Raw genomic sequence first — 47,803 nt, 5'->3', positions numbered from 1 at the left:
GTGGTTGCTGCCATCGGGCGCGACCGCGAGAATAGGTGCTTTGGAGGCCAGTGGAGCGCTTTATGCCAACGATAAGCCGTACCGCACTGGTGCCGTACAGTGCTGCAGAGATCTACGATCTGGTCAACGATATCGCCCGCTATCCGGAGTTTGTGCCTTGGTGCAAAGCGTGCGAGATCTTGGCAACGAGCGAGACGACGACGCGGGCGCGCATCACCTTCGCCAAAGGGGGGGTGGAGAAGTCGCTGGTGACGGCGAATGAACATGAGCGTGGTGCCTATATTGATATTGAGCTGGTCGAGGGACCGTTCAAGCACCTGAGGGGGCACTGGCGTTTCTACGATCTTGGTGACGGGGCGGCCAAGGTCACGCTGGATATGGACTTCGAGTTCGCGAGCCGTTTGGTGGAGTTTGCCTTTGGTAAGCTCTTTACGCAGGTGGCTAACCGGCTCGTCGATGCCTTTGTTGAGCGGGCCCGGGAGGTCTACGGTGAGCGCGATGTTCTCTGATTCCGCTGTTGAGACGGTGATTTGTGTTGAAGTGGCCTACGCTCTGCCGGCGCAACAGAGTGTGATTGCGGTCGAGTTGCCGGCCGGTGCAACGGTGGCTGATGCGATTGCCGCCTCGGGGATCTTAGAGCGCCACTCGGAGATCGATCTTACGCAGCAGGCCGTTGGTGTCTTTGGGCAGATCGAGCGCCCCGAGACGCCGCTTCACAACGGCGATCGGGTCGAAATCTACCGCCCCCTACAAGTCGATCCGAAGGCGGCACGGCGCCGGCGGGCCGCCGACGCGAAGGGGTAGGGCGGCAGAAGGGTGGCAGGATAGGGGCGTAGTGGGCGTGCCCGTGGCTATTCCTGCGACCACTTATCCTCGATGGCGGCGACCCGCCCTTGCTCAAAGAAGAGCGTGAAGCGCTGGCGCGGCACCTCATCGGCTCGATCTGGAGTGCCGCTATGCTCATAGAGGTAGTCCCAGCGCTCCGGGGCAAAGGGGTGCTCTAGGAGCGGTTCGCCAAGGATGCTTCGCACTTGCGCCGTGCTCATGCCGGGGCTGATACGGTCGATGTCGGCGCGTTCGAGCCGGTTGCCCTGCTCAATCTCCAGCGATTGTGCAAACGGGAAGCCGCCTGCACAGCCACTGAGGGGGAGCGCCGTGGAGATGGCAAAAGCTTGAAACAATAATAAACTGCATCTGGCTGTATTGTTCATCGTGAGCATGTTAGCCTAGTGGGGGTTGGTTACGGTAGACGAATGAAGGGGGCGCCGTGGACGCAACAGGATTACGCAAAGCCGGGCTCAAGGTCACCTTACCCCGGATGAAGATCTTGGAAGTGCTTGAGCGCAGTGGGCAACGCCACGTCTCGGCCGAAGAGGTGTACCGCTCTTTGCTCGATGCCGGGGACGACATCGGGCTGGCGACGGTCTACCGCGTGCTGACGCAGTTTGAAACGGCGGGGATTGTGGTGCGCCATAACTTTCAAGGGAGTCACTCGGTCTTTGAGCTGAACGACATGAGCCACCACGATCATATCGTCTGTACGCAGTGTGGTCGAGTGGAGGAGTTCGTCGATGAGACTATTGAGCGGCGTCAGCGCGAGAACGCTTCGGGCTGTGATTTCCGCATGACGGGACACTCTTTGGTGCTCTATGGGCTCTGCGCTGCGTGTCTGGAGGCCGAGGAGGAGAGCGTGCGCGAAGCGAGCCGCTGCGAGCGTGCCCCGAGTTGACCTCGGCTTGTGGCCCGCCCCTAGGCCGGCCTTACAGGCGCTCGGCTCTACGGGCGCTTGTTGGTCCCTCGCGGTCTCTTGCGTGGGGCCGCGGCGCTGTATCCGCCGAGCAGCTTGCGGGCGGCGGCGCGCTCGTCGGCACCGATCTGTAGGCCGCCGAGCATGCGAGCGATCTCCTCGATGCGCGCCGTTTGATCGAGCGCGCTGACGCGCGCTCGAGTGGTCTCGGCCGACTGCTCTTTGGCGACGTGGAAGTGGGTGCTCGCCTGTGCGGCAACTTGCGGCAGGTGGGTTACGCAGAGCACTTGATAGCGCTCGCCGAGGGTGTGCAGCAAGCGGCCAACGACCTCGGCGACAGCGCCGCCGATGCCGCTGTCAGCCTCGTCAAAGACGAGCGTAGGTGCGCTATCGGCACGGGCGACGGTAGCAACCTGTAGGGCGAGGCCGAGGCGCGAGAGCTCGCCTCCGGAGGCGATCCGGCTCAGTGGGGCGAGCGGCTGTCCGGGGTTGGTGCGCACCTGCAACTCGACCCGATCAAGGCCGTGGGGGGTCGGCGTCGCCTCGGCTTGATGGGTAACGGCGATCCGTACTTCTGTTCCGGCCATGCCGAGTTCGCCGAGGAGCGCTTCGACGGCGCTGACGAGTGCGACGGCGGCCTTGCTGCGCTGCTGCGAGAGCTGGTGAGCGGCGCCGCGATAGTCACTCTCAAGGCGTTCGCGTTCACTGCGCAGTGCAGCGATGCGGGTCTCGGCGTTCTCTAGGCGCGCGAGCTCGGCCTGTAGCCGCTCTAGGGTCGCGGGCAGCTCGGCGGTCTCTACACGGTGTTTGCGGGCAAGGTCGCGCAGTAGGCCGATCCGCTGCTCGATGGCGGCGAGCTGCTGCGGGTCGCTTTCGAGGGAATCGGTGAAACCGCGCAACACCTGGCAGCCCTCTTCGAGGTGGGCGAGGGCGCCGTCGAAGAGCTCGCGTGCCTGGTGCAGTGCCGCAGCGAGCTGCTCGTATTCGCTGAGTTCGCGCTGCGCCCGCCCGAGGGCGGCCTGTGCTGAGTAATCGGCATCGTAGAGCGCCTCCAGGTGGGTGTGGGCGATGCCGATCAGTTCATCGGCGTGTGCTAGACGCTGATGCTCACGCTCCAGTTCGAGGAGACCCTCGGGAGTTGGGGCTGCTTCGGCGAGTTCGGCGATCTGGTGCTGGAGCAGGGCGAGACGATCTTCGTAGGTGTGCTCATCGGTGACTAACTCGGCGAGTTCGCTGTCGATTGTCCGTAGTTGCTCGTAGAGATCGGCGACGGTGCAGCGTTGTGGCTCGGTCTCGGCGTAGGCATCGAGAAGCACGCGCTGTGCAGCCGGGCGAAGCAACGACTGGTGGGCGTGCTGGCCGTGGATGTCGATCAAGTGCTCGCCGAGAGTGCGCAGCATCTGTAGTGGGACTGGTGTGCTATTAATAAACCCGCGCGATCGACTGTTGCTGTGGATGACTCGGCGGACGATGATCTCCTCATGAAGCGCCTCGGGGGGGGGTGCGGAGGGTTCTGTTGCTGCGGGCGACTCGGTAGATGGCAGTGGCGTATCAGCGTGGTGTTCGCTTAGATCGTGGTCACGCAGCCAGACGGCCGCAGGAGCATTGGGTGGCACCAAGAAGAGCGCGGTGATCTCGGCCTTATTGGCACCGGGACGGATCGTCTCGGCACTGGCTCGATCGCCGAGGCAGAGCCCTAGTGCATCGAGCAGGATCGACTTGCCGGCTCCGGTTTCGCCGGTCAACACATTCATCGCCGCTCCGAGTTCCAGGTCGAGGGCCTCGACGATGGCGAAATTGCGGATGTGGATCTCTCGCAGCACAGCGCCTCTCCGTTCCGTCGGGCTGGCTCTGACTGGTTCCTGTGCGCCCAGGCCCGCGCGGCAGTTTTACGTTTTCGGAGCAGCCGGCCCTGCCCCAGACCTGCACGCCCAGGAAATCGACCAGAAACTCGGCCGCCAGAAACTCGGCTAGACGCGTTCCGGATGATTCGGCGGGGTGCCCCAGCCGAGCTTCGCCCTGAGTATATTGAAGTAGCTATAACCCGGTGGGTGGACCATGCGCAAGGGGCTCGGGTGTGCCCGGACGAGGATACGGCTCTCAGCACTGAGCGCCAGTTCGTGCTGACTGTCGCAGCTGACCCGCACCTGCTCGATAAACTCGGGGTGGACGCGGATCTCGACCTCACTGGCACTGTCGATGACCAGGGGACGGTTGCTGAGTGAGTGTGGGCTGATCGGCACCAGCACCATGGCGTGCAGGTTGGGGTGGACAATCGGCCCTCCTCCCGCCAGGGCGTAAGCGGTCGAGCCGGTCGGGGTCGCTACGATCAGACCGTCGGAGCGATGCTCGCTCAGCGGCTGATCGTTGATCCAAGTCGATAGCTCGATCATCCGGGCGGTATTCCAGCGATGGATGACGACCTCGTTGACGGCGACAGCGCGACCGCTGATATGCCCATCGCGGTGACGCACCTCGACGGTTAAGATCAGGCGCTCATCGATCACGCAGCGACCGGCCAAGACGTCGCTGATTTCATGCAGGTGCTGTGGGTGCACGTCGACGAGAAACCCTAGGCGGCCCCGATTGATACCCATCAAGGCAGCGTTGGGGTGGCCCGCAAGCGCCCGGGCCACATGGATCAAGGTGCCATCGCCGCCGATGGCGATCACCAGATCGCTGTGCTCCAGGAGCTCGGCGCGGGGCGCGCGCAGGTGGTCGGCGCAGCCTCCGGCTGCCACTGTTGTGGCGTCGATGCGGGTGCGGCAGCTGTGCGCCTGTAAGATCGGCAGCAACCGTTCCAGGATCTCGAAGACGGCACGGTCGCCGGGTTTGCCGATGATGCCGATGGACCGAAAAGGGGGGGGATGCTCGCTCATGGCGCCAAACACTACCACATTGGGCGCAAGGAACGGGCGCACCGCTTGCGGCGGTGCCGGGCGCGATCACCACACTCAGTTGACGTCGCTGCGCGGGGTTGCTAGATTCCCGGCACCTCTCACTACGCAGGCCCGAACTCTGGGGCCGACTCTGGTCGAATGCCGAACGCTGATGCCGAACGCTTATGAGCTCGCCGCACGAGCCCGAGCTGAGTGAACGCGCGCGGACTCTGCTGCGCGCCTTGGTGCGTCGTTACATCAGTGACGGCAAGCCGGTCGGTTCGCGGATTCTGGCGCGTGAGGCGCGAGTGCCGGTCAGTGCAGCGACCGTGCGCAACGTCATGGCCGATCTCGAAGAGCAGGGCTATCTGGCCTCGCCACACACCTCAGCCGGGCGGGTGCCGACTGAACGCGGGCTGCGTTTCTACGTCGATTGCCTGCTGCAGGTTCAGCCCATGGAGAGCGAGACGGTGGAGCGGTTGCGGCGGCGTTTGAGTCGTGATCGTGAAGTCGGCAGTGAGGGGCTTGCCGACTCGGCCTCGAATCTGCTCTCCCGCTTAACTCACTTGGCTGGGGTGGTGACGTTGCCACGGCGCGAGTGGGCAGTGTTGCGCCATATCGAGTTTTTGCCCCTCTCCGGGCAGCGTGTGCTCGCCATCCTCGTGATCAACGAGCGCGAGGTGCAGAATCGGGTCATCCAGACTGATCGCGAACTCAGCGAAGCGGAGCTGCAGCAGATTGCTAACTATCTGAACAGCGAGTTTGCTGGTCTTGAGGTTGCCACGGTGCGTGACCGTCTAGTGGCGGCGATGCACGCCGATCGGCGCCGGATTGATGCCCTGATGCGCTCGGCGGCGGAGGTTGGCGGTAAGGCCTTCGCCCCGGAGCGCGACGCTGAGGGCTACGTGATGGCCGGCCAGACCAATCTGATGGAGCTTGCCGAACTCTCCGATGTTGAGCGGCTGCGCCGGCTCTTCGAGGCCTTCACCCGGAAGCGGGATATCCTGCACGTGCTTGATCGCTGTGCTTCGGCCGAGGGAGTACAGATCTTTATCGGCCAAGAGGCCGGGTATGAGGTCTTCGACGGCCTCTCCTTGGTGACTGCCCGGTACGCTGTCGAAGGCGAGCCAGCTGGAGTGCTTGGTGTCATTGGTCCGACGCGCATGCCGTATGATCGGATCATTCCTGTTGTCGATGTGACCGCCCGCTTGCTTGGGGCGGCCTTGAATTCGTCGCGCTAAATCCCCAAGCAGGGACGAGCAGCGGCTTTTGCCGCTAGCGGAACGGCGTTCGGCTGGCCCTCTGGCCGGTCCGGGGGGGGGCGGCGCGTTGTTAATGCGGTTCAGTGGTTTTCAGTGGTTTTTGGTAGCGTGATGTGAACAACAGCTCAAGCCAGCGGAGCAGACGATGAGCGACAAGCAACGAGACCATGCAGCCGAGGGGCGTACGCACGCAGAGCATGAGACGGCGCACCCGGCGAGTCGAGAAGAGCACGCGGCGGCGTCGGCGAGCGAGAAAGCGGGGAGAGCTGCCGAGGGCGAGTGGCTAGGCCCGGAGTCTGACGGAGCCTCTGCGGGGGCGACTGGAGCGCGTGCGGAGACGGCGGCGTCCACCGCTGCGGCCGATGAGCGCCACGAGCCGGCGTCCGCTGCACCTGGTGATGAGCAGGACGCTGCAAGGGTGTTCGATGGTGAGCGAGAAGCGTCAGCGCATGCCGGTACCGATACCGCGGTGAGTGACCTGGAGAACGATCCGGTGGTGCTGTGGGCGCGCATTGAACAGCTCGAAAGTGAGCTCACTGAGGCGCGTCATCAGGCCGATACTCACCGTGACCAAGTCCTGCGCCTGCGCGCCGAGGTCGAGAATACCCAACGGCGGGCACAGAAAGACGTCGCTCAAGCACGGCGTCAAGGCTTAGAGCGGGTTGCCGCCGATCTGTTACAGGTCAAAGATAGTCTGGAGATGGGGGTGCAGGCGGCCGAGGAGCAGGAGGCCGATCGCGAGAAACTGCTCGAAGGGACGCAGTTGACCCTGAAGCTGCTGACCCAGGTCTTCGAGCGCTTCCAGATCGAGCCGATCGACCCGCAAGGGGAGCGCTTTAATCCCGAATACCACGAGGCGATGGCTACCCAGCCGAGCAGCGAGCAGGATCCCAACACAGTGCTTCACGTCGTGCAGAAGGGGTACCGGCTTGAGGAGCGGTTGCTGCGTCCGGCTTTGGTCGTGGTGGCGAAGAGGGCCGATGATTCATCTGGCGGCCATAGCGGGGGCACGGTCGATGAGACGGCCTAATGTTGCCCCCTGAAATCACCCCTTGAAATCGCCCGCAAGACCCCGCACTAAGGGCTGCAGAGAGGCATTGCAGACCCGTCACGAACAGAGATCAGCAGTAGGAGCCAGTTATGGGTAAGATTATCGGCATCGATTTGGGCACGACCAACTCGTGCGTTGCGGTCATGGAGGGCAATAAGACCCGCGTGATCGAGAACGCCGAGGGGGATCGCACCACGCCCTCGGTCGTAGCCTTCACCGACGACGGCGAGATCCTGACCGGGGCGCCGGCCAAGCGCCAGTCGGTGACCAATCCGCAGAATACCGTTCACGCTGTGAAGCGCCTGATCGGCAGGCGTTTCCAAGAGGACGTTGTACAGCGTGACATCAAGGAGATGCCCTATAAGATCGTCAAGGCCGACAACGGTGATGCGTGGGTCGAGGTGCAGGGCAAAAAGATGGCCCCGCCGGAGGTTTCGGCCCGCACGCTGCAGCGCATGAAGAGCACCGCGGAGGACTACCTCGGCGAGGAGGTTACCGAGGCGGTCATCACGGTGCCGGCCTACTTCAACGATTCGCAGCGCCAGGCCACTAAGGACGCCGGGCGTATCGCTGGGCTTGAGGTTAAGCGCATCATCAATGAGCCGACGGCGGCCGCGCTCGCCTACGGTCTCGATAAGGAGGGTGGCGATAAGAAGGTTGCGGTCTACGATCTCGGCGGGGGAACGTTCGATATCTCGATCATCGAGATTGCCGAGGTCGATGGTGAGAAGCAGTTCGAGGTCTTATCGACGAGCGGTGATACCTTCCTCGGTGGCGAGGACTTCGATAAGCGCGTCATCGACTACCTGGTTGCCGAGTTCAAGAAGGATCAGGGCATCGAGCTCAATAACGATCCGCTCGCCATGCAGCGGCTGCGCGAGGCGGCCGAGAAGGCTAAGGTCGAGCTCTCCTCAAGTCAGCAGACCGAGATCAACCTGCCCTACATCACGGCCGATCAAGCCGGCCCGAAGCACTTGGCGCTGAAATTGACGCGGGCGAAGCTCGAATCGTTGGTCGAGGATCTGGTCGAGCGCACCTTGGCCCCGTGCAAGACCGCCCTGCAGGATGCGGGGCTCTCCGCTGCCGAGGTCGAAGAGGTGATCTTGGTCGGTGGGCAGACACGGATGCCGAAGGTGCAACAGAAGGTCAAGGAGTTCTTCGGCAAAGAGCCGCGCCGTGACGTCAACCCGGACGAGGCCGTTGCGGTCGGTGCCGCGGTCCAGGCCGGGGTGCTTGGGGGCGATGTCAAAGACGTTCTGCTGCTCGATGTCACACCGCTTTCGCTCGGCATTGAGACGCTCGGCGGTGTCATGACCAAGCTCATCGAGAAGAACACGACGATTCCGACCCGCGCCCAGCAGACCTTCTCGACTGCCGAGGACAACCAGACCGCGGTTACGGTGCATGTGCTCCAGGGCGAGCGCGAGATGTCCAAGGACAACAAGTCGCTCGGTCGCTTCGATCTGACCGACATCCCGCCCGCCCCGCGCGGTGTGCCGCAGATTGAGGTGACGTTCGATATCGACGCCAATGGTATCCTGCACGTCTCGGCGAAGGATAAGGCGACCGGTAAGGAGACCGGTATCGAGATTAAGGCTTCATCGGGCCTTAGTGATGATGAGATCGAGCGCATGGTCAAGGAGGCTGAGCAGTACGCCGAAGAGGATCAACGCCAGCGCGAGTTGGTCGAGGCGCGGAACCAGGCCGATAGCATGATCCATGCGACGCGCAAGGCGCTGGCAGAACTCGGGGAGCAGGCTGAGGCCGCCGAGAAAGAAGAGGTCGAGGCGGCGATCCGCGAGCTTGAGCAGGCTAAAGAGGGTGACGACAAGACGGCCATTGAGCAGAAGACGCAAGCCTTGGCCGAACAATCGGGCAAGCTCGCCGAGAAGGCGTACCAGCAGTCGGCGGCCGCTGGGGCGGCTAGCGCTGCCGGAGCCGATGGTGCCGATGGTGCCGACGCCGCCGCCGAGGGTGCAGAGGCGCCGCGCAGTGGCGGCTCGAAGAGCGGCTCGCGCGGTGGTGACGACGATGTTGTCGACGCCGAGTTTGAGGAGGTCAAAGACGATGAGGCGGGCAAACGGTAGACCGCCACGCCCGGCCCGCGGTCCCGCGCTGCGGTGAATCGACACGGGTCGTCTGAGCGGAGGCGCAGGGCGGAGTATCCTCCTGCGCCTTTCTCGTTGTTGGGTGGGCAAACGCGGAGCAGCCTATGGCGAAGCGCGATTACTATGAGGCACTGGGGGTGGCTAAGAACGCCTCGGATGCCGAGATCAAAAAGGCCTATCGGCGCATGGCGCAGAAGTATCACCCTGATCGCAATCCGGGGGATGAGAAGGCTGCCGAGCGCTTTAAAGAGGCCAAAGAGGCCTATGAAATCCTCTCCGATGCACAGAAGCGGGCGGCCTACGATCAGTTCGGCCACGCCGGCGTTGATCCGTCGGCAGGCGGCCGTGGGTACGGCCCCGGGGGGCCGTCGCCACAAGACTTTCAAGATATCTTCTCCGATGTCTTCGGCGATATCTTTGGTGCAGGCGTCCGCGGGGGGCGCGCACGCGCCTATCGCGGCGCTGATCTGCGCTACACCCTAGAGCTGACGCTCGAAGAGGCCGTACGCGGGACCGAGGAGCAGATCCAGATCCCGACGCATGTTGAGTGCGGCGCCTGTAAGGGGAGCGGTTCGCGCGGCGGGGGGGCGCCACAGACGTGTCCGACCTGTAAGGGGCAGGGTGCGGTGCGCGTGCAGCAGGGCTTTTTCGCCCTGGAGCAGACGTGTCCGCGCTGTCACGGCAGCGGTTCGTTGATCACCGACCCCTGTCCGAAGTGTCGCGGCCGTGGTCGGGTCGAGGATCGTAAGACCCTCAACGTGCGCATTCCCGCCGGTGTCGATAATGGTGATCGGATTCGTCTCTCCGGCGAGGGGGAGCCGGGCGAGAAGGGTGGACCGCCTGGTGATCTCTATGTCCAAATCGCGGTTAAAGAGCACGAGTTTTTCGAGCGCGACGGCGCCGATCTCTTCTGTCAGGTGCCGATCGATATCGTCAGCGCGGCACTCGGCGGCGAGGTCGAAGTGCCGACGCTGGAGGGGCGCGTGAGTCTACGCATTCCCTCCGGGACGCAGTCTGGACAAATATTCCGGTTGCGCGGCAAAGGGGTCAAACCGGTGCGCGGCAACCGGCAGGGCGATATGCTCTGTCGCATCCAGGTCGAGACTCCGGTGCAGTTGACCAAGCGGCAGAAAGAGTTGCTTGAGGAGTTTCGTGGCACCATGCGCAACACCGGCGGTAAGCATCAGCCGCAGACCTCATCGTGGCTCGATAAGGCGAAGCAGTTTTTCGAGGAGTGGCGCTCATGAGTCGGCTCCAGGTTGCGGTGGTCGGTGCTAGCGGTCGTATGGGGCGCATGTTGATCGAGGTGATCGCCGGGGATGAGCGCGCTGAGCTGGTTGCCGCGGTCGATCGGGCGCCGCACGCTCGTGGCCGTGATGCCGGTGAACTTGCCGGGTGCGGTGCACTGCAAGTCGAGATCGAGAGCGAGGTCGCGGCGGCGATCGCGCGCGCCGACGTGGTGATTGATTTTTCATTGCCACAGGCCACCAGCGCGGTGGCCGAGGCGTGTCGTGTTCACGCGACACCGCTGGTCCTCGGGACGACCGGTTTGGGCGAGGCGGAGCAGGCGGCACTCGCCGAACTCGCCGAGCGGGTGCCGCTGGTGCAGGCAGCGAACTACTCGACCGGCGTGACCCTGCTAACCGTCTTGGTCGAGCAGGCCGCGCGGGCGATTGGTTCGCACAGCGACATCGAGATCATCGAGGCGCACCATCGTCATAAGGTCGATGCACCCTCGGGCACCGCCTTGCGCTTGGGGGAGGCCGTCGCTGCGGTCTTGGAGCGTGATCTGAAGCAGTGTGCTGTCTATGGCCGTGAGGGCCATACGGGTGTGCGTGCGCATGAGACGATCGGCTTTGCAACACTGCGAGCGGGTGATATCGTCGGCGAACACACCGTGCTCTTTGCCGGTGACGGCGAGCGCCTTGAGCTGACCCATAAGGCCTCGAGCCGCACCACCTTTGCTGCCGGGGCGGTGCGCGCTGCCCACTGGGTCGTCGGGCAGCCGGCAGGGCGCTACGACATGCGCGATGTACTCGGGCTGAGCACTGCGCCCTCTCTTTGATTGATAACGGTGAGGCGCCCCGCCGCTTGCTCGGCGATCGCCTCCCAGCCTCCCTCCAGGATCGAACTCAATAGGCTGGCTGCAATCAAACGATGGGGTCGGCGTCAGGCTGCCAGTGCACGCGGGCGGAGCTTGTCGGCGTGTTGCTGCAGAAAGTAGTCGATCGTCTCGGTGCGAATCTGGATCGAGCCAGCCGGGCGATTCTCATCGAGATCCTTAAAACAGAAGTAGGGCGTACCGGAGCGCTCGATGATCTCCTCGATGACGGCGTAGATCGGTGCATCGTGACCACACTTGAAGCTCGAGAGCTCGACGGCGACTAGGTTGGGATGGCGGGCGATGAACTTCGCTGCCCACAGCTTCCGCGAGGAGTGCTCCGAGAAGTCGTGCTTCCAGACATCGTCGATGGCCAGGGCGGAACTCACCTCGCCGCGGCGCACCTCGCCGCCGAAGAGGCGATCGAGCAGGTCGCGATCGTCCGGCAGGGCATCTTGCCAAAAGATCGGATAGCCCTTGCGTTGCAGCTCATCCAGGATGCCGTGGTTGATCCCGGGGTCGTTGTGGTAGGGGCGGCCGAGGACGCCGATACCGATGCGGCCCTCGCGCTCTAACATATCGAGCGCAGTGCGTTGGCGCTGGCGCAGCTCCTCTTCGACCGCGGCGATGGCCCGCAGCCCTTGCCGGGTCGCCCGGTACGCCTCCTCTACGCTCAAGCCGAGCGTCTCCCCCCAGTCGGCGAACATCTGTCGGGCAGCGAGGCGGGGGTCGTGGAGGTTGAGCAAGGTCTTCTTAAAATCGATCCCGTGTTCGGCAAAGAGGTCGCCCTCGCGCACAAAGGCAGCGTGGGTCGACTCGGCGGTGGCGACCACCGTCGGGCAGGCCATCGAGCTCATCACCCCTTCGAGGGTGCTCGGCAGGCTGTGAATCATCGGGAAGAAGATGTGCGTCAGTGCGCGCCGCTTGTGTTTGCCGTAGAGCAGATTGTGAACGTGCGGGATGCCGAGCTTGCTGGGGAAGCACGGGTCGATACTGCCGCGCGTGGCCCCACGGCGGTAGAGCTCCTGATCGGTGTAGTCGGAGAAGACGATATTGCGCGCCGGGACACCGAGCGCGGTAAAGAAGCCGAGGAAGAAGGGGGCGCAGGCGTAGAGGTTGAGCACCCGCGGGATGCCGATGCGCACCTCGCCTCGATCGGCCTGAGCGCGGCGGCGGCGCGCCGCGTAGCGTGGCCGGAGAAGGGCGATTAAGCCGCGCGGCTGCGGATCGGCGACCGATTCGACCACCGGGGCTTGGAAGAGCCGCTGCGCGGCGATCTCGGGGAAGTTTGGGTTGCGTTCGACGACCTCATCGAGGTTCGCCTTGATGCGGCGCATGGCGGCGACGTCTTCGACCTCGCCCTTCTCGCAGGTAGCGACGATCAAGCGCTGATACCCCTCGGGAATGGGGATCTTCGGCGTCTTGGGTGCCGTGCCGGGTTGCCCCTCCTGGTCATTTCCGGTACCCGGGGCCGAGAGCGGGGGCAGTGGTGGTGGCTCTGCAGCGGGTTGTTCCGCTCCGGCGGCGACGTCGATAAAGGTGCGCAGGCAGAGGTTTTTACAGAAGTAGCAGCGAGTCTGCTCGTTGCGGATGGTGCGGTGGCGAATGTGCCGGGTGCGCTCCAAGCCGATGAAACGAGTGCGACGCCCCTGCTCGAAGAGCACGCGCGCCTCAAGTGCGGCGCCGATGGCGCCGGATTCGCCGCAGTGGCGGTGGACCTGGATGTCGCACGTTCTGCCGAGACGCTCGAAGCGCTGTTTGAGATCGTCGACTTGTGCCTTCACCGCGGCCAGGTTGCGCTGCGTCCCTCCCTGCAAGACGAAGCGCTCGCCGAGCTCGGCCGGGTTGGCGATTTGGGCGACGTAGAGCCAGATGTTTTTGGGCAGGACGGCGGCCAGACCGGCCAAGATCTCATTGGCTCGCCACCCCTTGCGCTGGAAGTCGACGATATCCGACTGTAGAAAGACCGCGCAGCCGTGATTGAAATCCGGCATGGCATCGGCGCTAAAGGCGATATCGGCGTACTCCTCGACCGCGTAGCCAAAGGCGCGGGCGGTCGCCTGGAGGAAGTAGCCGTTGCCGGCCGAACACTGGGTGTTGAGGCGAAAGTCACGCACCCGGCCCTCTCTCAAAAACATCAGCTTGATGTCTTGCCCGCCGACATCGACGATGACGTCGGTGCCGGGGTAGAAGTGCTGACAGGCGTGGGCGTGGGCGACGGTCTCGACGAGCGCGGTATCGGCTTGCACGACGTCGCGGATGATATCCTTGGCATAGCCGGTGGTCCCGACGCCGATGATCTCAAGGCGCGCCCCTTGGGCGCTGATCTGCCCCTCAAGTTCGGCAATGATGGCGATGGCATCTTCGATCGGGTTGCCCTGTGAGAGTTGATACGCCTTGGCGACCACCTCGGCATCGGCGCCGAGCAATACCCCCTTGGTCGAAGTGGAACCGGCGTCGATGCCGATGAAGGCGCGCACCCGTTCACCGGGGCGAAACGCTGCCGGTTGCCACGGCGGTGGGCGGTAGCGCTCAAGGAAGGTCGTCAGGTCGTCGTGACTGCGAACTAGGGGCGCGATTTGGTGGGCACTGCGACCGCTGCGTTGTCCCTCAGCGATATACCAGTCGAGCTGCTTGCGCCCAGGGTAGCGAGCCACCCCAGGCTGATCTTCGAGTTCCTGCCGGCCCAGCTCCGCCGCCCCTAAGGCGGCAAAGTATTGCGCCCGCTCGGGGACTAAGACGGCCTCCTCGGGCGTTTGTGGCGCTGGCGTGGTCGGAGCAGTGGCCGATGTGGCCGTGGTGCCGATCTCGATCCCGCGCTCACGCCATATCTGCGTAATGTGGTGACGCCAGCACTCCTGCAAGCCGCGGATGTAGGTGTTGGGACCGCCGAGCAGCAGGACCGTGGGGCGCAGGGTATGCCCCCGGGTTAACACCGAGAGATTTTGCTGCACGATCGACTCAAACAGTGAAGCCATCAGCTCTTCGGCGCTGACGCCCTGTTTTTGCAGGGAGTTGATGTCGGTCTCGGCAAAGACGCCGCACTTGCCGGCGACCGGATGGATGGTTCGCCCGGTGTAGCCCATCGCGCCAAGTTCAGCGGCGGGGATGCTGAGCTTATCGGCGATCTTGTCAATGACCGCACCGGTGCCCCCGGCGCACTTGTCGTTCATCGACGGGAGCTTCTTTTTGGTCCCCCCGCCAAGATCCTTAAAGACGATGATCTTGGCATCCTGGCCACCGAGCTCAACGACGCTGCCGACGTCAGGGAAGAGCCTTTCGACGGCCAGTGAGACGGCGTGAACCTCTTGGACGAAGCGGGCGCCTAGGCACTCGGCTAAGCCGCCGCCGCCCGAGCCGGTGACAAAGAGGTGGAGCTGGCCGTGGGCAGCGTGCTCAGGGAAGGCCTCTTCGATGGCGACGAGAAAGTTACGCGCGGTCTCGGCTTGGCGAGTCTCGTGGCGGCGGTACTCCTGCCAGAGGACATCGCAGCTCGCCGGTTCCAGGACGATCGCTTTAACCGTCGTCGAACCGACATCCAGGCCGATGATCAGCGGTGAGGGGGGGGGCGTTGTGCCGTCGGCTGTCATAACGCTTACTGAGCCTCCGCTTGATCGTCGCCGACCGGCTTGCTCTCCCGAGCGCTGGGGGCGTTCGCCTGGTGACCGCTAGGCGCTTGATCAGGGCTCCAGGCCGGGTCACGGTGAATCCGCTCACCGACGTGGTAAACGAAGGCCGCGGCACGCCCGATGACCCCGGCGCGCCGCGGTACCTCGTAAAAGGGGCTGCGCAGTTCCGGATGTGCGGCCGCGTAGGCGCGGATCTGTGTCAGCGAACAGCCGCTCTCTTGCAGAGCGCGTTTAAACTCACCGCGGCAGGCGCTCTTTGCCTCACTTAATGCCATCTGCGCGCGGGAATAGGCGTTAATCTCCCCCTCACCGGCAGTCTCGATCGGCAGAAAATTGATCTGTGGGAAGTCGGCTAGGACGGCTGCCTGTGCCCCGTCGGACTGGGTCGACGGCATACAGCCGAAGGGTTTGAGTGAGAGCGTCATGTGCGCCAGCGCGTGCTGATAAGCGTAGAGGTTCTTGGCTACCTCCAGGTGGCCTTCACCGCCCGTGATACGGGCGTGGTAGTAGGGGTGGCCGAGGCGCTCCAGGGTCTCCTGGTCGGTCAACTCCGGTAGCGGGCCGCCGATGGCACGGCCGAGACGCTGGAACTCGCGGTGCAGCAGCCAGCCACACAGTCCCAGCAGACGATCGCGGAGCAGGTAGCGAGTGCGTGCGCGCAGCCACAGCCAGGGCCGCAGTCGTTCGCCGAGGCGGGCTTCGTCCTCGCTGATAATGCGCAGGTCGTTCAGCCGCCAGTGCAGGGTGTGGCGCATGTAGTCGATCCAGGTGGCGACGGGTTCGACGTGGACCTCGGCCCCCTCTGCCTCAAGGAACTGGAACATGCGGAAATTACCGTCTCCCTCGGTCGTTTGCGCCCAAAACTCGCCGGTAACACGCACGATCGGCTTCGCGCGGCTCCAGTCGACTTCGATCTGCTCAGCGATCGCCTCTCGGCACCGACGCAGGGCTGCGACGTAGTCGGGATCGCGCAGTTGAGCCAAGATGCGTGCAACGTCCTCGGCTTGCGGCAACGGTGTCAGGCGGTGCAGCGCGCGCGCCAGCACGCCGATGCGGATTGGATCGTGGCGCTTCTCGGCCAGGTGCTCGGCGCAAATCTGCAGGCACCGCTCATGGACTGCGTCTAGTGCCGCGGCATCGACAGCGTAGGGACGCAGGCGGTAGAAGAGGCCGTTGAGGAGATCGCCGATCAAGATCGCGTTGATCAACGTCAGATAGAGCTTAATATCGAACTGCAGGCCGTCGCCGACGGCGCCAGCACGGTGACCTTCGCCGCCTGCCTTCTTATCGAAGGCGATGACCCGAAAGTCGGTGAAACCGGCCCGCTCTAAGGCGCGCCGATACTCCGCCTCGTACATGCCGAAACGGCAGGGGCCGCAGGAGCCCGGGGTTACAAAGAGGTAGTCGGCGCCGAGTTGCTCGCGACGGACTCCCTGCTCAATGCAGAGTCGCTCTAGGTAGTTGATCAGCGAGCCGGCGACGTAGTACACCGGGTTGCACTGGCCGGGGTTACAGTATTCGCGTCCGGTGTGAAAGTCGGCCTTATTCGGCACCGGAATGCGCTGAGCCCGATAGCCGAGCCCGTGCAGGCCGGCCTCGATCAGCCGATCGTGCGCCGCCGTGAGTCCGCCAAAAAGGATGGTGACCCGGCTGCGTTCGGCACGGGCAAAGGGGCGCTCCGGCGGGCGCCTATAGTGGCGGCGCTCGCCGCTGCTGGCGGCCCGGGAGTGAGCCCGAGTTTCGGCTGGGCCGCGGGCTTGCGCCTGGGCTTGACGCCGTTGCGCGGCGCTATGAAGCTCGGTTTCCATCGGAGCGTCGCCGTCTACCTGTAACCTTCTTGAAAAGAAAGAATCTAACCGCAAAGGCACCGCTGGATCAAACGTTCGGGCGCTGCGCAGTGAATAAGCGACAAAGCGTCTCTTGATAAATCAGGGTTAGTTCTTCGAGATCGGCAACGGCGACACACTCGTTCACCTTGTGGATCGTCGCGTTGAGCGGCCCGAGTTCAACAACCTGAGTGCCCGTCGGTGCGACGAAACGCCCATCCGAAGTGCCGCCGCTGCTTGAGCGCCGGGGGCGGCAACCGGTGTGCGTCGTGATGGCCGCCTCAAGAGCGGTGAGTAGGGGGCCCTCACCGGCTTGGAAGGGGGCGCCGGAGTGGTGCCAGGCGATGGTAAAGCGTAAATCGTGGCTGGCGATAAGGGCTTCGATATCTTCCCGCAGCTGTTGCTCGTCGAGCAGTGGCGAGTAACGCAGGTTGAACGTCAGCTCCAGCGCGCCCGGAATCACATTATCGGCGCTGGTGCCAGCGTGGATATTGGAGATCTGTAAGCTGGTGGGGGGGAAGTACTCGTTGCCATCATCCCAGCGCCGGCTGATGAGGTCGTTGAGCAAGGGGGCTGCCCGGTGTATGGGGTTGTCGGCGCGATCGGGGTAGGCGACATGGCCTTGTTCGCCGTATATGCACAGGCGCCCGGTCAGTGAGCCGCGGCGCCCGATTTTGATCTCATCGCCGAGGTGTTCGCAGCTGCTCGGCTCACCGACCAAGCAGTAGTCGATCGATTCACCGCGTTCGCGTAAGACGTCGACGACCCAGCGCGTACCGTCGCGGGCCTCCCCCTCTTCGTCACTGGTTAACAGCACGGCTAAGGAGCCGTCGGGCTCGGGATAGAGTGAGAGGAAACGCTCCAAGGCGACGGTGAAGGCGGCCACGCTGCCTTTCATATCAGCCGCTCCCCGACCGTAAAGCAGGCCGTCGACGATAGTCGGCTGAAAAGGCGGGTAGTGCCAGGCCGATTCCGAGCCGGTCGGCACGACATCGGTGTGGCCGAGAAAGCAAAAGAGCGGCTGCGTGCGGCCGCGCCGCGCCCACAGGTTGGTGACCTTGCCGTGCGAAAGCCACTCGATGGTAAAACCGAGCTTGGCCAGCCGCTCGGCGATCAGGGTCTGGCAGCCGGCATCAGCGGGGGTCAAGGAGGGGCGACGAATGAGTGCCTGAGCCAGTTCAAGGGTCGCGCTCATGAAAGGGGGTGCTCTCGCTGTCGGCGGTTGTCCGCCTGCAGGCGACGACGCCGCTGCATTTGAAGTGGGAGTGCGCTCAAATGATGACTATATGGTATATTGCGCACATAATATAACAAAACGGCGTATTGTGCAAAGCAACGGTGTCCCTGCGATTGAAATCGCGGGTTTCCTTGCGGAGAGCCTAATGAAGATTTGTATCGTGATCGACCCGTTAGAGAGTCTGAAACCGGAGATGGATACCTCCCTCCTGCTGGCCTCGGCGGCTAACCAGCGCGGCGATGAGGTCGCAATCACCTTCCCGGCGCGGCTCCTGGTGCGTGATGGACAGGCGTACGCCTATACGCACCGCTTCCCCTATCGCCGGGATGCCGCCGACGCCGGTGACCTGCGCAGCAGTCTGGGCAGTGAGCAGTTCGAGGCGCTGGCCGAGTACGACGTCGTCCTGGTGCGCCCCGATCCGCCAGTCAATATGAGTTATCTGGCGATGACCTACATCCTAGATTGCGCCAACACCTGTGTCGTGAATGCACCGAGTGCGCTTCGCCACATCAACGAAAAGACTGTCACCATGCGCTGGCCGGAAGCCACCCCTGAGACGTGCTTCGGCTACGATGTCGAGACCCTCTTTGCCGAGATGGAGCGTGACCGCGAGCGCTGGTGGGTGATCAAGCCCGGCAATGAGTTCAACGGCAACGCGGTGGCCAAGGGGCGTGCCGCCGACCGGGATCAGGCGTTGCAGGCGCTGCGTGAGTGCACCAAAGGAGGCACGCAGTTGGCTATCCTGCAGGCCTTTCTGCCCGCCGTCGAACGCGGCGATAAGAAAGTCTACCTGGTCGGGGAGACCCTTATCGGGGCGATGAATCGCTTGCCCATCCCTGGCGACTTCCGGGCGAATATCCACCTTGGGGCTGCCTTCGAGGCGACCGAGCTTTCCACACAGGAGCGGAAGATCTGTGAGCAAATCGGTGCCTACTGCGCCGAGCAGGGTGCGCCGTTGGTCTGCATCGATCTGATCGGGGGGTATGTGACCGAGGTCAATATCACCAGCCCGTCGGGGATCCCCGAGATCAACAGGGTCGACCAGGCGGCCTACGAGCATCTGATCCTTGAAAAGCTCGAAGAGTACGTCGTCGCTCGTAAATAGCCGGGACCCGACAGAGCAAGGCCAGGCCGCCCGGGTGTGTGCCACCGCGCGCCACGTCGCCGCGGGAGCACCCTAGGAGTGCGTCCGGACGCGGCGGCGCGGGCGTAGAGCAGCGGCCGGCTAAGGCCGCAGCAGTTCGTTGATACCGACCTTGGCGCGGGTGCGCTCATCGGCGTACTTGATGATCACCGCACAGTAGAGGCTGTGGCTGCCATCGTTCGCGGGGAGGTTGCCGGGGACCACCACGGCTCCGGCGGGCACGCGTCCGTAGGAGATCTCGCCGGTGGTGCGATCGTAGATCTTGGTGCTCTGGCCGATGTAGACCCCCATCGAAATCACCGCGCCGCGTCCGACGATGACCCCCTCGACGACTTCCGAGCGGGCGCCGATAAAGCACTCATCCTCGATGATGGTGGGGCTGGCTTGCAGCGGTTCGAGCACTCCGCCGATGCCGACCCCCCCCGAGAGGTGGACGTTCTTGCCGATCTGTGCGCACGAGCCGACAGTCGCCCAGGTATCGACCATGGTGCCGGCATCGACGTAGGCGCCGATGTTGACGTAGGAGGGCATCAGGACGACGCCGGGACCGATATAGCTGCCGCGCCGTGCCATGGCCGGTGGCACGATGCGAGCCCCCGACTCGCGCAGCGCTGCTTCGTCCCAGTCGCTGAACTTGAGTGGTACCTTGTCGAAAAAGCGCGAGACCCCCCCCTGCATTAATTGGTTGTCGTTGAGGCGAAAGGAGAGTAGCACTGCCTTTTTCAGCCACTCATTGACCTGCCAGCCGTTGGCGGTGGGTTCGGCGACACGTTCGCGACCAGTGTCGAGTTCGTTCAGCGCCGCGGTGACCGCTTCACGCAGCTCTGCTGGGGCGTTGTTCGGGTCGAGTTCTTGGCGCCGCTCAAAGGCCTGCTCGATCACCGCTTTCATATCGTCGCTCATGCTTGTTCTCCTGATCTTTTCCTGACCTTTTGAGGGTCTTTATGATGACGGTCTTTTGCTGGTCTGTCGGTGCGATCGTCGCCTATGCCTGCTCTAAGTCGATCCAAGTAAGTCGCTCCAAGTCGCCGGTGCTTGCCCGTTTGCGGCTATGGCGGTGCCGTGGAGGGGGCGCAGTACGGCGTGCTGCGTAGCTGAACTTTACGTGGCGCTGGGGCCGTGCAGCCGTTCGACGAAGCGGCGGATGCGTTCGGCCGCCTCTAGGCACGCCTCTAACTCGGCGACCAGGGCGATGCGCACTCGGGCGGCGCCGGGATTGTCGCCCTCTAAGGGGCGTGAGAGGAAGCTGCCGGGCAGTACCGTGACGTTCTCTTCCTCCCACAGCCGGCGGGTAAACTCTTGATCGTCGAGTGGTGTGCGCGGCCACAGGTAGAAGGTCGCTGGCGGTGCATCGGCTTCTTCAAGCACCTCGCTGAGCCGCATGCTCGTCTGCTCGCAGCGCGCGCTATAGCGCTCACGGGCCGCCTCGACGTGCGCCTCATCGTCCCAGGCGACGCAGCTGGCTTCCTGGGCATACAGTGGCAGGGCACACCCTTGGTAGGTTCGATAGCGCAAAAAGGCGTGGATGAGCCCAGGATCACCAGCGACGAAGCCAGAGCGCAAGCCGGGGACGCTAGAGCGTTTCGAGAGGCTATTGAAGACGAGGCAGCGCTCAAATTCGCTGTGTCCGTGATCGAGACAGGCGTTCAGGAAGCTCCTCGGCGCCCTTTCGGGAGTGCCGCGATAGATCTCGCTGTAGCACTCATCGGCGGCAATGATGAAGCCGTAGTGCTCGCTGAGCTCAAGGATGCGCTGCTGATACGCTGGGCTGGCGATGGCCCCGGTCGGGTTCGCTGGTGAGCAGACATAAAAGAGTTGAACGCGGTTCCAGGTGCGCGGTTCGAGGAGATCGAGATCGGGCAGGCCGGTGGCCGGATCGAGCGGCAAGTAGAGCGGCCGGGCGCCGCTGAGCAGCGCCGCCCCCTCGTAGATTTGGTAGAAGGGATTGGGCATGGCGACGAATGGCCGACCGCGACCGATCACGGTCTGGGCAATCGCAAAGAGCGCCTCGCGTGTGCCGGCGACCGGCAATACGTGACGTTCCGGGTCGACAGCGGTTGCCGGCAGCGCGAAGCGGCGCTGCAGCCACGCACTGATGCTTATCCGCAGCGCCTCAATGCCGCGGGTTGGGGGGTAGCGGCTGACGAGGGCAAGGTGTTGCTGCAAGGCCTCGCTGATCAACGTCGGTGCCGGCTCTTGTGGCTCGCCGATGCCGAGATTGATGTGCGTTTTATTGCTCGCCGGGCGACCGCCTGCCTTAAGGCGTTCCATGCGCTCGAACGGATACGGCTGCAGAAGAGATAACCCGCGGTTCATGTCACTCCGTGCTCCTCGTCGACGAGTTCGGTGAGCGTATCGCGAACGCACCGAAACTGTTCTGGGCGCCGCAGTGGTGCGCCGTCGGTATCAGTGATGAAGAAGATATCCTCGGCCCGCTCCCCCATGGTAGCAATTTTCGCGTTCTTTACGCGGATCTCACAGCGCGAGAAGGCAGCGCCGATACGTGCAAGCAGGCCGGGCCGATCGGCGGTTGTCAATTCGACAATGGTTCGGCCGTTGAGGGGGTCATCGTTAAAGACGATCTCGGTTGCCGTTTGAAAGTGGCGCAGTTGCCGGGGTACTTGGCGGGTGACCGGCAGCGGCGGAAGGCCCTCGCTGCAGGCGGCAGCACGGACCTTGGCGCGGATTTCGTCGCGGCGGCGCGTGTTGGCAAGTTCGCTGATATGTAGCGTACTCGTAGCGTTTTTGCTCTGGCGCTCAAGGACCAGGTAGCTATCGAGGGTGTAGCCGCACACGGTGGTGATGATGCGTGCCTCGTAGATATCGAGCCCGAGCCGATCGAGCGCTGAGACGCAGTGGGCGAAGAGATCGGGGCGGTCTTCGGCGTAGAGAAAGACCTGCATCCCGCCGCTGGCGGTGTTGCGGTCGACCAGCACCAACGGCATATCGTCGATGTGGGCGCCCAGCATGCCCTCCGTGTGCCAGGCGATCTCCTCGGCGTTGTGGCGCAGAAAGTAGTCGTCAGGGAGGTGTTGCCAGAGCGTGCGGATCTGTTTCGGCAGCAGGCCGCGCTGGCGCAAGATGCGGCGCGCATCGCGTTGGGTATCGCGGATCAGTTCATCCTTGCCGATCGGGTTGCTGGTGCCGCGGCGGATCGCTCGGCGGGTTAGGACGTAGAGCTCATCGAGCAGAGCAGAGCGCCACGTGTTCCATAGCGCCGGGTTGGTTGCGCGGATATCGGCAATCGTCAGTAGGTAGAGCGCATCGAGGTAGGCCTGATTGCCGACGGTGCGGGCCAGTTCGGTAATGACGGCCGGATCGGAGATATCTTTGCGTTGCGCAGTGGTCGAGAGCGTCAAGTGATGGAGGACGAGCCAGGCGACAAGACGCGCATCGTAAGCCCCGAGACCGTGCTGGATGCAAAACTCGTAGGCGGCCCGTGCCCCGAGCTGTGAGTGATCCCCGCCGCGGCCCTTAGCGATGTCGTGGAAGAGTCCGGCGAGGTAGAGCAGTTCGGGCTTGGGCGCCTGTGCCATCACCGCGTGAGCCAGTGGCAGTTCGTCACGATGCTCGGGCAGGGTTAGACGGCGCAGGTTGCCGATGACGAAGAGCGTGTGTGAGTCGACCGTGTAGGCGTGGAAGAGATCGTACTGCATCCTGCCGGTAATGCGGGCGAAGTCGGGTATGTAACGCCCTAGCACACCGTAGCGATGCATCCGCCGCAAGGCGTGGGTGACTCCCTGGGGCTGACGGAGAATCTCGATAAAGAGCGAGCGGCAGCGCAGATCGCGTCGAAAGCGTTCATCGATCGACGTGCGGTGTTGACGGATGAGCCGGATGGTCGAGGCCCGCACCCCTTTGAGCTCGCTGTGCTGTTCGAGAATCAGGAAGGCTTCGAGCAGGGCGAAGGGGTAGCGGGCGAAGACCCGCGGATCGGTGACCTCAAGATAGCCGCGCCGGGACTGAAAACGACGGTTGATTGGCTGCGGTTCGGCGTCATCGTCGCCGTGCAGGATCTCTTCGGCAAAGTGTTGCAGCAGCAACTCGTTAAGCCGTGAGATTCGCATCACGGTGCGAAAGTAGCGCTGCATGAACTGTTCGACGGCGAGGTTGCGGTCATCGTCCTGATCGTCGAAGAGGCGAGCAAGCGTTAGCTGATGATCGAATAGCAGTCGGTCCTCGCGGCGCTTCGCAATCATGTGCAGGCCGAAACGGACGTCCCACAGATACGATTGCGCTGCATAGAGGGTCTGATATTCGGCCTCGGTTAGAAAGCCAGCGCCGACGAGACCGTGGAGGTCTTCGCTGCCGAAGTGGCGTTTCGCCACCCAGCCGATCATCTGGATATCACGCAACCCGCCCGGGCTCGATTTGATATTCGGTTCGAGGTTATAGGCGGTGTCGTGAAAGCGGGCATGGCGCTGCTGCTGCTCGGCGAGCTTCGCCTCGAAGTAGAGGCGACTCGGCCATTGGCGCTGTGCGTCGAGTTCGGCGCGCGCCTGCGGTAGCAAGGAGGGGTCGCCGGCCAAGGTGCGCGACTCTAGCAAGGTGGTCGCGATACAGACGTCGCTCGCCGAGGCTTGCAGCGACTCCTCTAGGGTGCGGACGCCGTGGCCGATCTCCAGGCCCAGGTCCCAAAGTTGGGCGATGAAACACTCGATGCGTTCGTAAGGAACCGTGTTGCGAGGGGGGTCGATCAAGACCAGGACGTCGATGTCGGAGCCGGGGTGAAGTTCACCGCGACCGTAGCCGCCGATGGCCAGGAGCGCGCAGCCGGGCGTGCCGACGCCGGCATCGGTGGCTACGGATACCGGTAGCGGGGGAGATGGAGTGCCTTCGTGCGCTGTAGGGTGGCCGTAGAGTGCTGCCGTCCAGAGCTGGCCGATGAGCGCGTCGACGAATTCGGTCCGTTCAAGGATAAGGGTTGCGGCGGCGACTCCAGCACGGAAGCGGTGATAAAGTCCGGCGTCGAAGGCGCTCAGAAGCCCTCGCAGGGCGGGCACTAGGGGCGAGCCGGAGCGGGCCGCCGCAGCGACGGCAGCGACATCGGGGGCTGCGTCCGCTAGCGAGTCCGCCATAGTGCATCGCTCCTCTGCCACTCCCACTCCGCTCCTCTCCCTCCGTTCAGGATGGCGGTTCTCTGCTGCTCCTGGGAGGGGGCGAGGCGGGGGGTGCGCCGATCAGCGCTCATCGGCCCCAAGGGTCAGCACCTCATAGCCGTTTTCGGTGACCAGCACGGTGTGTTCCCACTGCGCCGAGAGGTTGCGATCTTTGGTGACTACGGTCCAGTTGTCACGCAACAGACGGGTCTCCGGCCGTCCGGCGTTGACCATGGGTTCGATCGTAAAGGTCATCCCTGGCTCCAGTACGCTGCCTTGGCCTGGGGTTCCGTAGTGGAGCACTTGTGGTTCTTCGTGGAACGCTTGGCCGATGCCGTGGCCGCAGTACTCGCGGACGATCGAGAAGTGGTGGGATTCGGCGTGCTGCTGGACAGCGTGGCCGATATCGCCCAGGGTGGCTCCGGGGTGCACCTGCTCAATGCCCCGCCACAGGCTCTCCTTGGCGACCTCGACCAGGCGGCGGGCGCGGATGCTCGGTTCGCCGACAAAGAACATACGGCTGGTATCCCCGTGCCACCCGGCCTTGATCACCGTGATATCGACGTTGACGATATCGCCTTTTTTAAGCTTTTTGGGGCCGGGAATGCCGTGGCAGACGACGTGGTTGACGGAGATGCACGTCGCCTTGGGAAAGCCGCGATAGTCGAGCGGTGCCGGTATCGCCCCGAGCTCCTCGGTGATGTAGCGATGGCAGAGGGCATCCAGCCACTCCGTCGTGACCCCTGCTTCGACGTAGGGGGTGACCATGTCGAGCACGTCGGCTGCGAGCCGACCGGCGCAGCGCATGGCCGCGATCTCATCTGCGGTTTTGATCGGAATTGCCATGTGCCGACTCTAGCATATCGCGTGGCGTAAGTCGCCGGGGTGCGCTTGTCCCGAGCGTGAATCGGTGTTATAAAGCGCGGCGCTACCGGGCGTTCGGTGGCGCTGCGGACGGTGCTCGGCTCCCGACGCACGCAAAACTTAAAAACCACACATACATCGGCACATGCGGCCGGGTGCCCGCAGCGCGGGTTGCCGTGTGAGGGATGTATGGAGGCGTAACCCGACATTTGAGGAGAGTAGTGAACATGGCTGACGTTTCCATGCGACAGATGCTGGAGGCGGGTGTCCACTTTGGCCACCAGACCCGCTTCTGGAACCCGAAGATGCGCCCCTATATCTTCGGCGAGCGCAACAAGATCCACATCATCAACCTCGAAAAGAGCCTGCCTCTCTATAAGGATGCCCTGAACTTCGTGGGTCGGTTAGCGGCGAAGGGCGGGCGAATCCTCATCGTTGGTACCAAGCGCTCGGCCCGCGAGCTGGTGCGTGAGCACGCGCAGCGCTGTGCTCAACCCTACGTCGATCACCGTTGGCTCGGCGGCATGCTGACCAACTTCCGCACGGTCAAGCACTCGATCGCCCGCTTAAAGGAGCTTGAGACCCGCTCTCAGGACGGCACATTCGAGAAAGTGACCAAGCGTGAGGCGCTGTCGCTGACGCGCGAGATGGAGAAGCTCAACCGTAGCTTGGCCGGCATCAAGAATATGGAGCGGCTGCCGGATGCGCTTTTTATCGTCGACGTTGGCTATGAGCATATCGCGGTGGCTGAGGCGAACAAGCTCGGGATCCCGGTGATCGGGGTCGTCGATACCAACTGCTCCCCCCGCCAGGTCGACTACGTCATTCCAGGCAACGACGATGCGATTCGCGCCATCGAGCTCTACGTCTCCGGTATCGCTGACGCTGTACTCGATGCCAAGCAGGCGGCGAGCCAGGCGGCAGCCGCGGGTAAAGACGACTTTGTCGAGATCAACGAGACCGCATCCTGAGGGGATAGTTGTTCATGAGTGTATCTGCAAGTCTGGTTAAAGAGCTGCGTGAGCGGACCGGCTCAGGCATGATGGAGTGCAAAAAGGCGTTGGTCGAGACCGACGGTGATCTCGATGCCGCTGCTGAGTTGATGCGCAAGAAGGGGCTGGCCAAGGCCGATAAGAAGGCCGGGCGGGTCGCTGCCGAGGGGCGAATTGCAGCAGCGCGGGCAGCCGATGGCTGCAGTGGTGTTATGGTGGAGATCAACAGCGAGACCGACTTCGTAGCCAACGGCGATGAGTTTCGTGGCTTCGCCGAGGCGATTGCCCAATGCGCCCTGGATCAGGAGCCGGCCGATCTTGATGCCCTGCTCGCTTGCGAGGTGGATCGTCAGGCCGACGGCAAGTCGGTCGCGACGCTGCGCCAGGAGATGGTGGCGCAATTGGGCGAGAACATCGAGATTCGCCGCTTTGTCCGTTATGCTGGCGGCGGCCAGGTGGTGCACTATCTGCACGGTGCCCGCATTGGGGTTATGGTCGAGTTCAGCGGCGGTGATGAGGCGCTCGGTCGCGATTTGGCGATGCACATTGCCGCCTCGGCGCCGCTTTGTGTAGCGCGTGAAGATGTCCCGGAGGCGCAGATTGCCGCCGAGCGTGAGATCTTCGTGGCGCAAGCACGGGAGAGCGGCAAGCCCGAGGCAATTATTGAGAAGATGGTCGAGGGCCGAGTCAACAAGCACCTGAACGAGATTACGCTGCTGGGGCAGCCCTTCGTCAAGGATCCTGATCAAACAGTGGGGGATCTACTCAAGGGCCAGGGCGCTCAGGTTCTGCGCTTTACCCGTTACGAGGTCGGAGAGGGCAAGGAGAAGAAGGACGAGAGCTTCGCTGACGAGGTGATGGCTCAGGTCCGTGGCGCCTGACGACGCCCGCGCCGCGGTTGCGGCTGGGTAACGGCGAGTGAGCAGCGCCTGCCCGGGGTTGCTGGATCCGGTCAGGGCGCTCGCTCGCGCTCAACAGGGGAGCCGATTGTAGATGACGGTGCCACGCTATCGCCGAATTCTTATCAAACTCAGCGGCGAGGCGCTGCTCGGGGAGGTCGAGTACGGCATCTCCGCAACGACCTTAAGCCGTATTGCCGACGAACTCTCCGAAGTCCGGGCGCTCGGGGTCGAGGTCGCGGTTGTGATCGGCGGTGGTAATATCTTCCGCGGTGCCGGTCTGGCGGCCGCGGGGATGGATCGGGTGAGCGCCGATCACATGGGGATGCTGGCGACCGTCATGAATGCTTTGGCGTTGCAGGATGCCCTGGAGCGTCGCGGTGTCTTCAGCCGGGTCATGTCGGCGATCAAGATCAACCAAGTCTGTGAAGATTACATTCGGCGCCGCGCCGTGCGCCACTTGGAGAAGGGGCGGATCGTAATCTTTGCCGCTGGGACGGGCAATCCCTTTTTTACGACCGATTCTGCTGCCAGTCTCCGGGCGGTCGAAATCGGTGCCGAGCTGTTGCTTAAGGGGACTAAGGTTGATGGGGTCTATAGTGCTGATCCGGTCAGAGATCCGACAGCGCGTCGCTACGAGCAGTTGACTTATGACGAGGTCCTGAGCCGGCGTTTGGAAGTAATGGATGCTACCGCTATCGTCCTGTGTCGCGACCAGGGGATGCGCATCATGGTCTTCGATATGACGCAGCCCGGGATGGTGGTCCAGGCGGCCCAAGGCATGCCGGTGGGGACGGTCGTCGATCCCGGGCCGTCCAGCGCCAGTGCCGAGGAGGAACAACCGTGATCGATGATATTCATAGTGACGCCGAAAGGCGGATGGCCAAAGCGGTAGAGAGCCTTAAAAGCGATCTTTCGCGGCTGCGTACCGGACGTGCTCAAACCAGTCTACTCGATGCCGTCCACGTCGAGTACTACGGTGCCGAGATGCCGATCAAACAGGTGGCTAACGTCAGTGTCGAGGACTCCCGAACGCTGAGCGTGGTGCCGTGGGAGAAGAGCATGGTGCCGGTCGTTGAGAAGGCGATCATGGCCTCGAATCTAGGGCTCAGTCCGGTGACTGCGGGGCAGACCATCCGGGTGCCGTTGCCGCCACTGACCGAAGAGCGGCGCAAGGAGATGGTGCGCCTAGTCAGAAATGAGGCCGAGCAGGCACGGGTGGCCATTCGCAATGTGCGCCGCGATGCCAACTCCGATCTCAAGGATCTGGCTAAGGGCAAGGAGATCACCGAGGATGAGGAGCGCGGTGGCCAAGAGAAGATCCAAAAATTGACCGATCAATATGTCGGGCAAGTGGATCGAGTGCTCGAGGAGAAAGAGCGCGAGCTGATGGAAATCTGAGCGGCCGCCCGTTATGGATGTCCCTGAGACCGCAGAACGGATCGCCGATCGCCTCTCCGGCGTCTCGCTCCCCGAGCATGTTGCTATCGTCATGGACGGCAATGGGCGCTGGGCGCAGCAGCGCGGTCAGCCGCGCCATGCTGGGCACTATGCTGGGGTGCAGGCCGTGCGTGGGGTGATCGAGGTCTGTGCTCGGCTGCAGGTGCGGGCGCTGACCCTCTTTGCCTTCAGCAGCGAGAATTGGCGGCGCCCGAAGGCCGAGGTGCGGGTGCTCATGGAGCTGTTTCGCACGACGCTCGATCGCGAACTCGCCGAGCTCAAGCGCAACAACATCCGTTTGCGTTTTATTGGCGAGCGTGGTCGGCTGGAAAAGGGGCTGCAGCAGCGGTTGACCTTGGCTGAAGAGGAGACAGCCGCGAACGATGCACTGACGCTCGTTGTTGCGACGAGTTACGGCGGACGCTGGGAGTTGAGCGAGGCGACACGCCGGCTAGCGAGCGCCGCGGTACGTGGTGAACTCGACCCAGCGCAGATCGATGAAGCAGCGCTGCGCTCGGCCCTGTGCGCTCCCGATATTCCCGACCCCGATCTCTTTATCCGCACGGGAGGGGAGCAACGGCTCTCTAATTTTCTACTCTGGCAGTTGGCTTACACTGAACTTTACTTTACGGAGACCCTGTGGCCCGATTTCACTCCTGATGAGCTGGCGGTTGCGTTAGAGGACTTTGCGGAGCGCGAGCGCCGCTTCGGGGAGCTCGGTAGCAAGCAGGGCGCTGGTGAGCAACAGCTCGCTGCGGTGCCGTTAGGGCAGGCGCGGGATGCTTAGAGCGCGAGTCGTTACGGCGCTCTTCTTGGGGCCTTTACTGCTGGCCGCTATTTGGCTGCTGCCGACTGCGGCGATCGCTTGGATCGTCGCTGCCGGTGCTGGGGTTGCGGCTTGGGAGTGGACGCAGCTGATGGGGGTCAGCCATCTGCAACGGCGCGCCGCCTTGGTAGCCGCTTTCCTGCTCACTCTGGTGCCGGGGTACGGGTTGTTGGTCTGGGCTCCGGAGTGGGTGCCGTATATCTTCTACTCGACAGTCGCGTTGTGGTTGGGAGCAGTTGGCTGGTTGTGGCTCTTTACCGTGCGCGGCCTCAGTGCCCCGTCGCCACTTGTCGCCGGGATTGTCGGTTGGTTGCTGCTGTGGCCGTGCTGGTTGGCCCTGGTCTATCTGCACGGTCACACCCCGTGGGGGCCGTTTTGGCATACCTTCCTGTTGGTTCTGGTCTGGGGAGCGGATACCGGTGCCTACTTCGGTGGCCGAGCTTGGGGGCGGCACCGCTTAGCGCCACGGATCAGCCCCGGTAAGACGTGGGAAGGGGCCATCGTCGGCGGGGGTGCGGCCGTTTCGGCAGGGTTGCTGCTGCTGGCCGTGATGCAGCCGGCAGCGCCAATGTGGACTTACCTCGTGTTGCTTACCGTGCTGGTTGTGGTCGCCTCGGTCGTCGGCGACCTCTTCGAGAGCATGCTCAAGCGACAGCGTGGGATCAAGGACAGTGGGGGCATCCTCCCCGGACACGGTGGGGTGTTGGATCGAATCGATAGTCTGACGGCGGCAGCGCCGTTTTTGGCAGCGGGGTTGGCGTGGTGGCAGAGCGGAATGTAATGCGATTGGCAATCCTCGGTGCGACCGGCTCGATCGGGCGCAGTACATTGGATGTGGCGGCCCGGCACCCGCAGCGCCTCTGCGTTGAGGCGGTGGCGGCGGGGCGCGATGTCGACGGACTCTTTGAGATTTGCCAGAGCCACCGGCCACGCTACGCCGCTTTGGCCGATCCGCAGGCGGCGGCTGAACTCGAACGGCGCTTGCAAGAGGTCGGTCTGCAAGGGATTGAGGTCGCTGCCGGTGAGACGGGAGTGGCCGAATTAGCGGCTCTGGAGAGTGTGGATGCCGTGGTCACCGCCGTTGTCGGTGCTGCGGGTTTGGCCTCATCGCTGGCCGCTTGTAGCGCCGGGAAGAGGATCTTGCTGGCCAACAAGGAGACCTTGGTGGTGGCTGGTGAGCTCTTTATGGCAACGGCGCAGCGCAGTGGGGCGCAGATTGTGCCGGTTGACAGCGAGCATAACGCCGTCTTTCAGGCTCTGCCGGCCGATAAGCGACTCACTGGGAACGGAATCGAGCGTATCGTCTTGACCGCCTCTGGGGGGCCATTTCGCGACCGCGATCCGGCGACGCTGGCGGCAGTGACCCCCGAGGAGGCGTGTGCCCATCCGAACTGGTCGATGGGACGAAAGATCTCCGTCGACTCGGCGACAATGATGAATAAAGGCTTGGAGGTCATTGAAGCGTGTCACCTCTTCGATCTGCCGTCTGAGCGCATCGATGTGGTGATCCACCGACAGAGCTTGATCCACGCCTTGGTTGGCTATCACGACGGCTCCTACATTGCGCAGATCGGCGCCCCCGATATGCGCGTACCGATCTCCTATGCACTCGGTTTTCCGGAGCGTATCGCCTCCGGTGTGGCGCTGACCGATCTGGTGGCGGCCGGTAAGCTGGAGATCGAGCCGGTCGACGAGCGCCGCTTTCCCTGTCTGGGGTTGGCCTATCAGGCGCTGCGTAGTGGTGGTGGCGCTTGTGCCGTACTCAACGGAGCGAACGAGGTGGCAGTTGATGCCTTTCTCGGCGGCCGATTGCGGTACGATAGGATCGCCGCGGTCATCGAAGAGGCGCTGGCTTCCGAGGGCGCGGTTGGCGTACCGACCGACCTAGAGTCGGCGTGTACGATCGATGCGCGCGCACGCCGGGCGGCCGAGCGTGCAGTCGCCCGCTGGATCGAATGAACTAGAGAGTTACCCTATGACCCTCATCTGGAGCATCCTTGCCTTCCTCGTTGCGATCACCATCTTGGTGGGGATCCATGAAGCCGGTCACTTTTTTGTCGCGCGGCGTTTCGGGATCAAAGTACGGCGCTTCTCCATCGGTTTTGGTCGCCCCCTGCTGCGTTGGCGCGGGAAGGCGCCTGATTACACCGAATACGTGATTGCAGCGATCCCGCTCGGTGGTTACGTCCAGATGATCGATGGCCGCGAAGGCGATCTGACGACCGAAGAGCAGGAGCGTAGCCTTAATAGCCGACCTTTGAAGCAGCGGGCGGCGGTTATTCTCGCCGGACCGGCGGCGAATTTCCTCTTCGCCATACTCATTTATTGGGCGGTGGCGGTGATCGGCACCGAGCAGCAGCGGCCGATTATCGATCAACCACCGGAGGGGACCCCGGCGGCTGAGGCTGGCCTGGAGCGTGGACAAGAGATCCTGAGCATTGCCGGGCGTGAAGCGCCGACGTGGCAGCGCTCGGTGATGATCATTCTCGATGTCGGCTTCCGTCATGAAGCGTTGCCGATCCTTGTGCGCACGGAGGATGGCCGGGAGCAGACCTACTATCTGAACTTGGCCGCTGAGCCGAAGCTCCGTGACACCGTCGATGTCCTCGGCACGATCGGTCTCTACATGTACCTGCCGACCCTGGATACGCTCCTCGGCCATGTGCCGGATGAGGGGCCGGCGGGAGAGGCGGGTCTGCGTCCGGGAGACCGGATCCTCACGGTCGCCGGCGAGCCGGTGGAGACGTGGCGAGAATTGACCCGCGAACTGGAACCGCGCGCTGGCGAAACGGTCGAAATCGGCTACGAGCGTGACGGGGCCTCAGGGACGCTGGCGGTGACTCTCGGTGCGATACAGCGCGGCGATCAGGAGGTGGGTCGCCTTGGGGTCAGTCCGCAGATCCCAGAAGGGTATCGCGAGCGCGTGATCCGCGAGGTGAAACACGGTCCCCTGGAGGGGTTCGTGGTCGGGCTGGAGCGGACCTGGGAGACGACGACGCTGACGTTGAAGATGATTGCTCGCATCGTTGTCGGCGAGGCGAGTCTGCAGAACATTGGCGGGCCGGTGACGATTGGCGAGTTTGCCGGTGAGACCGCAGCGATCGGTCTGACCGCCTTTCTGTTCTTCTTGGCACTGATTAGCGTCACCCTCGGTGTGGTGAATTTGTTGCCGATCCCTGTGCTCGATGGTGGACATCTGCTCTATCTGGGATACGAAGCCCTTTCCGGGCGCCCGCCCTCCAATCAGGCGCTGTTGATTGGTCAACGGGTTGGCATCGTGATGATCATCGCGATCATGAGCTTGGCGCTGTATAACGACTTCGCGCGCATCCTCGGGTAGGCGGCGCAGATCGAGCGAGCTACGGGCTCGGCGTAACGGAGCAGTAAGCGGGTGGATGATGCGGCAAGGTGTGGTGGTTATGAGGCGAATGGTGGTGTCGGGGCTGGCCATACGGCGGGGTGTGGCTTGATTCACTGGCGTGGTCTGCGCGTAGGGTTGCTATCGCTATCCGGGGTGCTGAGCCTGGCGTGCTTGGGGCTGCTGGGGCAGCAGGCGTTCGCTGCGAACAGCTTTATCGTCGAGGAGATCCAGGTCGAGGGGCTGGAACGGATCGCCGAGGGGACAGTCTTCAACTACCTGCCGATTGAGCCGGGTGATCAGATCGGTGCCGGTGAGGTGGCGAACGCCATCCGCGCGCTCTATCGCTCCGGGTTCTTCCGCGATGTCGAGTTGTTGCGTGACGAGCAGGTGCTGGTCGTGCGCGTCCAGGAGCGCCCTTCGGTGGCGCGCCTGGAGATCGAAGGCAATGAGCAGATCCGTGATGACGACTTACGCGATGCCTTGCGCAGCGCCGGTCTGGCGGAAGGGCAGATCTTCAACCGGGCGCAGCTCTCTGAAATCGAGCGCGAACTGGTCCAGCAGTACTTTGCCCAGGGTAAGTATGGGGTGACGGTCGAGAGTACGGTCTCGCCGCTGCCGCGCAATCGGGTGGCGATTCGCATCGATATCGACGAGGGCGAGGTCGCTGAGATTCGCGACATTCACTTCGTTGGCAACGAAGTCTTTTCGGATCGCGAGTTGCGCGGTTTGCTGGAGTTGACCCCGCAACGCTGGTGGGCGCCGTGGTCGCAGCGCCACCGTTACGCCCGCGGCATGCTGGCGAACGACCTTGAGAGCGTACGCAGCCACTACCTCGATCGCGGCTACCTCGAATTTTCCATCACTTCGGCCCAGGTCTCAATCGGTCCCGAGCGCCGCGATGTCTTTATCACGGTCCACGTCGATGAAGGCGAGCAGTACACAGTGGGCACGATCAACGTTCGCGGCCACCTCGTGGTTCCGGCTGAAGAGTTGCGCGAGCGCATCGAGTTGCAGCCGGGTGATCTCTACTCGCGCAGTCGCATCAACGCCGGCATCGAGGCGATTCAAGCACGTCTGGCCAAAGAGGGCTACGCCTTCGCCGAGGTCCAGGTGCGACCGGTGGTCGATGAGCACGAGCGTGTGGTCAGTCTGACCTACTTCGTCGATCCGGGTGCACGGGTCTACGTGCGGCGAATCAACATCACCGGCAATCAGCGGACTCAAGACGAGGTCATCCGCCGGGAGATGCGGCAGCTCGAAGGGGCACCGCTGTCAAGTGATGCTCTGCGGCGTTCCCAGACCCGTCTCAATCGCCTTGGGTTTTTCGATTTTGTCAATATCGATACGCCGCGGGTGCCGGGCAGCGACGACCGGGTCGATGTCGATGTCAGTGTGCAGGAGCGCATGACCGGACAGCTCCAGGCCGGGGTCGGCTACGGGGATGTACAGGGGCTCCTGGTCAACTTTGCTGTCTCGCAGGATAACGTTGTCGGTACCGGTGACCGCCTGAGCATGACCATCAACAACTCCCAGGTCTCGAACATCTACGACGTCTCCTATACGGACCGTTTCCATACCATCGAGGGGGTCTCCAGGACGCTCTCGGCAGGTTACCGCGAGACCCGGGCACGGCGTGCCGATCTTTCCGACTACGACCTGAAATCGGGTCACGCATCGGTCGAGTACAGTGTTCCGGTCAGCGAGGTCGACCGCTTTGCCGGACGGCTGCGCTATGAGCACATAGGGATCGATGAGCGCGAGCGCACCCCGGATTGGATTACCGACTATCTGGAGGCCGAGGGCAATCGCTTCGGCATGGTCAAGCCGCGCCTCTCCTGGCTGCGTGATACCCGCGATCGCGGCATCTTTCCGACCGCCGGCGGGCGGCAGCGCCTCTTTATCGAGGGGACGCTGCCTGGGGCCGATCAGGAGTTTTACAAGCTGACCTACGAGCATCGGCGCTACTGGCCGTTGCCGTGGCTCGGCGAGAAGACCGCCTTCTCGGTGGAGGGGCAGGCCTCGTATGGCGATGGCTATGGCGATTCGCAAAAATTGCCCTTCTTCGAGCACTACTACGCTGGTGGTGTTCGCACGGTACGCGGCTATCGCGGTAACTATCTGGGGCCGCGCACCGTCGATCGCGATGAGCCGATCGGCGGGAATGCTCGTCTTCTGGCTAAGGCACAGGTCATCTTCCCGCCGACGCCAGAGGCGCAGTCGGTGCGTATGGCCGCTTTTATCGATGCTGGTCAAGTCTTTAACACTAGGCTTGAGCGCTACCCTGGTCTTGCCGATGGCGATAACGTCAAGCCGGCGGGACTCGATCAGTTCGATCTGCGCGAGCTGCGTGCGGCTGCCGGTCTGGCACTGATCTGGATGTCTCCGGTCGGTCCGTTGACATTCAGCTTGTCCGAACCGTTAAATGAGAGCGACGATGACCGTACCGAGACGTTCCAGTTCTCACTGGGGACCGAGTTCTAGGGCGCTGCGGTGAGCCTTGGTTGAAGCGCTAGTGACCGGTCGCTGGTGGTGGCCGGTGAGCGAAGGAACGAAAAGAGGAGGAAGGCAAGGGTGAGCGAACAGCAAGCGGAGCAGGGGCGGACCGACATTGCCGGCATTATGGAGTTGTTGCCGCACCGCTATCCGATGCTTCTGATCGATCGGGTGTTGAGCTACACTCCGCATGAGCATTTGGTCAGTATCAAGAATGTCACGATCAACGAGCCGTTTTTTGTCGGTCACTTTCCGCAAAAGCCGGTGATGCCCGGTGTGCTGATCCTCGAATCGCTCGCGCAGGCGTGTGGGATGTTGGCGTTCAAGAGTGTTCAGGACACCTTGAGCGAAAACGACGTCCTCTATTTGGTTGGCATCGACAAGGCCCGTTTCAAGCGCCCGGTGGAGCCCGGTGACTGCTTGCAGCATGAGGTTTCAGTGCGGCGCATCACCCGTGGCATCTGGATCTTCGATGCTAAGGGTACGGTCGACGGTACGCTGGCCGCCGAGTGTGAGGTCCGTTGTACGGTGCGCTCAGTTTGAGTCGCGTCCACCCGCAAGCATCGGTCGACCCGAAGGCTGCCTTAGGCGAAGATGTCGAGGTCGGACCGTTTACCGTCATCGGTCCCGATGTCGAGATCGACGAGGGCACCTGGATTGGACCCCACGTAGTGCTGCGGGGGCCGTTGCAGATCGGCCGCGATAACCGCATCTACCAGTTTGCGGCGCTCGGTGAAGCGCCGCAGCACAAGGGGTATAAAGGTGAGCCGACGCGCTTGATCATCGGCGATGGCAACACCATTCGCGAGTTCGTCACATGCCACCGGGGTACGGTGCAGGGGCGCGGTGAGACGCGCATCGGTGACCACAACTGGCTGATGGCCTACTGCCACATCGCGCACGACTGCACCTTGGGCAATCATCTGCTCTTTGCCAACTCGGCGTCGTTGGCTGGCCACGTCGATGTCGGGGATTACGCGACGTTGGGTGGATTCGCCTTGGTTCATCAGTTTTGCCGAATTGGTTCATACGCCTTTTGTGGCTTTGGCAGCGGCATTAACCGCGATGTGCCGCCCTTTGTGACCGTCTCAGGACAGATGGCGGTGCCGCGCGGCATCAATTCGGTGGGATTGCGCCGGCACGGTTTTGAAGATCGCCGGATTCGTGCGATCAAACAGGCTTATCGAGTCCTCTATCGGCAGGGGCTGCGCCTTGAGGATGCGCGGGACCAGATCGCTGAGCAGTTTGCCGATTCGCAGGAGGTGCAGCAGATGGTCCACTTTATCGACGAGAGCAAGCGCGGCTTGCTGCGCTGATGTGAGTTCGACGGAGCGAGCGGCAGGGGCGGGGGGGGCTGCGGCAGCCGAGTGGCGGATTGCGTTGCTCGCCGGTGAGCCCTCGGGCGACGTACTCGGCGGCGCCTTGATGCGCGCTTTGCAGGAGCAGTGCCCCGGGTTGTCGTTTGAGGGGGTCGGCGGGGCGCAGATGCAGGCGGCCGGATTGCAGCCGGTCGCTCCGATGGATGGGTTGGCGCTAGTCGGGCTCAGTGAGATCGTCCGCCACTTGCCGCGCCTGCTGCGGTTGCGTCGGGCGCTGGTCGAGCGTTGGCGCAACGCCCCTCCCGATCTCTTCATCGGCATCGACCTGCCCGATTTCAACCTCTCGCTCGAGCAGCGTCTGCGCGCCGCTGGAGTGCCGACGGTGCACTACGTCAGCCCGACCGTGTGGGCGTGGCGGCGCGGTCGCATCCGCACTATCGAGCGCGCCGTCGACCGAATGCTCACGCTCTATCCCTTCGAGCAGCGTCTCTACGCCACAAGCGGTGTCGATGCAGTCTGTGTCGGCCACCCGGCGGCCGATCGTCTACCGTTGCATCCGGAGCGTGCGCAGACGCGGGCGCGCTTGCAGATCCCGGCTCAGGCGACTGTATTGGCGCTGTTGCCGGGGAGCCGTGACAGCGAGATCGAGCGGCTGTTGCCGCCCTTCGCCGAGACGGCTGCACAGCTCGCTGCGCAACGCCCGGGGTTGCATGTGGTGGTGCCGGTGGCCTTGGCGTCGTGGCGTACGCCGATATTCGAGGCGCTGTTGAGTGCTGGAGTGGCCCAGGAGCGGCTGCACCTGCTCGATGGTGATGTCGCTGCTGCGGCAAGTGCCGCCGATGTGGCACTGGTCGCCTCGGGAACGGCCACCTTAGAGGTGATGTTGGCGAAGTGCCCAATGGTCGTGGCGTATCGGGTCTCGCCACTTACTTTTCAACTGGTCAAGCGTATGATTCAGGTGCCGTGGGTCTCGCTGCCGAACCTGCTGGCACAGGAGGCTTTGGTGCCGGAGTTTTTTCAGGAGCAGGTCGATGCGCCGCGCCTGAGTGCAGCGCTGGACTACTGGCTCGATGATACGGCAGCGCGCTCCGCCCTGTTGAGTCGTTTCAGTCAGCTGCATCAAGAGCTCTCTGGCGGTGCAGCGGCAGGTGCGGCGGCGAGTGCCGAGGGTGGCGCCGAGCGGCGTGCCGCCGCTGCGGTCTTGGAGTTATTGCCGTGACGGCGGTACTATTGCCGACGCCGGTCGCCGGTGTCGATGAGGTCGGACGCGGCCCGTGGGCGGGTCCGGTGGTCGCCGCGGCGGTGATCCTGGAGCGACCGGTGGCGGGCGTGACCGACTCGAAGCGCTTGCGCGCTAAGCAGCGCGAGCAGTTGGCGGCGGCGATTCGCGAGCACGCTGCTGCCTGGGCGCTGGGGCGTGCAGAGGTCGAGGAGATCGATCGGCTCAACATCCGCCAGGCGACTTTCCTGGCGATGCGGCGAGCGGTGGCGGCGCTTACGACCGCTCCCGGGGGACTGCTGATCGATGGTCGTGAGCTGCCCGAATCGCTGCCGTGCCCGGCCCGGGCGGTCGTCGGGGGCGATGGCACGGAGTTGGCTATTGCCGCGGCGTCGATCTTGGCGAAGACGGCACGCGATGCCGAGATGCGGGAGTGGGATGACCACTATCCCGAGTACGGATTTGCCGCTCACAAAGGGTATGGGACCGCTGCGCATCGCAGCGCGTTGCAGCGCTGGGGGCCGTGTCCGCTCCACCGCCGCAGCTTCGCTCCTGTGCGAGTGTCGATCCTTAAGAGCACTGAATAACAAACGGAGAGGTCTGATGATTCGCTCGATGACGGAGAGCCCGGTGCAGTTCTGGTCGTCCGAAGTGCCTGCAGGCTGTTGGAGCCCGGTGCTAAAGGAGCCTGCTGCGCGGGCGCTGTGCACCGATTGCGGGCTCTCGCGCAGTGAGCGAGCGAAACGCTGCGGTCAGGCGTGCCAGTTTATTCGCCCCGACTATCCGCGGCTCGAGCAGCAGGTCCACGGGCGGGCGCGCCTGCCGTACCGCCCTGATGAGCTCCACTTCGGCCCTTACCAGTCCATGTACCAAGCCTCGCTGCGCTCGCCGCTGCCGGGGGCGCAGTGGACCGGGATCACGACGCGGATCGCCGAGCGTCTGCTGGAGGCCGGTGAGGTCGACGCCGTGCTGACCGTGACGAGCTCGGCGGAGGATCGCTGGCAGCCGGTGCCGGTGCTGATCACCGAGCCGGCCGGGTTGCAGATCTGCCGCGGCATGCGCATCGGCTTTGCCCCGTTGTTGGCGCTGCTCGAGCCAGCATTGGCGCGCGGCTATAAGCGGCTGGCGGTGATCGCGATGCCGTGTCAGGCCTATCCGCTGCGGGTGCTCGAGCAGGAGCTCGGCTTCGAGCGCTTGGATGTCATCGGTACCCCCTGTGCGGATAACACCGATACGCCGCGCTTTCATGAGTTTTTGACCTTTTTCGCCGACGATCCGAACGATGTAACCTACCTCGAGTTTCGTCCCGATCACTACGTCGAGCTGCGCTTCGAGGGCGGGCGTAAGCAGGAGATCCCCTTCTTGCAGCTGCCGCTCGCTAAGCTCTCCCCCGACTTCTTCCCTCTGACCTGTCGGACCTGTGTCGATTACACCAATGTTCTCGCCGATGTGGTGATCGGCAGCATGGGAGGGCGGGGCGAGCAGTGGCTGATTGTGCGCAACGAGCGTGGCCGCCATCTGCTCAATCTGCTCGGCGATGAGTTGCTGCTGCGCCCGACCGGCAGCGCCGGTAAGCGGACCAGCGCGGTTACCGGCTATCTGCGCAACACCGAGCGGGCGGCAAGCGGCTTGCCGGTCCGCCGGATGCCCAATTGGCTGCGTCCCATCATGAGTCGTCTAATGCCGTATATGGGGCCGCGCGGGCTGGAGTTCGCCCGCGCTCGGGTGGAGATGAAGGCCGGCGAGACGCTGATCCACTTACGGCAGATGGCGCCGGAGCGGCTAGATACGATGGTGCCGGAGCACGTCCGCGAGCTCGCTAAACCGTACGCTTCGGTCATCGACCCGGACGGCTCCTGAGCGAGCATATCGAGATTCGAATGCTAAACGCTGGCCTTAGGCCGGCATAACGACCGGGTGAGTGAGTGGTCATGGCGGAGGAGCAAGCGCCGCTCGGTTTCGTCCATCTGCGCGTACACAGCGAGCTGTCGCTGGTCGATGGTGCGGTGCGGATCAAGGAGTTGGTCGCCGCTGCGCGTGCGCAGGGGATGCCGGCGGTGGCCCTGACCGATCAGTCGAACCTGTTCGGCATGGTCAAGTTCTACAAGGCGGCGTTGGCCGCTGGGGTCAAGCCGATCGTCGGCAGCGACATCTGGCTCGAGGACCCGGCCGCGCCGCTCGGGTGCTCGCGCCTAACCCTGCTGTGTCGCGACGGCGACGGTCTGCGCACCCTCTCTCGCCTGCTCAGTCGCGCCTATCGCAGCGGCCGGATCGGGCAGAGTGGGCGCAATGGCGCTGCCGGGGGTGGCAGCGACCTGCCGATGATCGAACGTGCCTGGCTGCGCGAGGATCACGCCGGCCTGCTGGCCCTCTCGGGCGGGGCGAGCGGCGATGTCGGAGCGGCGCTGCTGCGCGGCGATGCAGCGACGGCGACGGCCTACCTCGACGAGCACCGCGCGACCTTCGGGGCCGAAAACTACTACCTTGAGGTCCATCGCCTCGGGCGCCCGGGCGATGAGCAGCACCTGCACGCTGCCGTCGAATTGGCCGCCGAACACCAGGTGCCGGTGGTCGCCACGAACGATGTGCGCTTTATGCGCAGCGACGACTTCGATGTCCACGAGGTCCGAGTCTGCATCCACGAGGGGCGCACCCTCGACGATCCACGCCGCTCCCGCCCCTACACCGCACAGCAGTACTTCGCCACTGCCGCCGAGATGGCCGAGCGTTTCGCCGATCTGCCCGAGGCATTGGCAGCGACTGTAAATATCGCCGAGCGCTGCAGTGTCGATCTGGAGCTCGGCACTGCCCATTTGCCCGATTTTCCGGTGCCGGAAGGGGAGACCGTCGCCTCACTGCTGCGCCGCGAAGCCGAACAGGGACTGGCTCACCGCCTCGAGCAGCGCGGCGTCGCCGCCGATGAGAAGCCCGATGAGGTCGCGTCGATCTATCAGCAGCGCCTCGATCACGAACTCGCCGTCATCGAGCAGATGGGCTTTCCCGGCTACTTTTTGATCGTCGCCGACTTTATCCGCTGGGCGCGGGAGAACGCCATCCCGGTCGGGCCGGGACGCGGCTCGGGGGCCGGTTCGCTGGTCGCCTACGCCCTCGGTATCACCAACCTCGATCCGCTGCGCTACGATCTGCTCTTTGAGCGCTTTTTGAACCCGGAACGGGTCTCGATGCCCGATTTCGATATCGACTTCTGCATGGAGCGCCGCGACGAGGTCATCGAGTACGTCTCGCGGCGCTACGGCGCCGAGAAGGTGGCACAGATCGCCACCCACGGCACGATGGCCGCCCGCGCCGTTGTGCGCGATGTCGGTCGGGTCCATGGACACGCCTACGGCTACGTCGATCGCATCGCCAAGCTGATCCCTTTTGAGTTGGGAATGACGCTCGATCGGGCGCTGGAGCAGGAAGAGGACCTGCGCGCCGAGTACGACAACAACGAAGATGTCCGCGAGCTGATCGACACCGCCCGGCGCCTCGAAGGGATGGCGCGCAACGTCGGTAAGCACGCCGGTGGGGTGGTGATCGCCCCGAGCGACCTGACCGACTTCTCTCCCCTCTACTGCGACCCCGATGAGCGCGGGGCGGCCGAATCGTGGAAGGTCGCAACGCACTTCGATAAGGACGACGTCGAGGCGGTTGGGCTGGTCAAGTTCGACTTCCTCGGCCTGCGCACTCTGACCATCATCGACTGGACGGTGCAGGCGGTCAATCGGCTGCGACAAGAGCGCAACGAGGCGCTGCTCGACATCGACGCTGTGCCGCTCGACGATCCAGCGACCTTTGCGTTGCTCAAGCGCTGCGCGACGACGGCCGTCTTTCAGCTCGAATCGCGCGGTATGAAGGAGCTGATCAAGCGGTTGCAACCCGATCGCTTCGAGGAGATCGTCGCTCTAGTCGCACTCTTTCGACCCGGGCCGCTGCAGTCGGGGATGGCCGATGAGTTCGTCGAACGCAAGCACGGCCGAGTCAAGATCGCCGGCTATCCGAACCGCGAGCTCCACCACCCCGATCTCGAGCCGGTGCTCGGGACGACCTACGGGGTGATCCTCTATCAGGAGCAGGTGCAGCGGATCGCCCAGGTATTGGCCGGTTACAGCCTCGGTCAGGCCGATCTGCTGCGCCGTGCCATGGGCAAGAAGAAGCCCGAAGAGATGGCGAAGCAGCGCGCCGGTTTTATCGCCGGGGCGCAGCAAAAGGGGATCCCCGAGGAGAAGGCAGCCGGCATCTTCGATCTGATGGAGAGCTTTGCCGCCTACGGCTTTAACAAGAGCCACTCGGCTGCCTACGCCTTGCTCTCCTACCAGACCGCCTGGCTTAAGACGCACTATCCGGCGCCCTTCATGGCCTCAGTGCTCTCCTCCGATATGGATAACACCGATAAGGTCGTCACCTTCCTCGATGAGGCGCGGGTGATGCGTCTTGAGGTGCTGCCGCCCGATATCAACCGCAGCGATAAGGCCTTTCGAGCGCTCGACGAGGCGACGATCGTCTACGGTCTCGGGGCCATCAAGGGGGTCGGGGAGTCGGCGCTCGATGCCATCCTCGGGGAGCGGGAGCGCTCCGGTCCCTTTGCTGACCTCTTTGAGCTGTGCCGGCGCATCGATACCGGTCGGGCCAATCGGCGCGTCTTAGAGGCGCTATGCCGCTCGGGGAGCCTCGACTCACTCGTGCCGAACCGTGCCAGTGCCATGGCGCAGATCCCGGCAGCATTGGCTGCCGCCGAACAGGTCTCGCGCAATCAGGCGGTTGGCCAGGGCGATCTCTTCGGTGGCCTTGAATCTCCGGCCCTCGAGCGGGTGCAGCGAGCCGAGGCGGTGGCCGAGCAGGCCGAGTGGCCGGAGGAGGAGCGCCTGGCCGGTGAGAAGGAGACGCTCGGGCTCTATTTGACTGGACATCCGATCGACCGCTACGAGGAGGAGCTGCCGTATCTGGCCAGCGATCGTCTGCACCGGTTAGCCGCCGGCTTCGGTGCTACAAGCGGCGGCGGAAATGGTGGTGCCGGCGGCGGCGCCGGCAATGGCTACGGCCGCAACCGCGGGAAGCGGGTGATCGCCGCCGGTCTCGTCGTGGCGCTGCGCGTGCGCAACACCGCTACGGGTGGGCGCTTGGCTACCATGACCTTGGACGATCGGACCGGGCGCATTGAGGTCGTGCTCTTCCCCGAGGCCTTCGCCCGCTGTCGCCGGGTGGTGATCAAAGACGCCCTGCTCGTCGTCTGCGGGACGCTCGACTACGACGACTTTACTGGTGGCTATCGGATCACTGGCGAAGAGGTGCTCGATATCGCCCAAGCGCGCGAGCGAGCTAAGGGGCGGGTGGTCATGCCGGTGAGCGCGCAGCGCGCCGCGAATGGTCTGGTACTGCCGCTGCGTGAGCTGCTCAGCGCCCACGGCGGCGGGAGCAGCCGGCTTGAGGTGCACTACCGCCATCCGCAGGCGGTCGCACGCCTGCTCTTCGATGGGCACTGGAGCGTGCGCCCGAGCGATGAACTGCTGCAGGGCCTCGAAGGCCTCTTCGGCGAGCCGCCGTGGATCGAGTATCCAGGCGGCGGTGGCTGAGCAGGGCGCTCAAGTGCAGGTGCGCCAGGCACGCCCGGAGTGTGGCGCTGGAGCCATCCTAAGCAACCTGGAGTCGGCCATAGTAACCGCGGGTAACATAGTAACCGCGAGTAACAAAGAGCTCGGCGCTAGGAGGTGGCGGCGAGGGCCGCGGCAAGCCACTCTAAAGTCACCGGATGACCGTCGCCGCGCTCATCGAGATGATCGACGACGGCGAGTGCCCCGGAGAAGTCGTCCCCGGCGCTCCACTCATTGCGCGTAACCAGCGTTGCGAGTCCGGCAGCACGCGCCGATCGTAGGCCGTTCACCGAGTCTTCGACGGCCAAGCACGCCGCTGCCGGGAGGCCGAGTTGTTCCAGGGCGAGCCGGTAGGCCTCTGGGTCGGGTTTTTTGGCGGCGACATCTTCGCCGCAGACCATGACCGTAAAGACGCCCTGGAGGGCCGGCGGAAAGGCGTGCTCAAGCAGGGCGGTGACATTGCGGCGGGCGCTGGTCGTGACAATGGCGAGTGCTGTGCCGGCGGCGTGGGCCTCGGCGATCAGGCGCAAGATGCCCATTCGGGGGCGGATGGCGCCGCTGCGGACGATCTCGGCGTAGCGCTGGTTCTTCTCCTGATGCAGCGTTTCGGCGAAGGTCTCAAGGGGCTCAGGCAGCGGGGTGGTTGGCGGGTTGCGTCGGAGTTCGTAGACAATGCGCTCGCGACCGCCGGGCACCTCAGCGAGCAGGTGGCGATAACGCTCCCGGTCCCAGTGCCAAGGGAGGCCGTGAGCGGCAAAGGTGGCATTGAAGGCCGGGCGATGGCCATCGCCCTCGGTATCGGCCAAAGTGCCGTCGACATCGAACAGCAGCGCCTGCGGCATGTGTACAATAGCCCCCATACCAGTGGATGATCGAGTCGTTGGTAAGGTGAAGCCCGTTCAGTGCGCTTTCGGCGATTAAGACTACCCGACGATCGAGCCTCGCCGCTCGGGTCGGGTGCGGCAACCGCACCAGCCTTGCCGACGTTGCCCAGGCCATACCCATACGAATACCCATACGAATCGAGTCATAGTAGAGGGCCGTAACCCATGGCGCAATCCGGACACAAGTACTCGGCGCAACTCCAACGCAAGCTGATCGGGTTGGTGCGTGAAGGGCACAGCCCACGTGAGTTGGCCAAGCAGTATGCCCCCTCGGCGCAGACCATCAGTCGCTGGTATCAGCAGGCGGTGGTTGATCGCGGTGCCGCCAGTGCGCCCGCGGAACGGGGCGGAGAGGCTGCGGGGGCAGTGCGCAGCGATCAGGCGCCGAGACGTCGCTCCGAGGTCAAACCGGGCGGGCAGCGAGCCCAGTCGGCCCAGCGTGCGCAGCGCGCTCCCGAACCCAGTCTAGACACCGCCCCAGAGTCGGCCTCGGCTCAGGCCCCAGAGTCGGCCCCAGAGTCGGCCCCAGAGTCGGCCCCAGAGTCGGCTCCAGAGTCGGTCCCGGATCAGGCCACGAATGCGCCACCGACGCCCGCTTTGCCCCATACCGCAGACCACTCGCCGGTCGAAATGCCGGGCCGGGCCGTCGCCCGGCGGGGCAGTGAGGGCTCGTCGTCGCCCCACGATGCCGCCGCGACGCTGCTGCAGCGCGCCCGTAAGTGGCTGCGCAAGGGCGATGAGTTGCGTCGTCGGCGCGGTGCTGAAGCGGCCATCGCCGCCTACAGCGAGGCCAGCGAGCTCCTTGAGGAGGCGGCGCGCCGGCAGCCGGAGGGTGAGATCGAGCGCGAGTGGGGGCACGCTTTGGAACGTCTCGGTGACGTCCTCTTTGCCGTCGAGGGACCAGCAGCGGCTCTGCCCTGCTATGAACAGTGGCAGGAGATCGCCGAAAACTTGACCCTTGAACTCGGCGACGATGAGGCGCGCGAGGATTGGAGTGCGGCCCTCGAACGCCTCGCCCGGGTGCTTGAGCTCAGCGACGGTCCGGCCCGTGCGCTGCCGTACTATCGCGATGCCGTCGAGCTTTGCGAAGAACTCGCTGAGGAGGCCACAGCGCTCGATGAGAGCGATGGTGAAGGCGCAGGCGAAGGCGGCGAGGCCGCTGCGGCGTCGGAGTCTGGCCGGGCAGGGAGCGAGTCGGAGCTCTCGGCGGAGATTGAGACGGCGTCCGGACGCCGGCGCGAGTCGACCGCTGAGCGTCACCTGCACGAGGTGCGCGAGCGGCGGCAGGCCGCACGCAGCCGGCAGCAGGCCCGTCTGCGCTGGGCGCAGGCGCTTGACCGGTTGGCCGGAGCCCTGGAGGCTGTTGCTGGCACTGAGGCAGCATTGCCACACTTTCGCCGGGCGCTGCAGCTGCGCGAGGAGCTTCACGGCAGCGGTGCACTACCGGCGCAGTTGCCGCAGAGCCTAGCGCAGCAGTTGGCACGTGAAGCGATGGCGCAGTTTGCCCAGATCCAGCGTGAGATGTCGGAGCTCTCGTGGGGTGCTCAGCAGGCGCTGCCCTATACCGGAGCGGGGGCTCCGGCGACGGGCTACACCGGGGCAGCGGGCGCTAGCGCTGGTTACGGTGCCGGCTACGCCGGCGGCGCCCCCGGGGGAGGGGTGGGCGAATTGGCAGCAGCCCCCCCGGGACACGTGGTCTCGTACGATGCCGCCGAAGACCCGAGCCGGCCGCTGGTCGATCGTGGCCTGGAGCAGGCGCGGCGTGGTGACCAGCTCTACGAACACAGTGGCCCAGGAGCGGCAATCCCGGCCTACCGGCGGGCGATCGAGCTGCTCGAAGAGGCAGCCCGCACCACCGAAGAGGCCGAGACCTGCCGCGAGTGGGGGGTTACCCTCGAACGCCTCGGCGATGCCATCTTGGAGGAGGAGGGGGCGAGTGCCGCGCTGCCCTACTATCAGCACTGGTGTGAGATCGCCGAGACCTTGGCCGAGGAGCAGGGAACGGTGCGCGCCCGCCGCGACTACAGCGTCGCGCTGAGTCGTGTCGGCTACGCGCTGCAGACCTCACAATCGCCCGAGGCCGCACTCAGCTACTACCAGAAGGCGCTCGAGTTGCGCGAACGGTTGGCGGCCGAACACCTGACCCCCGAGGCGCGCAAGGATTGGGCCTTGGCCTTGGAGCGCTACGGCGGCGTGCTTGAGGCGGTCGATGGCCCTGAGGGTGCCTTGTCGCACTACTTCCAGGCCTTGGAGTTACGCCGCGAACTTGCCCGCGAGCTGGCGGCAACCCCCGGCGGTTTGGCCGCGCGGCGTGCCTACGGATTGGCCAATGAGCGTGTCGGCATGGCTGTTTTGGCAACACGCACCCCGGAGGACGCTTTGCCGTACTTCCAGGCCCTAGCCGAGGTCTTCACGGCGCTGGAACAGGAACTCGGTACCCGCGAGGCCGCCGAAGAGCGGGAGAAGGCCGACACCATGCTGGGCAAGGTGCAGATGGCGGCTATGTAGCGTGCGCTGTGGGTGCGCGGTGCGGCTGCATCCCCTTATTCATTGATCTTCCTTCCCTCGGGGCGCCTCGTTCAGTGGCGCTCTTCGAGAGGGGCGGCGTGGGACTCTGGGGTGATATCAAGAATTTGAACACCCACGATACGGCCGTTGCATGCCGTAACTGCCTGTTTGCCTGAAATACCCGCTTGAACCCGCTCCTCTGCTCTAAGCGCCCCCCGCCAGAGCCGTATCCGATCCGTACAGCTTGCCGATTGCGCCGGTCACCGCTTCAAGCCGTGGCTTCTATCCCTTTTTGCGCCTGATGTGCGCCTATTCCCCCAATGGATGTGTTCCGCGGCAGATACACTCCCGGCTCTTCTCCTAAAAAAACAAATCAAAAACAAAAGGTTATTTTTTGGCACGGTTCCTGCTTTTTACTGCTGGCAAGCCTTGAAAAGCTGCCTCGATGCTGGATCGCTGGCGCAAGACCGCTTCGGCCAACCAGACCTTCCGGGCGGTGGTTGCTTCACAACATTGCCGAACAAGATAGGAGTCCGTTCCATGACGACGATCGCGCGAGTTCTGGGTTGCGCAATGCTCGGTCTCTCAACCGCCGGTCTGGCTGCTGGGCCGTCGGCTGGTCCTGTGGCCCTCGATGCATCTCAGATGGATCGGGTCACCGCCGGCACACTGACCTTCGGGCCCACGGCGGCGGCTCTCTCCGAGTCCTTCGCCGACGCCAATGGCAACTTGGTTCACACCGTGACGAGCAGCAAAACCTTAACCAACAAGACCATACCCGAGGGCCTTCCCGCCATTGCCGCAACCTACATGACATCGACATCCGGTGCCTCGATTGCCCTGGCGGTTGGCGGCGAGGCGCCATCGAAGTCGACCAGCGTCTCCGGCGTCAATCAGCAGCCGGTGCCCAATGTGATCGGCCGCTCCGCGAGCTACACGCTCACCGGGCATAACCTTGAGATTACTGTGGAATCGAGTATGTACTTCGGCAGCTTGGCTTTCAGGGGCTTCATCACGCCATAGCTGTCGTGGGGTGTCGCAGCAGGCCCGTGATGCGGGTGCACGGATCGCAGCCGTAGGGCGAGTGCCCTGAGGGGCCACAAGGACAACACAGGATTACATCGTAGTGGCTGAGCCGCTGCGTGTAATGGCCTACCGGCGGTAGGTCGTATTTATCACCTTAACTTCAATCGATAAGGGGTTCAAACAGTTGCAAAAATAGATAGACGAACATGCTTGTCTATGCCAATATTCTCCGCATGAAGAGTACCAAGTTAAGCGCGTGGGCGAAACAGAAGGGGATTGCGTACCGCACGGCTTGGAA

The 47,803-nt window shown here is 63.8% G+C and carries 37 protein-coding genes; 26 read left to right on the top strand and 11 right to left on the bottom strand.

The window, feature by feature from the left end:
* Positions 1-62 precede the first annotated feature (62 nt).
* Both CKO15_RS07375 and CKO15_RS07370 read left to right on the top strand, forming a co-directional pair.
* Entirely contained in the window at positions 63-509 is a 447-nt protein-coding gene (locus CKO15_RS07375; RefSeq protein WP_200194081.1) for a type II toxin-antitoxin system RatA family toxin, read from the top strand.
* On the top strand, positions 499-804 hold the full coding sequence (locus tag CKO15_RS07370; protein ID WP_200194079.1) for an RnfH family protein: 306 nt from the start codon (positions 499-501) through the stop codon (positions 802-804). Before CKO15_RS07375 ends, CKO15_RS07370 begins: the two co-directional genes overlap by 11 nt.
* 47 nt (positions 805-851) lie before the next feature.
* On the opposite strand, the gene CKO15_RS07365 is transcribed toward CKO15_RS07370, so the two are convergent.
* The gene (locus tag CKO15_RS07365) at positions 852-1,181 is read right to left on the bottom strand and encodes an outer membrane protein assembly factor BamE (RefSeq protein ID WP_200194077.1); all 330 of its coding nucleotides are present in this window, start codon (positions 1,179-1,181) and stop codon (positions 852-854) included.
* Positions 1,182-1,267: 86 nt separating this feature from the next.
* On the opposite strand from CKO15_RS07365, the gene fur reads away from it, so the two are divergent.
* Positions 1,268-1,729, top strand: coding sequence for a ferric iron uptake transcriptional regulator (gene fur / locus CKO15_RS07360; protein WP_200194075.1), 462 nt, complete (start codon positions 1,268-1,270; stop codon positions 1,727-1,729).
* A 47-nt stretch (positions 1,730-1,776) separates the two neighbouring features.
* Here the strand turns inward: fur and CKO15_RS07355 are convergent, their stop codons facing one another.
* Positions 1,777-3,570, bottom strand: a complete 1,794-nt coding sequence (locus CKO15_RS07355; protein WP_200194073.1) for an AAA family ATPase — start codon at positions 3,568-3,570, stop codon at positions 1,777-1,779.
* A 147-nt stretch (positions 3,571-3,717) separates the two neighbouring features.
* Entirely contained in the window at positions 3,718-4,626 is a 909-nt protein-coding gene (locus CKO15_RS07350; protein WP_200194072.1) for an NAD(+) kinase, read from the bottom strand.
* A 185-nt stretch (positions 4,627-4,811) separates the two neighbouring features.
* Between CKO15_RS07350 and hrcA the strand changes: the two genes are divergently transcribed.
* The 5 genes from hrcA (at position 4,812) to dapB (ending at position 11,112) form a co-directional block, all read left to right on the top strand.
* Positions 4,812-5,867: a heat-inducible transcriptional repressor HrcA gene (gene hrcA / locus CKO15_RS07345; RefSeq protein WP_200194070.1), complete on the top strand. Its 1,056-nt coding sequence runs from the start codon at positions 4,812-4,814 to the stop codon at positions 5,865-5,867.
* Positions 5,868-6,033: 166 nt separating this feature from the next.
* The gene (gene grpE / locus CKO15_RS07340) at positions 6,034-6,918 is read left to right on the top strand and encodes a nucleotide exchange factor GrpE (RefSeq protein WP_200194068.1); all 885 of its coding nucleotides are present in this window, start codon (positions 6,034-6,036) and stop codon (positions 6,916-6,918) included.
* A gap of 110 nt (positions 6,919-7,028) precedes the next feature.
* Positions 7,029-9,026, top strand: coding sequence for a molecular chaperone DnaK (dnaK, locus tag CKO15_RS07335; RefSeq protein ID WP_200194066.1), 1,998 nt, complete (start codon positions 7,029-7,031; stop codon positions 9,024-9,026).
* A 125-nt stretch (positions 9,027-9,151) separates the two neighbouring features.
* A complete protein-coding gene (gene dnaJ / locus CKO15_RS07330) occupies positions 9,152-10,294 on the top strand; it encodes a molecular chaperone DnaJ (RefSeq protein WP_200194064.1) in 1,143 nt (380 codons plus the stop codon).
* On the top strand, positions 10,291-11,112 hold the full coding sequence (gene dapB, locus CKO15_RS07325) for a 4-hydroxy-tetrahydrodipicolinate reductase (RefSeq protein ID WP_200194062.1): 822 nt from the start codon (positions 10,291-10,293) through the stop codon (positions 11,110-11,112). Before dnaJ ends, dapB begins: the two co-directional genes overlap by 4 nt.
* Positions 11,113-11,216: 104 nt before the next feature.
* Here dapB and CKO15_RS07320 read toward each other — a convergent pair whose 3' ends face one another.
* The 3 genes from CKO15_RS07320 to dapE all read right to left on the bottom strand — a co-directional run bounded on the left by CKO15_RS07320 (position 11,217) and on the right by dapE (position 17,798).
* Entirely contained in the window at positions 11,217-14,738 is a 3,522-nt protein-coding gene (locus tag CKO15_RS07320; RefSeq protein ID WP_200194060.1) for a BadF/BadG/BcrA/BcrD ATPase family protein, read from the bottom strand.
* Between the two features lie 5 nt (positions 14,739-14,743).
* Positions 14,744-16,585 carry an activator of (R)-2-hydroxyglutaryl-CoA dehydratase gene (locus tag CKO15_RS07315; protein ID WP_200194058.1) on the bottom strand — a complete coding sequence of 614 codons (1,842 nt, stop codon included), beginning with the start codon at positions 16,583-16,585 and terminating at the stop codon, positions 14,744-14,746.
* 67 nt (positions 16,586-16,652) lie between these two features.
* Positions 16,653-17,798: a succinyl-diaminopimelate desuccinylase gene (dapE, locus tag CKO15_RS07310; RefSeq protein WP_200194056.1), complete on the bottom strand. Its 1,146-nt coding sequence runs from the start codon at positions 17,796-17,798 to the stop codon at positions 16,653-16,655.
* Between the two features lie 187 nt (positions 17,799-17,985).
* Here dapE and CKO15_RS07305 point away from each other — a divergent pair, with 187 nt between their 5' ends.
* Positions 17,986-18,945 (top strand): ATP-grasp domain-containing protein, encoded by a 960-nt coding sequence (locus CKO15_RS07305; RefSeq protein WP_200194054.1) that lies wholly within the window; start codon positions 17,986-17,988, stop codon positions 18,943-18,945.
* Positions 18,946-19,065: 120 nt separating this feature from the next.
* Here the strand turns inward: CKO15_RS07305 and dapD are convergent, their stop codons facing one another.
* From dapD to map, 4 genes are all read right to left on the bottom strand, one after another.
* The gene (gene dapD / locus CKO15_RS07300; RefSeq protein ID WP_200194052.1) at positions 19,066-19,887 is read right to left on the bottom strand and encodes a 2,3,4,5-tetrahydropyridine-2,6-dicarboxylate N-succinyltransferase; all 822 of its coding nucleotides are present in this window, start codon (positions 19,885-19,887) and stop codon (positions 19,066-19,068) included.
* Positions 19,888-20,085: 198 nt separating this feature from the next.
* Positions 20,086-21,300: a succinyldiaminopimelate transaminase gene (gene dapC, locus CKO15_RS07295; protein ID WP_200194050.1), complete on the bottom strand. Its 1,215-nt coding sequence runs from the start codon at positions 21,298-21,300 to the stop codon at positions 20,086-20,088.
* A complete protein-coding gene (gene glnD, locus CKO15_RS07290; RefSeq protein ID WP_200194048.1) occupies positions 21,297-24,062 on the bottom strand; it encodes a [protein-PII] uridylyltransferase in 2,766 nt (921 codons plus the stop codon). The genes dapC and glnD overlap by 4 nt, the downstream gene beginning before the upstream one ends.
* A 102-nt stretch (positions 24,063-24,164) precedes the next feature.
* A complete protein-coding gene (gene map / locus CKO15_RS07285; RefSeq protein ID WP_200194046.1) occupies positions 24,165-24,929 on the bottom strand; it encodes a type I methionyl aminopeptidase in 765 nt (254 codons plus the stop codon).
* 245 nt (positions 24,930-25,174) lie between these two features.
* Here map and rpsB point away from each other — a divergent pair, with 245 nt between their 5' ends.
* The 15 genes from rpsB to dnaE all read left to right on the top strand — a co-directional run bounded on the left by rpsB (position 25,175) and on the right by dnaE (position 43,069).
* Positions 25,175-25,918: a 30S ribosomal protein S2 gene (gene rpsB, locus CKO15_RS07280; protein ID WP_200194044.1), complete on the top strand. Its 744-nt coding sequence runs from the start codon at positions 25,175-25,177 to the stop codon at positions 25,916-25,918.
* Between the two features lie 14 nt (positions 25,919-25,932).
* Positions 25,933-26,820, top strand: coding sequence for a translation elongation factor Ts (tsf, locus tag CKO15_RS07275; protein WP_200194042.1), 888 nt, complete (start codon positions 25,933-25,935; stop codon positions 26,818-26,820).
* Between the two features lie 112 nt (positions 26,821-26,932).
* Positions 26,933-27,685 (top strand): UMP kinase, encoded by a 753-nt coding sequence (gene pyrH, locus CKO15_RS07270; protein ID WP_200194040.1) that lies wholly within the window; start codon positions 26,933-26,935, stop codon positions 27,683-27,685.
* Complete coding sequence (frr, locus tag CKO15_RS07265; RefSeq protein ID WP_200194037.1) at positions 27,682-28,239, top strand: ribosome recycling factor; 558 nt, start codon at positions 27,682-27,684, stop codon at positions 28,237-28,239. The genes pyrH and frr overlap by 4 nt, the downstream gene beginning before the upstream one ends.
* 13 nt (positions 28,240-28,252) lie before the next feature.
* Entirely contained in the window at positions 28,253-29,065 is an 813-nt protein-coding gene (gene uppS / locus CKO15_RS07260; RefSeq protein WP_200194035.1) for a polyprenyl diphosphate synthase, read from the top strand.
* Complete coding sequence (locus tag CKO15_RS07255) at positions 29,058-29,885, top strand: phosphatidate cytidylyltransferase (RefSeq protein ID WP_200194032.1); 828 nt, start codon at positions 29,058-29,060, stop codon at positions 29,883-29,885. Before uppS ends, CKO15_RS07255 begins: the two co-directional genes overlap by 8 nt.
* Positions 29,885-31,063 carry a 1-deoxy-D-xylulose-5-phosphate reductoisomerase gene (gene dxr, locus CKO15_RS07250; protein ID WP_200194030.1) on the top strand — a complete coding sequence of 393 codons (1,179 nt, stop codon included), beginning with the start codon at positions 29,885-29,887 and terminating at the stop codon, positions 31,061-31,063. Before CKO15_RS07255 ends, dxr begins: the two co-directional genes overlap by 1 nt.
* Before the next feature lie 16 nt (positions 31,064-31,079).
* A complete protein-coding gene (gene rseP / locus CKO15_RS07245; RefSeq protein ID WP_200194028.1) occupies positions 31,080-32,444 on the top strand; it encodes an RIP metalloprotease RseP in 1,365 nt (454 codons plus the stop codon).
* 51 nt (positions 32,445-32,495) lie between these two features.
* Positions 32,496-34,946: an outer membrane protein assembly factor BamA gene (gene bamA / locus CKO15_RS07240; protein WP_338036017.1), complete on the top strand. Its 2,451-nt coding sequence runs from the start codon at positions 32,496-32,498 to the stop codon at positions 34,944-34,946.
* Between the two features lie 90 nt (positions 34,947-35,036).
* Positions 35,037-35,501, top strand: coding sequence for a 3-hydroxyacyl-ACP dehydratase FabZ (gene fabZ, locus CKO15_RS07235; RefSeq protein WP_338036016.1), 465 nt, complete (start codon positions 35,037-35,039; stop codon positions 35,499-35,501).
* Positions 35,498-36,274 (top strand): acyl-ACP--UDP-N-acetylglucosamine O-acyltransferase, encoded by a 777-nt coding sequence (gene lpxA / locus CKO15_RS07230; RefSeq protein WP_200194026.1) that lies wholly within the window; start codon positions 35,498-35,500, stop codon positions 36,272-36,274. Before fabZ ends, lpxA begins: the two co-directional genes overlap by 4 nt.
* 1 nt (position 36,275) lies before the next feature.
* Positions 36,276-37,496: a lipid-A-disaccharide synthase gene (gene lpxB / locus CKO15_RS07225; protein ID WP_338036015.1), complete on the top strand. Its 1,221-nt coding sequence runs from the start codon at positions 36,276-36,278 to the stop codon at positions 37,494-37,496.
* A complete protein-coding gene (gene rnhB, locus CKO15_RS07220; RefSeq protein ID WP_200194022.1) occupies positions 37,493-38,083 on the top strand; it encodes a ribonuclease HII in 591 nt (196 codons plus the stop codon). The genes lpxB and rnhB overlap by 4 nt, the downstream gene beginning before the upstream one ends.
* A 16-nt stretch (positions 38,084-38,099) precedes the next feature.
* On the top strand, positions 38,100-39,356 hold the full coding sequence (locus CKO15_RS07215) for a Coenzyme F420 hydrogenase/dehydrogenase, beta subunit C-terminal domain (protein ID WP_242464632.1): 1,257 nt from the start codon (positions 38,100-38,102) through the stop codon (positions 39,354-39,356).
* 71 nt (positions 39,357-39,427) lie between these two features.
* Positions 39,428-43,069: a DNA polymerase III subunit alpha gene (dnaE, locus tag CKO15_RS07210; RefSeq protein WP_200194020.1), complete on the top strand. Its 3,642-nt coding sequence runs from the start codon at positions 39,428-39,430 to the stop codon at positions 43,067-43,069.
* A gap of 128 nt (positions 43,070-43,197) precedes the next feature.
* On the opposite strand, the gene CKO15_RS07205 is transcribed toward dnaE, so the two are convergent.
* Positions 43,198-43,947: an HAD-IA family hydrolase gene (locus CKO15_RS07205; RefSeq protein WP_200194018.1), complete on the bottom strand. Its 750-nt coding sequence runs from the start codon at positions 43,945-43,947 to the stop codon at positions 43,198-43,200.
* A gap of 189 nt (positions 43,948-44,136) precedes the next feature.
* Here CKO15_RS07205 and CKO15_RS07200 point away from each other — a divergent pair, with 189 nt between their 5' ends.
* Together CKO15_RS07200 and CKO15_RS07195 are read left to right on the top strand one after the other, a co-directional pair.
* The gene (locus CKO15_RS07200) at positions 44,137-46,479 is read left to right on the top strand and encodes an ATP-binding protein (RefSeq protein WP_200194016.1); all 2,343 of its coding nucleotides are present in this window, start codon (positions 44,137-44,139) and stop codon (positions 46,477-46,479) included.
* Between the two features lie 540 nt (positions 46,480-47,019).
* Entirely contained in the window at positions 47,020-47,502 is a 483-nt protein-coding gene (locus tag CKO15_RS07195; RefSeq protein ID WP_200194014.1) for a hypothetical protein, read from the top strand.
* Positions 47,503-47,803 lie beyond the last annotated feature (301 nt).

The sequence above is a fragment of the Halorhodospira abdelmalekii genome, from assembly GCF_016583625.1.
In the GTDB taxonomy this organism is placed as follows: Bacteria; Pseudomonadota; Gammaproteobacteria; order Nitrococcales; family Halorhodospiraceae; genus Halorhodospira; species Halorhodospira abdelmalekii.
This window is presented reverse-complemented; position numbering and strand designations above follow the sequence as displayed.

Bases quoted from the DNA above. Each gene is read 5' to 3' on its own strand.
- CKO15_RS07375 (WP_200194081.1), top strand. From the start codon at position 63: ATGCCAACGATAAGCCGTACCGCACTGGTGCCGTACAGTGCTGCAGAG.
- CKO15_RS07370 (WP_200194079.1), top strand. From the start codon at position 499: ATGTTCTCTGATTCCGCTGTTGAGACGGTGATTTGTGTTGAAGTGGCC.
- CKO15_RS07350 (WP_200194072.1), bottom strand. From the start codon at position 4,626: ATGAGCGAGCATCCCCCCCCTTTTCGGTCCATCGGCATCATCGGCAAA.
- hrcA (WP_200194070.1), top strand. From the start codon at position 4,812: ATGAGCTCGCCGCACGAGCCCGAGCTGAGTGAACGCGCGCGGACTCTG.
- grpE (WP_200194068.1), top strand. From the start codon at position 6,034: ATGAGCGACAAGCAACGAGACCATGCAGCCGAGGGGCGTACGCACGCA.
- dnaK (WP_200194066.1), top strand. From the start codon at position 7,029: ATGGGTAAGATTATCGGCATCGATTTGGGCACGACCAACTCGTGCGTT.
- dnaJ (WP_200194064.1), top strand. From the start codon at position 9,152: ATGGCGAAGCGCGATTACTATGAGGCACTGGGGGTGGCTAAGAACGCC.
- dapB (WP_200194062.1), top strand. From the start codon at position 10,291: ATGAGTCGGCTCCAGGTTGCGGTGGTCGGTGCTAGCGGTCGTATGGGG.
- CKO15_RS07320 (WP_200194060.1), bottom strand. From the start codon at position 14,738: ATGACAGCCGACGGCACAACGCCCCCCCCCTCACCGCTGATCATCGGC.
- CKO15_RS07315 (WP_200194058.1), bottom strand. From the start codon at position 16,585: ATGGAAACCGAGCTTCATAGCGCCGCGCAACGGCGTCAAGCCCAGGCG.
- dapE (WP_200194056.1), bottom strand. From the start codon at position 17,798: ATGAGCGCGACCCTTGAACTGGCTCAGGCACTCATTCGTCGCCCCTCC.
- CKO15_RS07305 (WP_200194054.1), top strand. From the start codon at position 17,986: ATGAAGATTTGTATCGTGATCGACCCGTTAGAGAGTCTGAAACCGGAG.
- dapD (WP_200194052.1), bottom strand. From the start codon at position 19,887: ATGAGCGACGATATGAAAGCGGTGATCGAGCAGGCCTTTGAGCGGCGC.
- dapC (WP_200194050.1), bottom strand. From the start codon at position 21,300: ATGAACCGCGGGTTATCTCTTCTGCAGCCGTATCCGTTCGAGCGCATG.
- glnD (WP_200194048.1), bottom strand. From the start codon at position 24,062: ATGGCGGACTCGCTAGCGGACGCAGCCCCCGATGTCGCTGCCGTCGCT.
- map (WP_200194046.1), bottom strand. From the start codon at position 24,929: ATGGCAATTCCGATCAAAACCGCAGATGAGATCGCGGCCATGCGCTGC.
- rpsB (WP_200194044.1), top strand. From the start codon at position 25,175: ATGGCTGACGTTTCCATGCGACAGATGCTGGAGGCGGGTGTCCACTTT.
- tsf (WP_200194042.1), top strand. From the start codon at position 25,933: ATGAGTGTATCTGCAAGTCTGGTTAAAGAGCTGCGTGAGCGGACCGGC.
- pyrH (WP_200194040.1), top strand. From the start codon at position 26,933: ATGACGGTGCCACGCTATCGCCGAATTCTTATCAAACTCAGCGGCGAG.
- uppS (WP_200194035.1), top strand. From the start codon at position 28,253: ATGGATGTCCCTGAGACCGCAGAACGGATCGCCGATCGCCTCTCCGGC.
- CKO15_RS07255 (WP_200194032.1), top strand. From the start codon at position 29,058: ATGCTTAGAGCGCGAGTCGTTACGGCGCTCTTCTTGGGGCCTTTACTG.
- dxr (WP_200194030.1), top strand. From the start codon at position 29,885: ATGCGATTGGCAATCCTCGGTGCGACCGGCTCGATCGGGCGCAGTACA.
- rseP (WP_200194028.1), top strand. From the start codon at position 31,080: ATGACCCTCATCTGGAGCATCCTTGCCTTCCTCGTTGCGATCACCATC.
- CKO15_RS07215 (WP_242464632.1), top strand. From the start codon at position 38,100: ATGATTCGCTCGATGACGGAGAGCCCGGTGCAGTTCTGGTCGTCCGAA.
- dnaE (WP_200194020.1), top strand. From the start codon at position 39,428: ATGGCGGAGGAGCAAGCGCCGCTCGGTTTCGTCCATCTGCGCGTACAC.
- CKO15_RS07205 (WP_200194018.1), bottom strand. From the start codon at position 43,947: ATGGGGGCTATTGTACACATGCCGCAGGCGCTGCTGTTCGATGTCGAC.
- CKO15_RS07200 (WP_200194016.1), top strand. From the start codon at position 44,137: ATGGCGCAATCCGGACACAAGTACTCGGCGCAACTCCAACGCAAGCTG.
- CKO15_RS07195 (WP_200194014.1), top strand. From the start codon at position 47,020: ATGACGACGATCGCGCGAGTTCTGGGTTGCGCAATGCTCGGTCTCTCA.